Here is a 56316-nt window from a genome sequence, read left to right as displayed (position 1 = left end):
GCGCAAGGCGCTCTTCCCATTCCTGCATGATCTCGAGATCGGACAGGCGGAAGGCATCCTCCAGCGTGTCCACGAAATAGGGGCCGTTCACGACTGCGATCTCCTTGACATAGTTGCCAAGGCGGGCCGCGTCGGTGTTCTGGCCGACATTGGCGCCCATGCGGATCTGCTCGATGATGTCCTCCTCGACGCCCAGCTGGGCGCTGTGGAAGACCTCGATCACCAGATTGCCGTCCGTGCGCTCCTTGACCCGCTCGGCCCAGTTGGTGAAGGCCTGCTGATAGGGCTCCGACGGGCTGTGGACGTGGTTGAGCCGCAACGTGTATTGCTGCGCCGCGGCCGGCAGCGCCCCGGCGGCAAGGACAAGGCAGCCCGCCAGCAGCGCCGGCATCCGTCTGGTCTTGGTCATGGTCTTCTCCCTTTCATCTCCGGCGTTGGGGCCGGTCCTGTTGCCGGCGCCGGGGCGCCGGTCCTCCCTTCCGCGCCCCTCTCTCAGAAGGGCGCGGCCAGTCCGAAGCGCCGCGCCAGCGCGGCGAAGGCCGCCTCGGTCGCGGGGTCGAGCGGCACGCCCTCGGCGGCCCGGCGGCGCGCCTCGGCCCATTCGCGATCCCCCGGCGCCAGGACACGCGCTCCCTTGCGGGCGGGCGAGGCGCGCAGCGCGGCCAGATAGTGGCGCATCCCGGCCTCGAACTCGTCGGGCGGGATCACGGCGTCGGGCCGGATCGCCAGCACGAAGGCTCCCATCCGCCGCGGCGTCGAAAGATCCGGGCCGGCCATCGGCAGGATGTCGAAACTCGCCCGCATCCCGGTCAGGACGGCGCTCAGGATCTCGACCAGCCCCGCGAGCCCCGCGCCCTTGAAGGCGAAGGCATGACCCAGCGGCGCGAGCATCTCCACCGCGGCGGCCTCGGTCGTGTTGATCCCCGCCGCGTCCGAGGCGACGCCCTCGGGCATCGGCCGGCCGAGGCTGCGGTTCAGCTGCACGCGGTTGTAGGGCACGGCCGAGGTGGCCATGTCGAACAGCCAGGGATCCTCGCCGCCCGAGGGGGCGGCCGCGGCGATCGGGTTGGTGCCGTGAAAGCGGCTCGCCCCGTCGTGCAGGCGCACGAAAGCGTCCGAGTTGCAGACCGCGAGCCCGATCTGCCCGCGATGCGCGGCGGCCAGCGCGTAGGCCCCCGCCGGCCCGAAGTGAGAGCTGTCGCGGATCGCCACCGCCCCGATCCCGTAGCGCGCGGCCAGGTCGGTCGCGTGATCCATCGCCCGGTAGGCCGCCAGCGCGCCGTGGGCATGGTCGGCCTCCAGCACCGCCAGCGCCCCGAACCCCTCGCGGAAGCGCAGGTTCGGTCGGCCGTTGACCCGGCCGCCCTCGATCACCCGCACATAATGGTCAAGGAGCCGCACCCCGTGGCTGTCCACCCCCAGGCGGCTGCCATGCAGCATCGCGCGGCTGGCGGCGGTGGCGGTGGGCTCGTCCGCCCCCGCCGCGGCAAGCGCCGCCTGGCAGAAGGCCTCGAGCCGGTCGAGCGCGACCAGGGCCGTCACAGCGTCTGCCCTCCGTCCACCACCAGAAGCTGGCCGGTCATGAAGCCGCTCTCGTCGCTGCCAAGATAGATCGCGGCGGCCGCCATCTCTTCGACGGTGCCCAGCCGCCCCATCGGCTGGCGCGCGACGAACAGGCGGCGCGTCTCCTCGGGATCGTCGGTGGCCTCGATCCGCTCCTGCAGCGACGGCGACTGCGTCGTGCCGGGGCAGAGCGCGTTGCAGCGGATGCCCCGGCCGATGAAGTCGCGCGCCACGGCCTTGGTCAGCCCGATCAGCGCCGCCTTCGAGGTGCCATAGGCCGCGCGCAGCGGCACGCCGGTGATCGAGCTGGCCACCGAGGCGATGTTGACGATGCTGCCCGAGCCGCGCTCCAGCATCCCTGGCAGCAGGCCGCGGATCGTGTGGTAGCAGGAATGGACATTCTGGTCAAAGCTGCGCCGCCAATCCTCGGGCGGGCAGTCGAGCAGCGTGCCCGTATGGACGAAGGCCGCGCAGTTCACGAGGATATCGACCGGGCCCGTCTCGCCCGTCACCCGCGCCACGGCCTCGGCATCGACGAGGTCCAGCTCCACCGGGCGGATCGTGGGCGCGAGGCCCGGCAGATCGACCATCTTGGCCAGCGTCCGGCTGGCCGCGATCACCTCGGCCCCCTCGCGCGCATAGGCCAGCGCGATCTCGCGGCCCATCCCCTGCCCGGCGTCGGCGACGAAGGCGCGCTTGCCCGCAAGCCGCCCGCTCATGCCGCGACTCCTCGCAGGACTGCCAACGGCGTGGCGGAGGTGCGCGGCCAGCGTGAGGCCGCGGCCGGCGTAATTTCGACATGGGCAAGGGGCAGGGTCATGCGGATCTCCGGTCAGGGACGGAAGAGGTCGGGATGGCGGCCGAAAATCTCTTCGCGAAAATCTTCCAGCGTCTTGAGGTGAGCGATGAGCCGCCGGCGCGCCTCATCGGCGCGTCCGGCCGATACGGCGGCCAGAAGCGCCTCGTGATCGGCGATCATGCGCTTTTCGTGATGGGCCTCGCGCAGTTCCAGCAGCCGCAGACGGTTGAGCTGGTTGCGCATCTGCGAGACGCAGGCGAGCAGGAGGTCGTTGCCCAGCACCCCGAGGATCTCGGTGTGAAAGGCCACGTCCAGTTCGGTGAAGCGCAGGTAATCGCCTTGGGCGACCGCCTCGCGCTGCGCCTCGATCAGATCCTGCGCGCGGCGCGCGCGTTGAAGGTGCGCGGCGTCCGCCGGGTCCCAGATGCGGGCGGCGTCGAAAAAGGCCGCCGCTTCAAGGCATTCTCGGACGTATTGAGCATGGATGATGGTCGAGCGCGACAGGAAAGAGACCCGCGCCCCCCGTTGCGGCAGCACATCCAGAAGCCCCTCGTGCGAGAGGCGCATGAAGGCCTGATGCACCGGCGTCCGGCTGACGCCGAACTCCGCGGCGACGGCGTTCTCGAAGATCATGAGGCCGGGCGTATAGTCGAGGGTGACGATGCGGCGGCGTATCGCATCGGAGATGCCCACGTCCAGCCGACCCGCCGAAACAGGGCGCAGGTTGCTGCCTGCAGCCCCGGCCGTGCCCGCCTTGTGCTCCTCCCGTGTCACAGCCGCCCCTCTCAAAGCTTCTGTTCTGAGAAAGGCTAGTATGCTTGCATACAAGTATGCAAGTCTGTTTTTATCGCCGTGAGAGATTAGTGTGGCATTGTTGCAGAACTTCGGCCCGGGAGAACTCGCATGATGAATCCATGGCGTTAAACGGGGCCATGACGAAACCTGCACGCCCTTGTACTGCACGACGAACCGGTGCACCAAGCCTGCCGAACGCGAGTGGCAGGTCCGCAAGCACGGCGCAGGGTCAATGTCGCAAGGTCCATCTGGCCATGGATGTGGCCACGTCCGACAGCCGTGCCGTCGAAATCACCCCCAGTCACTACGGGGGCAGCCCGCACCAGCCCGAGTTGGTGGACCAGATCCCCGACGACGAGGAAATCGGCACCGTACAGGCGACGGCGCCTACGACACGCGCCGCTGCCACACGGCCGGATCCGCAAGAACGGCCGGCCGTGGAAGAAAGGAGGACGGTTCCGCTGCCCGGGCCAGGAATGAGACCCTGCGTGCCACGCGGCACTACGGCAGGGCATTCTGGAAGGGATGGACTGGTGGTGCGATTCGGATAATTCAGATTATGTTATATATCTTGACTGTACCGGCTCTACCGGCTCAAGTGAATTACAGCTCACGCTGTCTTTCACTCTTGCCTTTCGCGACGGCCGCGCCGCCGTCTATGATGGTGACGGAGGATGGCATGGGCAACGAGACACAGCCGCGCGAAGGAGACCTTCCGGACTCGGTCTGGATGGACGTGCTGTCGGCCGTCGATCGGACCTATGCCGACCTGGTGGATTACCAGGAGCGCCTCGAGCGGCAGAACGCCGAGCTTGAGCGGCTTCGGTCCTTACATGCCTCGGTGCTGGCCTCGGTCTCGGACATCCTGATCGTGGTTTCGCGCGCCGGCGAGGTCGAGGAGGCTTCGGCCTCGGTGTCGCTCCGCACGCGGCTGGCGCGCTCGCAGCTCTGTGCCCGGCGGGCGGAGGATCTGTTTGCCGAGGCCGACCGTGAACGGCTGCGGACGGCCATGCGATGCGCGACCGAACTGCGGGCGCCCGTAACAGTCGAAGCGGGGCTGCTCACGCCCGAAGGGCCGAGCGCGGTCGAGCTGTCACTGTCCGCTCGTTTCGACGAACGCGGCCGGGCGGCGGGTCTGGTGCTGACGGGGCGCTCGGTGGCCGAGATCCGGCAGGCCTATGCCGAGCTCGAGCGCAGCCATGACGAGCTGAAGGCCGCGCAGGCGCTGTTGGTCAGGAACGAGAAGCTCGCCTCGCTCGGGCGCCTTCTGGCGGGGGTGGCGCACGAACTGAACAATCCGATCAGCTTCGTCTATGCCAACGCCCATGCCCTCGAACGCTATGCCGGGAAATTCGAAAGCTATTTCAACGAGGTGCAGGCCGGAGCCACGCGCGAGGACCTGATGCGGCTGCGCGAGGACCTGAAGCTGGACCGCGAGGTGCGCAACCTGCGCGAGGCGGTGCACGGCGCCCGCGAGGGGGCCGAGCGGGTGCGCGATATCGTCGAGGATCTGCGCCGGCTGTCCTCGGACGGATCGGGCGAGGCCGAGCGGTTCGACCTCGTGGCCGTCACGCAGGTGGCGACCGCATGGGTTCTTCGTGGCGCGCGCCGCGAGGTGGAGGTCGAGGCCACCGGCCTGCCCTCGCTCGAGGTGACGGGACGGCCCGGGCATCTGCAGCAGGTGGTGATGAACCTCGTGCAGAACGCGCTCGATGCGGTCGAAGAGGTGGAGGCGCCGAAGGTGGTGATCGACCTTGCGATCGAGGGCGACCTCGCCGTCCTCTCCGTGCGGGACAATGGCGCGGGGGTGCCCGAGGGGCTGGAGCAGGCGATCTTCGACCCGTTCTTCACCACCAAGCCCGTGGGTCGCGGCACCGGGCTTGGCCTGCCGATCTCGCACAAGATCGCCGAAGAGCATGGTGGGCGGCTCGTGCTCTGCGAAGGGGGCGTCGGCGCCTGCTTCCGGCTGGAACTGCCGCTGGAGCGGGCGCGGGCATGATCCTTCACCACCTTTCGTGCCGTCGCGGGACGGGGCGCGCATGAACATCCTCTGGCTTCAGGCCTCGGGCTGCGGCGGCTGCACCATGTCGCTCCTCTGCGCCGAGGCGCCCGGCGTCCTTGACGCGCTGGAGGGGTCGGGCCTGCGGTTCCTCTGGCACCCTGCCCTGTCGCTCGAGACCGGAGCGGAGGTGCGCGCCCTCCTGCGCCGGATCGAGGCCGAGGAGGTGCCGCTCGACATCCTCTGCGTCGAGGGCGCCGTCGCTCGTGGTCCGCGCGGGACCGGACGGTTCCAGATGCTGGCGGGCATGGGCATCCCGATGCTCGAGGCGGTGGGGCGGCTCGCGCCGGTGGCGGGTCATGTTGTGGCGGTGGGAACCTGCGCGGCCTACGGCGGGATGACGAGCGCGGGCGGCAACCCCTCTGACGCGGTGGGCCTGCAATATGAGGGCGCGCATCCCGGAGGCGCGCTGCCATCCGACTTCCGTGCAAGGGGCGGGCTGAAGGTGGTCAATGTCGCGGGCTGCCCCACCCATCCCGGCTGGGTGATCGAGACGCTGATGATGCTGGCGGCGGGGGCCCTTGCGGAAGAGGGCCTCGACCGGTTCGGGCGCCCGCGCTTTTACGCCGATCACCTCGTTCACCACGGTTGTCCGAAGAACGAATATTACGAATACAAGGCCAGCGCCCGCGCCCCCGGTGAGATCGGCTGCATGATGGAGCATATGGGCTGCATCGGCACACAGGCGGTGGGCGACTGCAACATCCGGCCGTGGAACGGGGCGGGCTCCTGCACGTCGGCCGGCTATGCCTGCATCGCCTGCACCGCGCCCGAGTTCGAAGAGCCGCGCCACCCCTATTCCGAGACGCCGAAGATCGGCGGCATCCCCGTAGGCCTGCCGTCGGACATGCCGAAGGCCTGGTTCATGGCGCTGGCAAGCCTGTCCAAGGCCGCCACGCCCGACCGCATCCGCCGCAATGCGGTGGCCGACCGCATCGAGGTGCCGCCGAACCTCAAGGGCCTCAAGAGATGACGAAGCTGGTCGTGGGCCCGTTCAACCGGGTCGAGGGCGATCTCGAGGTGCATCTCGACGTGGCCGAGGGCCGGGTCGTCTCGGCACGGGTCAACGCGCCGCTCTACCGCGGGTTCGAGCGGATGCTCGAGGGGCGCGATCCGCGCGACGCGCTGACGATCACGCCGCGAATCTGCGGGATCTGCTCGATCAGCCAGTCGATGGCCGCGGCGCGGGCGCTCGGGGCGGCGATCGGGGTCGAGCCCACGCCCGAGGGCGCGCGGGTGGCGGCGCTGATCCATGCCGTCGAAAATGTCTCGGACCACCTCACCCATTTCAACCTGTTCTTCATGCCCGACTTCACCCGGCCGGTCTATGCCGGGCGTCCGTGGCATGGGCGGGCGGTGGCGCGGTTCACCGCCATCGAGGGCAGCGCACAGCGCGAGGCCGTCGCCGCGCGGGCCGAGCTGATGCACATCCTGGGGCTTCTCGCCGGCAAGTGGCCGCACACGCTGGCGATCCAGCCCGGAGGGGTGACGCGCGCGCCGGGGCCGAGCGAGAGGATGCGCATCCTTGCCAGCCTGCGCGCCTTTCGGCGGTTTCTGGAGCGGGTGATGATCGGCGGCCCTCTCGAGGAGTTCGTGGAGTTGCCCGACAAGGCCGCCCTCCTGTGCTGGCAGCGGGGCGACGCGGGCCTGTTTCTCGAGATCGCGGCGGATCTGGGGCTGGAAAGCCTCGGGCGTGGCGCAGGGCGCTACCTGAGTTTCGGCGCCTATCCCCTGGCCACGGGCCGGATCTGGGCCGAGGGGATGTGGGAGAGAGAGGCGCGGCCGCTCGACCTCTCGCTGATCCGCGAGGATCTGAGCCACTCCTGGATGCTGGGGCCGGCGGCGCACCCGTCGGCGGGGCAGACGCTGCCCGACGAGGAGATGCGGGATCCGGCCTACAGCTGGTGCAAGGCGCCGCGCTTGGATGGCATGCCGATGGAGACAGGGGCGCTGGCGCGTCAGGTGGTGGCGGGGCACCCGCTGGCGCTGGACCTCGCGCGGGAGGGCGGCGTTCTGGCGCGCGTGGGGGCCAGACTGCTGGAACTGGCGCGGACGCAGCTCGTGATGGAGGAACTGGCCGGCGCGATCGACGTGACGGCGCGCTTCATGGCGGCGCCGGCGCCGGTGCCCGAGGCTGGTCAGGGGGCGGGGCTGGTCGAGGCCGCGCGCGGGGCGCTCGGCCATTGGCTCTCGATCCGCAACGGGCTGATCTCGACCTATCAGATCGTGGCGCCGACGACCTGGAACTTCAGCCCCCGCGATGCGGCCGGCGTGCCGGGGCCGCTCGAGGCCGCGCTTGTCGGCGCCCCGGTCCGCGAGGGGGAAGAGACGCCGGTCTCGGTGCAGCATGTCGTGCGCAGCTTCGATCCCTGCATGGTCTGCACGGTGCATTGATGGCAGGGGCGCCGGGTGCACGGGACGGCGACGCGCCCTCCGCTATTCCATCACCGGCCGGAGCATCGGGCGAAGGGCTCGAGATCCGTGTCCGCGGGCAGGTGCAGGGCGTCGGGTTTCGCCCCTTCGTCTGGCAGCTGGCGCGCGGGATGGGCCTTGCAGGCGAGGTGCTGAACGACGGCGAGGGTGTGCTGATCCGGGTCGCGGGAGGCGATCTGGCGGCCTTCGTGGCGGCGCTCCGCGACAAGGCCCCGCCACTCGCCCGCGTGGACAGGGTCGAGGTGGCGCCCTGCCGGGTCGAGGCGTCGGGGTTCGTGATCGCCTCCAGCGGCAAGGGGGCCGTCGCCACGCGGGTGACGCCGGACGCCGCCACCTGCGGCGCCTGTCTCGAGGAGATGCGGGGCGACGGACGGCGGCGCGGCTACGCCTTCACCAACTGCACCCATTGCGGACCCCGCTTCACCATCCTGCGAGAGTTGCCCTACGACCGGGCGCAGACCTCGATGGCAGGCTTTCCCATGTGCCCCGATTGCGCGGCCGAGTATGGCGACCCGGCCGACCGGCGTTTTCACGCCCAGCCCATTGCCTGCCCGGCCTGCGGTCCGCGGATCTGGTTCGAGGCGGATGGCCACGAAGGCGGCGCGCTGGCCGAGGCGGTGGCGCTGCTGCGGCAAGGCGGGGTGCTGGCCGTGAAGGGACTCGGCGGCTTCCACCTCGCCTGCGATGCGCGCAATGCCGATGCCGTGGCGCGGCTGCGCCTGCGCAAGCGGCGGCCGGCCAAGCCCTTCGCGGTGATGGCGGCCGAGGAAATGGCGGACAGGATCGCCGAGATCTCCGAGGCCGACCGGGCGCTCCTGCGCGATCCGGCGGCTCCGGTGGTGCTGGTGCCGTCGCGCGGGGTGCTGCCCGAGGGGGTGGCGCCGGGCATGGCGGCGCTGGGGCTGATGCTGCCCTACACGCCGCTGCATCACCTTCTGCTCGAAGGGTTCGGCGGGCCGCTGGTGATGACATCGGGGAACCTCTCGGGCGAGCCGCAGGTGATCGGCAATGACGAGGCGCGCGCGAAGCTCGCAGCCTTCGCCGACGGCTTCCTGATGCATGACCGCGAGATCGTCCGCAGACTTGATGACAGCGTCGAGAGGGGGCGGCCGCCGATGGTGCTGCGCCGCGCGCGAGGGCGCGCGCCGGGGACGCTGCCCCTGCCCGAGGGCTTCGGGCGCGCCCCGCAGGTGCTGGCGCTCGGCGGGCAGATGAAGGCCGCGATCTGCCTCGTGCGGGACGGGCAGGCGCTGCTGTCGCACCACCTCGGCGATCTCGACGAGGCGCTGACCTTCGACGAGTTCCGCCGTGCCCTCCGCGATCACGCGGCGCTTTTCGACCATCGGGCCGAAAGTGTGGCGGTGGACCTGCATCCGGGCTATCGCGCGACGCAGGCGGGTCACGCGATGGGCCTGCCGGTGGACGAGGTGCAGCACCACCACGCACATCTCGCCTCCTGTCTGGCCGATGCGCTCTGGCCACTCGGCGGCGGGCCGGTGGCGGGCATCGTGCTGGACGGGACGGGTCTCGGAACGGATGGCACGATCTGGGGCGGCGAACTGCTGCTGGGCGACTACCGCGGCTTCGAGCGCGTGGCGCATCTGGCGCCTGCGCCGCTTGCCGGAGGCGAGGCCGCCGCGCGCGAGCCCTGGCGGAACGCGCTGGTGCGGCTCGATGCGGCAGGACTGGCCGATCTGGCCGACCGGCTCTTTCCCGATCCGCCGCGCGAGGCGCTGCGTCGGGCGGTGGCGGCGGGGGTGAACGCGCCACTGTCCTCGTCGGCGGGCCGGCTCTTCGATGCGGTGGCGGCGTGCCTCGGGCTGGCGGCGGCGCGGCAAGGCTACGAGGGCGAGGCCGCGATGCGGCTCGAGGCGCTGACGGGTCATGGCGCGCCCTACCCGTTCGAGAGCCTGAACCCCGCGCCGATGTTCCGGGCGCTGGCGCGGGATCTGGAGGCGGGTGCCGCGCCGGGGTCCATCGCGCAGAGCTTTCACCTCGGCCTCGCGCGGGCCTTCTGCGCCCCTGCCCGGCAGCTTGTCGAGACGGGCCGCGCGCAGGCGGTGGCGCTGACGGGCGGCTGCTTCCAGAACGCGCGTCTGCTCGAAGCCTGTCTGGCGGAACTGGTGGGCCTGCCGGTGCTGACCCACCGAGCCGTGCCCGCGAACGATGGCGGACTGGCCCTGGGGCAGGCGCTGGTTGCCGCAGCGCGGCATATCGGCGCGGCGGAAACAGCCTGACCGGCCGACCGAAGGGCTGGTAAACACCTTTCCTGCGACAAGGCGCGGCGGCGCCATGATATGGCAAGTTCTTCCTTTTAAATCAGTGCATTGATGTAATTTTACCCACGCGGCACATTTCTTTTGCCTGCACGGCGGGTCTTCCGCATTCCTCGGCATACAGCCAGCGGCTTCCGGCCGCCAGTGACAGGGAGGACTCCGTTGCCCCAGATCGAAACCTTCTATGACGTCATGCGACGGCAGGGGATCACCCGGCGCAGCTTCATGAAATACTGCTCGCTCACGGCGGCGGCGCTGGGGCTGGGCCCCAGCTTCGTGCCGAAGATCGCCCACGCGATGGAGACCAAGCCCCGGACGCCGGTGATCTGGGTGCATGGCCTGGAATGCACCTGCTGTTCCGAGAGCTTCATCCGCGCGGCGCACCCGCTGGCCAAGGATGTGGTGCTGTCGATGATCTCGCTGGATTACGACGACACGCTGATGGCGGCGGCGGGGCATCAGGCCGAAGAGGCGCTGATGGACACGATCGAGAAATACAAGGGCAACTACATCCTCGCGGTCGAAGGAAACCCGCCGCTGAACGAGGACGGGATGTATTGCATCATCGGCGGCAAGCCCTTCGTCGAGCAGCTGAAGATGGCGGCCGAGCACGCCAAGGCGATCATCAGCTGGGGCGCCTGCGCCTCCTACGGCTGCGTGCAGGCGGCGGCGCCCAACCCGACGCGGGCGGTGCCGGTGCACAAGGTCATCCTCGACAAGCCGATCATCAAGGTGCCGGGCTGCCCGCCCATCGCCGAGGTCATGACCGGCGTCATCACCTACATGCTGACCTTCGACCGGCTGCCCGAGTTGGACCGGCAAGGCCGCCCGGCGATGTTCTACAGCCAGCGCATCCACGACAAATGCTATCGCCGCCCGCATTTCGACGCGGGCCAGTTCGTCGAGCAATGGGACGATGACTACGCCAAGAAGGGCTACTGCCTTTACAAGATGGGCTGCAAGGGCCCGACCACCTACAACGCCTGCTCCACCGTGCGCTGGAACGAGGGGGTGAGCTTCCCGATCCAGTCGGGCCACGGCTGCATCGGCTGCTCGGAGGACGGGTTCTGGGATCAGGGCTCGTTCTACGACCGCGTGACCAACATCAAGCAGTTCGGGGTCGAGGCCAACGCGGATGCGATCGGCCTGACGGCCGTGGGCGCCGTCGGCGCGGGCGTGGCGCTGCATGTCGCGGCCACGGCGCTCAAGGCGGCGCAGCGCAAGTCGCAAGCCGCCAGAGACAAGACCAACGAGAAGACGGAGGCCTGATCCATGGTCGCGACACCCAACGGCTTTACCCTCGACAACACCGGCCGCCGCATCGTGGTGGACCCGGTGACCCGGATCGAGGGCCACATGCGCTGCGAAGTCAACGTCGACGAGCAGGGCATCATCCGCAACGCGGTCTCGACCGGGACGATGTGGCGGGGGCTCGAGGTGATCCTCAAGGGCCGCGACCCGCGCGACGCCTGGGCCTTCACCGAGCGGATCTGCGGCGTCTGCACGGGCACGCACGCGCTGACCTCCGTCCGCGCGGTCGAGGATGCTCTGGGGATCTCGATCCCCGACAACGCGAACTCGATCCGCAACATGATGCAGCTGAACCTGCAGATCCACGACCACATCGTGCATTTCTACCACCTGCACGCGCTGGATTGGGTGAACCCGATCAACGCCTTGCGCGCCGATCCGAAGGCAACGTCCGAGCTTCAGCAGAAGGTCTCGCCCAGCCACCCGATGTCCTCGCCGGGCTATTTCCGCGACGTGCAGAACCGGCTGAAGAAGTTCGTGGAGTCAGGTCAGCTTGGCCTCTTCAAGAACGGCTACTGGGACAACCCGGCCTATCTGCTGCCGCCCGAAGCCGACCTGATGGCCACGACCCACTACCTCGAGGCGCTGGACCTGCAGAAGGAAGTGGTCAAGGTCCACACGATCTTCGGCGGCAAGAACCCGCATCCGAACTGGCTGGTGGGCGGCGTTCCCTGCCCCATCAACGTGCATAGCGTGGGCGCGGTCGGCGCCATCAACATGGAGCGGCTGAACCTCGTCTCCTCGATCATCGACCAGTGCACCACCTTCGTGAACAACGTCTATATCCCGGACGTGATCGCGATCGGCGGCTTCTACAAGAGCTGGCTCTACGGAGGTGGCCTGTCGTCGAAATCCGTGCTGGCCTATGGCGACATCCCCGAGCATCCGAACGATTTCTCGCCCGGCCAGCTTCACCTGCCGCGCGGGGCGATCATCAACGGCAACCTCAACGAGGTGCATGACGTCGATGTGCGCGACCCCGAGCAGGTGCAGGAATTCGTGGACCATTCCTGGTATTCCTACGGCGAGCCGGGCCGAGGCCTGCATCCCTGGGACGGCCGGACCGAGCCCAGGTTCGAGCTGGGCCCCAACGCCAAGGGCAGCCGGACCAACATCCAGGAACTCGACGAGGCCGCCAAATATTCCTGGATCAAGGCCCCGCGCTGGAAGGGCCATGCGATGGAGGTGGGCCCGCTTGCCCGCTACATCATCGGCTATGCCAAGGGTCACGAGGACATCCGAAACCAGGTCGAGGGGCTGCTGCGCACCATGGACCTGCCGGTCAATGCGCTCTTCTCGACGCTGGGCCGCACCGCCGCCCGCGCGCTCGAGGCGGAATATTGCTGCCGGCTGCAGAAGCACTTCTTCGACAAGATGATCACCAACATCCGCAACGGCGACAGCTCGACCGCCAATGTCGAGAAATGGGAACCGCGGACCTGGCCCCGCGAATGCAAGGGCGTCGGCATGACCGAGGCGCCGCGCGGCGCCCTCGGCCACTGGATCCGCATCAAGGACGGCCGGATCGAGAACTATCAATGCGTGGTGCCGACGACCTGGAACGGCAGCCCTCGCGATACTGCCGGAAATATCGGCGCTTTCGAGGCCAGTCTGCTCGATACGAAGATGGAACGGCCGGAAGAGCCGGTCGAGATCCTGCGCACGCTGCATTCCTTCGACCCGTGCCTTGCCTGCTCGACCCACGTCATGTCACCAGACGGTCAGGAACTGACGACCGTGAAGGTCCGCTGAGGGAGACTACCGGATGAAAAAGATCGCAACTGCCGCCCTGCTCGCCGCCGCTGCCACGCCGGCCCTCGCCCATACGGGGCATGGGGACGCGTCCGGCCTCGTGCACGGGCTGGTGCATCCGATCCTCGGGCCGGATCACCTGCTGGCCATGCTCGGCGTGGGGATCTGGTCCGGCTTTGCCATGCCGCGTCACCTCTGGGCGGGGGCCGCCACCTTCCTCGCCGCGATGACGGCGGGCGCGGCGCTTTCGTGGGCAGGCGTGGCCATCCCGATGGTGGAGACCTGGATCGTCACGTCGGTCGTCCTTGCGGGGCTGCTGGTGGGTCTGGCCCGCGCGGGGCAGGCCAAGGCCTTCACGGCGCTGTCACTCGCCGCCATTGCGGCCTTCGCCGCCTGCCACGGCCATGCCCACGCCTCGGAGGCGACCGGAACGGTCGGGCTCTATCTGGCGGGCTTCCTCGTCTCCACCGCGGCCCTGCATGTCGCCGGCATCGGCCTTGCGCGCCTCGCAGCCCGCGGGCGGGCGGCGCGGATGGTGCAGTCGGCGCTGGGTGCGGCGATCGCGGGATCCGGCCTCTTTCTGATGGCGGGGTGACGCCATGGCGATGGACACCGAAGTCGTCACGATCCACGTCCCCAACCCCAAGGCGCCCCTGCCGCTCGAGGCCTCGCGCAAGACCGGAACGGCCCGCCCCGAGGACATCGAGAGCATCTTTCACAAGACCTCCGTCTATGTGTACGAGGTGCCCGTCCGGGTCTGGCACTGGCTGAACGCCGCGATGATCTTCATCCTGATCGGCACGGGCTACCTGATCGCCTCGCCGCTGCCGACGATGGAGATGGCCGAGGCCACGGATCAGTTCGTCATGGGCTACATCCGCTTTGCCCATTTCGCCGCCGGGCAGCTGCTGACCGTGGCCTTCGCCGCCCGGATCCTCTGGGCCTTCTTCGGCAACGTCCATTCGCGGCAGATGTTCAAGCTGCCGATCCACAACCTGCGCTGGATCCGCGAGCTGATCTTCGAACTGAAGTGGTATCTCTTCCTCGTGCCGGAACCGCGCAAGTATGTGGGGCACAACCCGCTCGCCCATGCCGCGATGTTCTTCTTCATCACGCTGGGCATGACCTTCATGATCGTCACCGGCTTTGCCCTTTATGCCGAAGGCACCGGACAGGGCTCGTTCTACGACGTCACCTTCGGCTGGGTGCTGGGCCTCGTGGGCAATTCGCAGCGGCTGCATACGCTGCACCACCTCGGCATGTGGGCGATCGTGGTCTTCACCATCATCCACATCTACGCCGCCATCCGCGAGGACATCATGTCCCGCCAGTCCATGCTCTCGACCATCGTCTCGGGCTGGCGAACCTTCAAGGACGACCGCGTGGAATAGAGAGATACCGGGAGAATCTTTGCCCGGCGGAGGGCGCGGCGCAACGTCGCGCCCTTTCGCGTTCTGCAAGCGGCCTGATCGGCAACGGCGCAAAAGTGGAACATCATCTTCCAGTCCGGCGACCGCCGGACGGCCCCGGAGCGGCCGAAATCCGTTCAGAAGCAAGGATATGGCAAAATGTCGCGGCCCATGTCCTTTTTGCGTTCCGCGGCAAGACTGCAAAGAATACTTTCACTGAAACGAGCGGGCAGAAAAGCCCGTTGCCAGCTGCGGTCGGAGGAGGGACCAATGCCAGCATCGCTCCCGGAACGGGTGCTCATCCTTGGGATAGGCAATATCCTGTGGGCGGACGAAGGCTTCGGCCCGCGCTGCATCGAGGCGCTGGCCGAACGCCATGCCTTCCCGAGCCGCGTCCGGCTGCTCGACGGCGGGACGCAAGGCCTCTACCTGCTGCCGTTTCTCGAAGAGGCTGACGCCCTCCTGGTCTTCGACGCGGTGGACTACGGGCTCGCGCCCGGCACGCTTCTGACCGTGCGGGACGATGAGGTCCCCGCCTTCATGGGCGCCAAGAAGATGAGCCTGCACCAGACCGGCTTTCAGGACGTGCTCGCCACCGCGCAGCTTCTGGGCCGCTGCCCCGAACGCCTGACCCTGATCGGCTGCCAGCCCGAGGAACTCGAGGATTACGGCGGCAGCCTGCGCCCCGTCGTCGCCGCCCGCATCGCACCCGCCCTGCAGGTGGCGCTGGAGGAACTGGCGGCATGGGACGTCACGCCCCTGCCCGGCCAAAGCCATGTCGAGGGCCTCGCCGACGCCTCGCTGCGCCGCGCCGCCTATGAGTCCGGCCGCCCGTCCGAGACGGACGCCTGCCGCAGCGGCGACGACCGCTTCTTCCCCGAGGGCGCCTGATGTGCGTCGGTGATCCCCACCGCCTCGCCTGCGTCGAAGGCATCGCGGGCAGGACCGAGGACGGCACGCTGATCGACCTCAGCCTGACGCCCGAGGCGCGCGCCGGCGACTGGGTGCTCTGCTTTCTCGGTGCCGCGCGCGAGGTGATCACGGCCGACGCCGCCGCGAGGATCGCCGACGCGCTCGCGGCGCTCCGGGCCGTAATGGCGGGCGGCGAGGTGGGCGCGGCCTTCGCCGATCTCGACCGTCCGCCGAGCCTTCCCCCCCACCTTCAGGCTGCGCTCGACGCAGGCCAGAGCCACGGATGACGCCATGACCCACCCGCTGATCGCCCGTCTCGAGACCGACCTCGGCTGGCCGCGACTCCGCTCGATGGAAGAGGTCGAGACCTTCACGGCCCGTCCCGGCGCCCACTGCCTCTTCATCCCCGGCGACTCGGCGCGCAACCTCGAGACCGCCGACGCCGCGGTGGTCCTGCCGGAACTGGTGATGACCTTCCAGCGCGCCTTCGATGCCGCCGTCGTCGATGAGGCGATCGAGGCCGCGCTTCGTGAGCGGACCCGTGCCCTGCGCACCCCCAGCTTCCTCTTCTACCACGAAGGCCGCTACCTCGGCGCCATCGAGAAGATCCGCGACTGGGGCGACTACACGACCCGCATTCCGCAGATCCTCGGCCTCGCTTCCGTCTGAAAGGCGCGTTCATGAACCCGTTCAACCTTCCTCCCACGGGCTTCGGTCCCGGCTCTCAGCCCTCCGAAGGCGACGACGAACTGGCCTTCATGCCGCTGCCGTCCGGGATGCGCACCTATTCGGCGCACCTGCCCGACGTCGAGGATACGTCCCGCGTCGCCCCGGCCATGGCCCTCCTGAAGGACGTGGCCGCCGCCTGCGATGCCGCCTCGCGCGGTGGTCCCGGCGCGGGCTTCGACCTGAGCGGGCTCGACCCCGAGAACCGGGCCCTGATCGCCGAGACGCTGGGTCAGGGAGAGGTGTCGATGCGGCTGCGCGGGATACCCGCGCTGATGGTGCAGGAAAGCGTCTTTGCCGGCGTCTGGGCCGTGGCGGGCGAGGGCGTCCAGCGGATCGAGGTCGGCCCCGTGCCCGAGGCCGCGCGGACCCGCGCCTTCGTACCCTTCCGCCCGGCGCTGACGCCTGTGGGAGACCGGCCTCAGGGGGTGGTGAACGCCCCTGCCCTTCTGGCCGAACTGCTCGAGAAATCCGTCACTTGGCAGGCCGGAGACGATCCATGGGTCGTGAACCTCAGCCTCCTTCCGCACACCGAGGAGGATCTGGCCTGGCTCGACCGGATGCTTGGCAAGGGTGCGGTCACGATCCTGTCGCGCGGCTATGGCAACTGCCGGGTGACGGCGACCGCCGTGCCGCAGGTCTGGCGCGTGCAGTATTTCAACTCGATGGACACGCTGATCCTCGACACGTTCGAGGTGACGCTGATGCCGGAGGTCGCCCTGGCGGCGCAGGAAGATCTGGCCGACAGCGGCGCCCGCATCCTCGAGGTGCTGGAGGCGATCCGGTGAGCGGCTTCGAAGGATCCTACCTCGGCGCGAACGACCGGATCAGCCCGGCGGCCATGATGGAATGCAAGGTCTGCTGGACACCCTATGACCCCGGACAGGGCGACGATTTCCGCCAGATCCTGCCCGGCACTCCCTTTTCCGCCTTGCCCGAAGACTGGTCCTGCCCGAACTGCTCGGCCCCGAAAAACCAGTTCATGGTCCTGTCCGACCCCGGCTCCTTCATGGCGGACCGCGTGGCGCGGCTGGTCTCGGACTTCGAGGAGATCTGGCACTCCCGCATGCGCGACGTGCCGCTGTCGAACCGTTCGCTGCATGTCGAGGCGGTGGGCTTCATGCTGCACGAGGGGCGGCCTCTGGGCGTGCTGGTTGCGCCGTGGTTCATGAACCTGATCCTGCTGCCCGCAGAGGGAGAGGATTGGGGCGCGCTGGCCGCGGGTGCGAAAGAGCATGTCCTGTTCCCCTCGGGCAGCTACGAGTTCATTCACAACGTCCGGCCGGCGGTCGGCGGCTACAAGGCCTGCTCGCTCTTCTCGCCGATGAACGATTTTTTCAGCCAGCTTCAGGCGGTGGAGGTCGCGCGGGCCGTGATGGTGGCGCTGTTCGATGCGGAGAACCGGGCCGACAGCGATCGCGCCGCGGATATCCGTGAAGCGCGCGAGGCGGAACTTGCCCCGCCGCCAGCGCCGGAGCCCAGTCGCAGGGCCGTCATCACCGCTGGCATCTCGGACGCGTGATGATGGGCTCCGTCTCCATAAGCCTCGGATCCAGAGGGCCGGAGATCGCGGTCTCACCGGCGTTGCCGATCGGGGCGCTGATGCTGGGCCGCAGCCCCGAGGCCGCGGCCGACCTTCTGCCGCGGATCTTCAACCTCTGCCCTGTGGCGCAAGCGACGGCGGTGCGGCTGGCCCTCGGTCTGCCCCTTCCTGCGCATGCCGATCTGGAGCAGGAGATCCGGCGCGAACACCGGCTGAAGCTCTCGGTGATCTGGCCGATGATGCTTGGCCTGCCGGGCGAGCCCGAAGGCGATCTGCCGGAACCCTGCGATCTGGATGGCTGGCTGTCGCGGCACCCGCTGTTCGCGCGCCTGGCCGACCTGTTCGCGCCGGGCGAGGCCGCCTGCGACCTGCCCGCTTACGAGTCCGCGCGCGGCATCAGCGCCTGCGCATGCGACAATTCTCCGTCCGCGCGGCGAGAGGCTCATCCCACCCTGCGCGCGGTGGCAGACCGCTGGGGCCGCGGGCCGCTCTGGCGCGCGATGGGCCGCCTTGCGGACCGCACGGATGCGCCCCTGCCGGTCCGGCTGCCCGATGGCACCGCCCTGGTGCCGGCCGCGCGGGGCACCTATGTCCTGCGCGCGCGCGCAGAGGGCGGCGTGATCACCGGCTTCGAGCGCACGACCCCGACGGACCATCTTCTCACCCGCGGCGGGGTGCTGGAGAAAAGCCTTTTCGCGTTGCCCGCCGACAAGGCCCGCCTTGCCCCGATCCTGCTCGCCATTCTCGATCCCTGCGTGCCCGCCCGCGTGACGGAGGCTGCCGATGCATGAGATGTCGATCTGCGAGGGGATCCGCGGCATCGTCGAGGATCAGGCGCGGGCCCACGGCTTCGCTTCGGTCCGGGTTCTCCGGCTCGAGATCGGCCGTTTCGCCGGGGTCGAGCCTGCGGCCCTGACCTTTGCCTTCGACGTGGTGATGCGCGGCGGCCCGGCCGAGGGCGCGCGGCTCGAGATCACCCATCTTCCGGGCCGCGCGATGTGCTACGACTGCGCCGAAGAGGTCGAGATCGCCGACCGCTTCGACCCCTGCCCGCGCTGCGGCGGCGGCAAGCTCATGCCCATTTCGGGCGACGAAATGCGGATCAAGGACATGGAGGTTCAGTGATGTGCACGGTTTGCGGTTGCAGCGGCGAGGTTACCTTCGAGGCGGGTCACAGTCCCCGTCACGCAAACCACCATCATCACGGCCTCGGCCCCGCCGGTGTCAGCGTCCCCGGCCTGAGCCAGGAGCGGCTGATCGAGGTCGAGACGGATATCCTGTCCAAGAACAACATTCACGCGATGGCCAATCGGCACCGGCTGCGAGAGCTTGGCATCCATGCGGTCAACCTCGTCTCCTCGCCCGGATCGGGCAAGACCACGCTTCTGTACAAAACCATTTCAATGCTTGGGGATTGTCCGCTGGCCGTGATCGAGGGCGACCAGCAGACCAGCAACGACGCCGACCGCATTCGCGCCACGGGGGCGCCCGCGATCCAGGTGAACACCGGCAAGGGCTGCCATCTTGACGCGCATATGGTCGGTCACGCGATGGAGGATCTGCGCCTCGTCCCCGGATCCCACCTCTTCATCGAAAATGTCGGAAATCTCGTCTGCCCGGCGGCCTTCGATCTGGGCGAGGATGCCAAGGTCGCGATCCTGTCCGTCACCGAAGGTGAGGACAAGCCCCTGAAATATCCCGACATGTTCACTGCGGCCCGGCTTGCGATCCTGAACAAGGTCGATCTTGCGCCCTACTGCGAGGTGGACCTCGATCTTTACGAAGCGAACCTGCGCCGGGTCAACCCGACGATCGAGATCCTGCGCGTCTCGGCCCGCACCGGCGAGGGACTGGAGACCTGGGTGAAATGGCTGTCCGCCCGCCGCGCGGCGAAGATGCTCGGGTTGCGCCGCTGATGGGTTCGCGTCCGCTGATCCTTCTGGTCGATGACGAGCCGCACGCGCTTTCCGCGATGCGCATGGCGCTCGAGGACGAGTTCGACATCGCCACGGCCCCGTCGGCCGAAGAGGGCCTGAAGATCCTCGAGGATCAGTGGGTGCAGGTCGTGATCTCGGACCAGAGGATGCCGGGCATGACCGGCGTCGCCTTTCTCGCCCAGGTGCGCGAGCGTTGGCCCGAGACGGTTCGCATCATCCTCACGGGGTACACCGACGCCTCGGCCATGGTGGCGGCCATCAACGAGGCCGGCATCCACCAGTTCCTGACCAAACCCTGGATCCCGGACCAGCTGGTGATGGCCACGCGGAGCGCGGCACGGCTCTTCCAGCTCGCCCGCGAGAACGAGCGGCTGGCGCTGGAGATGCGTTTTCTCAATTCGACCGTCGAGAACCGGCTGGAGAAGCGGCGGCGGGCGCTGCGCGAGGGGATGGGCTTCGAGACGATCCTGCGCTCCCCCTCGTCGCCGATCAACGCGGTGGTCAGCGCCGCGCGCCAGTTCGCAAGCTTCGACGTGCCGGTGCTGCTGACGGGCGAGCCGGGGACGGGCAAGGCCCAGCTGGCGCGGGCGATGCATTACGGGTCGCTCCGGTCGGACCGGCCGTTCCACGAGTTCAACCTGCAGGGCGTGCCGGATGAGCTGGCGGCCATCGAGCTTTTCGGGGCCAAGCGCGGGGTCTCGGCCGGCAACACGGCCCGGATCGGTCTGGCGCAGAAGGCAGACCGCGGCACGCTCTATCTCGGGGCGATCGACAGCGCCTCGCCCGCGTTGCAGATGGCGTTGATGCGGATGCTGTCCTCGGGCGCCTTCAGTCCGGTGGGCGGGCAGGAGACGCTGACCACCAACCTGCGCCTGATCGCGGGCTCGCACCGCGACCTCAAGGGTCTGGTCGCCGAGGGCCGGTTCCGCGCCGATCTCTACTATGCGCTCTCGGCCGGAGAGATCGCGGTGCCCCCCTTGCGCGCGCGCCGCGGCGACGTGGCGATCCTTGCGCAGTCGCTCTTGGCCGAGCTGTCGGCGCAGCATGGCAAGCCCGTCCACGACATCGAGCCGGCGGCGCTGGAGTTCCTCGAGAATTACGACTGGCCCGGCAACCTGCGGGAGCTGTCGAACGAGGTCCTGCGGATGCTGGTCTTCGCGCAGGGCCGGGTGCTGGGGGCGGACCTGATCTCGCGGCCCATCCTGCAGGCCCCGCCCGCGGAAGGCGGCGCCGATCGGTCGGCCGAGGCCGTCCTGACCGCCGACGGCACGCTGAAGGACCGCGTGGAGCTGATCGAGATGCGCATCCTGCGCGAGACCCTCACGCGCCAGCGCTGGAACAAGAGCCGCGCGGCCGCAGAACTGGGGCTGAGCCGCGTCGGCCTGCGGGCAAAGCTCGACCGTTATGGCATCGCCGACCCCGCGGGCCGGCTGGCCGCCGAAGAGGAGGAAGACTGACATGTGCCTCGGCATTCCCGGCCGCATCACGGCCATCACCGACGCGGACCGCCTGATGGCGATGGCCGAGGTCTCGGGCGTGCGCCGCGAGGTCAGCGTCGCCTGCGTGGCCGAGGGTCCGCTGGAGGGGCTGGTCGGCCGTTGGGCGCTGATCCATGTGGGCTTTGCCATGAGCCTGATCGACGAGGACGAGGCCGAAAGAACGCTTGAGGCGCTGCGCGATCTCGGCGAGGCGCAGGAGGCGCTCGAGGCCATGGCCGAAGGCGCCCGCGCGCTGGAGGAACGCGCATGAAGTTCGCCTCGGAGTTCCGCGACCCGGCGCTGGCAAAGTCGCTGATTGCCGCCATCTCGGCGCAGGCCGACCGGCTCGGCGCCCGCCGGGAGCGGCCGGTGCACATCATGGAGATCTGCGGCGGCCATACCCATGCGATCTTCCGCTACGGCCTCGACAAGCTGGTGCACGAGGGGATCGAATTCATCCACGGCCCCGGCTGCCCGGTGTGCGTCCTGCCCATGAGCCGGGTGGACGAATGCATCGCGATCGCCGAGCGGCCGGAGGTGATCTTCACCACCTTCGGCGATGCGATGCGCGTGCCGGGCGCGCGCGGCTCGCTTCTGCAGGCCAAGGCGCGGGGGGCCGACATCCGCATGGTCTATTCGCCGCTCGACGCGCTGGAACTCGCGCGGCGCAATCCGGGGCGCGAGGTGGTCTTCTTCGGTCTCGGATTCGAGACCACGACGCCCTCCACGGCGCTCCCGATCCAGCAGGCGGCGCGCGAGGATCTGCGCAACTTCAGCGTCTTCTGCAACCATATCACGGTGCCCGAGCCGATCCGCGCCCTGCTCGACGATCCCGACATGATGCTCGACGGCTTCATCGGGCCGGGCCATGTGAGCATGGTGATCGGCACCCACCCCTACGACTTCATCCCGCGCGATTACGGCAAGCCGATCGTGGTGGCGGGGTTCGAGCCGACCGACCTGCTGCAATCGGTCCTGATGGTGCTGACCCAGATCGCCGAGGGCCGGGCGGAGGTCGAAAACCAGTATGCCCGCGTGGTGCCTGAGCATGGCAATCCGGTGAGCCTTGCCGCGATCGCGGATGTCTATGAGCGGCGGCCGAGCTTCGAGTGGCGGGGTCTGGGCGAGATCGATGCCTCGGGCCTGCGCATCCGCGAAACCTACGCCGTCTTCGACGCCGAGCGCAGGTTCGGCGTCGGCTATGGCGCAGGCCGGGCGCCCCAGCCAGAGCCCGAAGGCTGCGCCTGCGGCGCGGTGATGACGGGGCGGATCAAGCCCACCGCCTGCCCGCAGTTCGGGCGCGGCTGCACGCCCGAGATGCCCCTCGGCGCGCTGATGGTGTCCTCCGAGGGCGCATGCGCGGCCTACTGGCAGTATGGCGGCGCGCGGGGGCTGGCCGCCGAATAGGGTGGCCACGGATGATATTGGAAGTGAGACAATGGCTCTGAGGGACACCCGTGTCACCCTCGCCCATGGCGGCGGCGGACAGGCGATGCGCGATCTGATCGAGGAGGTCTTCACCTCGGTCTTCGAACCACCGGGAATGGAGGATCAGGCACGGCTGACGGCGGCGGCGCTGGCCGAACCGGGGGCGCGGCTTGCCTTCACGACCGACAGTTTCGTGGTGACGCCGCTGGAGTTTCCCGGCGGCGACATCGGCAAGATCGCGGTCTGCGGCACGGTGAATGATCTAGCGGTGGGGGGCGCGCGGCCGCTCTGGCTCTCGGCCGCCTTCATCATCGAGGAGGGGACCGAGATCGCGCTCCTGCGCCGGATCGTGGCCTCGATGGCGCACGAGGCCGAACTGGCCGGGGTGCGCATCGTGACGGGCGACACCAAGGTGGTCGGCCGCGGGGCGGCGGACGGCCTCTTCGTGACGACCTCGGGCGTGGGCGTGATCCCGGCGGGGCGCGAGCTGTCGGCCGGTGCGGTCCGCTTGGGCGATGTGGCCTTGGTCAACGGCGTTCTGGGCGATCACGGCGCCACGATCCTCGCCGCGCGCGGGGATCTCGCGCTCTCGGCCGATATCGTCTCGGATTGCGCCGGGCTCGGGCATCTGATGGAGGCGGTGCTGGCGGCGGCGCCGAACGCCCGTGGCGCCCGCGATGCAACACGGGGCGGGATCGCCGCGGTGCTGAACGAAATGGCCGAAGCGTCGGGCGCGGGCATCGTCATCGACGAGGTGGCGCTGCCGCTGCGCGAGGAGGTCCGCGGCGTGTGCGAGATCCTCGGCCTCGATCCGCTCTATCTGGCGAACGAAGGCCGGCTGGTGATCTTCGTCCCCGAGGCGGAGGCAGAGGCTGCGCTTGCGGCGATGCGTGCCTTGCCCGAAGGCAGGGGCGCCTGCGCCATCGGCCGGGCGGTCGCCGACCATCCGGGGCAGGTGCGCATGACGACGGCCTTCGGCGGAAGCCGGATCGTGGACATGCTGGTGGGCGAGCAGCTCCCCCGGATCTGCTGACCCCGGAAACGGGGCGCGGTCTCCCGGTCATTCTTCGGGATGGGCCAGCGCCACGGCCTTGAGCCGCGCCACCACCTGCTCGCCGGGGCGAAGCGCCAGCCGGTCCCACGAGAGGCGCGAGATCCCGGCGAGGATGGCCGCACCGCCGCCCCGCTCCCCGAGCGACAGGCGCACCGTCATCTGGTGGCCGGCGCCCTCTTCGGCGCCCTCGATCCGGGCGGGCAGCGCGTTCAGGATCGTCGTATCCTCGGGCATCCCGCGGCCGAGGCTCACGTCGCTGGCCGGGATCCGCAGCCGGCAGCAAGTGCCCGGCGCGCCGAGACAGCCGGGCACCATCAGCCGTCCGCCCGGCACCTCGACCTCCGTCAGCCCGTAGGCCGGATCGGTCGCCACCACCCGCCCGTCCACCACCGCCGCCGGGTTCGGCAACCGGATCAGCGGCAGCGAGGGGTCGGCCAGCAGGTCGGCGATCGGCCCCGCGGCGCGCACCCGGCCCGCCTCCATCAGCACCAGCGTGTCGGCCAGCCGCTCGACCTCGGCGATGTCGTGGCTGACGTAGAGCACCGGGATCGACAGCGCCGCATGAAGCCGCTCGAGATAGGGCAGGATCTCGTCCTTCGAGAAGCGGTCGAGCGCCGACAGCGGCTCGTCCATCAGCAGAAGCCGCGGCTGGGACAGGAGCGCCCGACCGATGGCGATGCGCTGCCGCTCGCCCCCCGACAGCATGGCGGTGGGCCGGTCGAGAAGCGGCGCGATGCCCAGAAGGGCGATCACCTCCTCCATCCCGATCCGCGCCTCGGCCCCCGACCGGCGCAGGCCGAAGCGCAGGTTCTGCTCGACCGAAAGATGGGAGAAAAGGCTCGCCTCCTGAAAGACATAGCCGATCGCGCGGCGATGAGGCGGCAGGAAGCGGCGACCCTCCTGCCAGACCTCGCCATTGACGGCGAGGCGCGAGCCGGGCAGCCGCATCAGCCCCGCCATGCCGCGCAGCACGCTGGTCTTGCCGCAGCCCGAAGGGCCGAAGAGCGCCGTGATCCCGCGCCCCGGCACGGTGAAGCGCGCCGCAAGATCAAAGCCGCCCAGCCGGCCGCGAAAGTCCGCCTCGATCATCGCCGCGCCCCTTTCAGTCGCCGCTCGATCAGCAGCATGGCGAGGATCACGAGGAAGGACATCGCCAGCATCCCGCCCGCCAGCACATGCGCCTTGCCCCATTGCAGCGTCTCGACATAGTCGAAGATCGTGACCGACAGCACCTTGGTCTGGCCCGGAATGCCGCCGCCGATCATCAGCACCACGCCGAACTCGCCGACCGTATGGGCAAAGCCGAGGATCGCGCCGGTGAAGATCCCCGGCAGGGCCAAGGGCAGCGCCACGGTGAAGAAGGCATCCAGCGGCGAGGCCCTGAGCGTCGCCGCCACCTCCATCGGGCGCGGCCCCATCGCCTCGAAGGCGTTGCGGATCGGGTTCACGACAAAGGGCAGCGAGTAGATCACCGATCCCACCACCAGCCCCTCGAAGGTGAAGGACAGCTTGCGGCCCAGCAGCGCGGTCAGCGGCGAGGCCGGGCCCATCGCGATCAGCAGGTAGAAGCCGAGCACGGTGGGCGGCAGCACGATGGGGAGGGCGACGATCGTGGCCACGATCTCCTTCCAGAGACCGCCCGCGCGCGACAGCCACCAGGCCAGCGGCGTGCCGACCAGCAGCAGCACCGCCGTCGAGATCACGGCCAGCTTCAGCGTGAGCCAGATCGTCTCGATCATCGCCGCGTCGAACAGCGGGGCTGCCTCGGTCATGGGTCAGTCCTCCAGCGTGTAGCCGTAGCGTTCGATGATCGCGCGCGCCTCGGGCGTCCGCAGGAAATCGAGGAAGGCGCGGGCGGCCTCGCTGGTCTCGCCCGCCTTCAGCAGCACCGCATCCTGCCGGATCGGGGCGTGCAGCTCGGACGGCACCCTCCAGCGCGAGCCCTTGTCCTCCGAAATCACCTGGCTGAGCGCGACAAACCCCACAGGCGCGTTGCCGGTGGCCACGAACTGGTGCGCCTGGCTGATGCTCTTGCCGGTCACCAGCCTCGGCCTGAGCGTGTCGTACAGCCCCAGCGCCTGCATCGTCTCGACGGCCGCGGCCCCGTAGGGGGCGGCGGCGGGATCGGCGATGGCGACATGGGCAAGGTCGGGGCGGCGCAGCGCGCCTTCCGTGCCGTCGATCAGCGCGGGGTCGGCGCTCCACAGCACCAGCGCGCCGATGGCGTAGGTGAAGCGCGTGCCGGGAACGGCCAGCCCCTCGGCCTCGGCCTTCTCCGGGCGCGTCTGATCGGACGAGAGAAACACCTCGAACGGCGCCCCCTGCGCGATCTGGGTGTAGAACTGCCCCGCGGGGCCGAAGCTGAAGCTCACGGTATGGCCGGTGGCGGCGGTGAAGGCCGCGGCGATCTCGGCCGCGGGTTCGGTGAAGTTGGCGGCGACGGCGGCCAGGGTCTCGCCGGCACCGGCGGGGGCGGCCAGAAGCGCCGCGGCAAGGGTCGCGGCGAGCGCCGCGCGCAGGGGGGGCAGGCGGAGGTTCATGGGGTTCGTCCTTTTCCGAAGCATCACGGCATCGCCAGAATGACGTGGCTCGCCTTGACGAGCGCGGTGGCGCGGTCGCCGGGTTGCAGGTTCAGTTCGCGCGCGCTTTCCAGTGTGATGATCGCGGCCATGGTCTTGCCGCCGCCGAGGTCGAGCACGATTTCCGAGTTCACCGCCCCGTCCTGGCGGCTGGCGACCGAGCCCGTCAGCCGGTTGCGCACCGACATCCGTCCCGGCGCGTCGCCCGCCGCGAGGATCACGAAGCTCGACTTGATCAGGGCAAAGACCTCGGTGCCGGGGGCCAGGCCCAGATCCTCGGCGCTGCGCTCGGTGATGGTGGCGGTGAGGGTTTGCCCGTCGGCAAGATCCATCGTCACCTCGGCGCTCACCGCGCCTTCGGTGACCTTGGTGACCGTGCAGCGATAGACGTTGCGGGTGCTGGTCTTCATGAAGAGGCTCCAGAGTGGGTTGAGGGACGTGTCGGGCCCTCCGAGACCTGCCTCGAGCGCGTTCACGACGCGGGCAAGGCCGTCTTCGACGGCGGCAAAGGTGGCGATGACGCGCTCTCCGGCTGGCGTGATGGTCGCGCCGCCGCCCGCCCGGCCACCCGGTGCCGCGCGGACGAGGGGCGTGGCGAAGAGGTTGTTCATCGCGGCCACCGCGTCCCAGGCCGCCTTGTAGGACAGCCCCACCGCCCGCGCCGCGCCCGAGATCGACCCCTGATCGCCGATCGCGCGCAGAAGCCGGATGCGCTCGCCGCCCATCCGCGGCAGGCCGCCCCTTTGCAGGATCAGGGCGCCGCGAAGATCCTCGTCCGTCATGTCAGCCCTCCGTTATGTAGTCCGACACTACAGCGGGAAGCATCGCCCGTGCCAACCCCTGATTTCGTTGCGCCGGTGCGGTTCGATCGGCGCAAGGCCCCGACCATTGTCGGATACCGGACAGCGGCGGAGGGCGGCGATGTCGGACAGGAGGCGGTTGCACCCGCACCGGAGCTGGGCGAGGATTGCCCCTTCCACCACCCGACGGGCGCCCCTCCGTCGTCCACCCTTTCCGGCGGCGGCTCGTCCGCCGCGGCACCGCAGGAGCAAGCATGAGCGATCCATCCGACTACACGCCGCCGGAGGTCTGGACCTGGGAGCCGGGGAATGGCGGGCGCTTTGCCAACATCAACCGGCCCACGGCAGGCGCCACGCACGAGCGCGAACTGCCCGTCGGCAAGCATCCGTTCCAGCTTTACTCGCAGGGCACCCCGAACGGGCAGAAGGTCACGATCCTGTTCGAGGAGCTGCTCGAGGCGGGCCATGCGGGCGCGGAATATGATGCCTGGCTGATCGAGATCGGCAAGGGCGACCAGTTCGGTTCGGGCTTCGTCGCGCTCAACCCGAACTCGAAGATCCCCGCCCTGCTCGACCGCTCGGGTCCCGAGCCGGTGCGCCTGTTCGAGTCCGGTGCGATCCTGATGCATCTGGCCGAGACGTTCGGAGCCTTCCTGCCCGCGGGCGGGGCGGCACGGGCCGAGACGCTGTCGTGGCTCTTCTGGCAGATGGGCTCGGCGCCGTTCCTAGGCGGCGGCTTCGGCCATTTCTACGCCTATGCGCCGGTGAAGATCCGCTACGCCATCGACCGCTACGCGATGGAGGCCAAACGGCAGCTCGACGTGCTCGACCGGCGGCTGGCCGACAACGAGTATCTCGCAGGCAGCGACTACACGATCGCCGACATGGCGGTCTGGCCCTGGTATGGCGCGCTGGCGAAGGGCTGGATCTATGGCGATGCCGGCCGGTTCCTGTCCACCCACGAATATCGCCATGTGAACCGCTGGGCCGACCAGCTCTTTGCCCGGCCGGCGGTCCGGCGCGGGCGGATGGTCAACCGCACCTCGGGCCCGCTCGACGAGCAACTGCACGAGCGGCACGCGGCCTCGGACTTCGAGACCCGGACACAGGACAAGCTGGACGCCGGCGCCTGAGCCGCCTCGGGGGCCGCGTGCCTTGCGGCCCCTTCACGAGACCGGCCGCGCCTCAGGCCGCCCGGGGGGGAGCGCCGATCCAGTCGGTGAACTCGTCGAGCCGCGCGTAGGTGGCCGGCCGCAGCCTGCCCCATTTCGATCCATCACAGACCAGATACCGCTGCCGCGACCGGGCGATGGCCGCCCGCTTCACCGGCACCTCGTGGAAGTGGAAGCAGGTCACGCCCTCGGTCTCATGCACGCCCGCGGCCGAGAAGAAGCCCTTGGTGATGTTGATCCGCCCGAGCATCGCCACCGCCTCGTCCGAAGAGAAGCTCGCCGTTTCGGGGTGGTAGATCCCCGCCAGCAGGATCAGCGTCACGCCCGGCAGCCGCGCCACCCGCTCGGCGATGTTCAGCGCCTGCGTCACCACCGTCACGCGCGCGTTCGGCGGCACCTTGGCGGCGAGATGGGGCGTGGTCGTGCCGCAATCGAGGAAGATCGTGTCGCCCGGCTCGATCAGCGCGGCCGCGCGTCCGGCCAGCGCCTCCTTGGCGTCGGCCTCCGAGGCTTCGGCCTTGGTCAGCGAATAGCCTTCGGCCCCTTCGGCGGCGCGCATGACGTAGCCGCCAAGGCAGACGAGCCCGCCCTCTCCGCCGCTCAGGTCGCGCCGGATCGTGATCTCGGAGGCGCCGATCTGCCGTGCGGCTTCGCCGATATGCAGGATGGCCCCGGCTCGGCACAGCTCGCCAAGCGCCGCGATCCTCCCGGTCCTGCCTGATGGTCTTGCCACTTGCACCTCCTGCCGTCGCCGCCATCGCATATCAAACTTTGGATTGACAGCCATGCTCCAGTTTTGAATGAATAAGATCATATTGACGAGATTCGATCAATATTCGCAACCGCAGGACGACGCGAGGAGGAAGCGCGCCGCCCTGTTCCCGAGGGAGGAATTCGGATGAAGATTCTGCTGACGTCGGCGGCGCTGGCGCTGACGGCTCTGGCCGCTCCGGCCGTGGCGCAAGACATCGTGGATGTGTCGAAGGTCAACCAGGACCTGATCGCCACCGCCGACGGCAAGGAATACAGCATTGCCACCGTCGTGAAGGTGGACGGCATCGCCTGGTTCGACCGGATGCGCGACGGCATCGACCAGTTCAAGGGCGACACGGGCCATGACGTCTGGATGGTGGGCCCGAGTCAGGCCGACGCCGCGGCGCAGGTGCAGCTGATCGAGAACCTGATCGCGCAGGGGGTCGATGCGATCTGCGTGGTGCCCTTCTCGGTCGAGGCGGTGGAGCCGGTGCTGAAGAAGGCGCGTGACCGCGGCATCGTGGTCATCACCCACGAGGCCTCGAACATCCAGAACACCGACTTCGACCTCGAGGCGTTCGACAACCTCGCCTATGGCGCGAACCTGATGAAGGAACTCGCCAAATCCATGGGCGAGAAGGGTCAGTATGTCGCCACCGTCGGCTCGCTCACCTCGAAGAGCCAGATGGAATGGATCGACGGCGCGGTGGCCTACCAGAAGGAGAACTACCCCGAGATGAGCCTCGTGGGTGATCGTCTGGAAACCGCCGACGATGCGGCCATCGACTACACCAAGCTCAAGGAAGCGATGACCACCTATCCCGACATCACCGGGATCCTCGGCGCGCCGATGCCGACCTCGGCCGGGGCCGGTCGCCTGATCGCCGAGAGCGGGCTGAAGGACAAGGTCTTCTTCGCGGGCACGGGCCTGCCGTCGGTCGCGGGCGAATATCTGCAGAACGGCGACATCCAGTACATCCAGTTCTGGGATCCGGCCGTCGCGGGCTATGCGATGAACATGCTCGCGGTGGCGGCGCTCGAGGGCAAGAAGGACGAGATCAAGCCGGGCCTGAACCTCGGCCTCACCGGCTATGAGGATCTCATCGCGCCGGACGAGGCCAACCCGCATCTGCTTTATGGCGCGGGCTGGGTGGGCGTGACCAAGGACAACATGGCCGACTACGACTTCTGATCGGACCGCGATCCTCCCGGATCGCGTCGCGAAGGGGCTCCTCAGGGGCCCCTTCCCTTCCCTGACAGCATGGGCAGGCCATGTCGGACACCCTCATCGAGCTGAGACACATCGGCAAGCGCTTTGGCGGCGTGCGCGCGCTGGACGGCGTGTCGCTGGAGATCCGCCCCGGCGAGATTCATTGCCTCGCCGGCGAGAACGGCTCGGGGAAATCGACCGTCATCAAGGTGATGTCGGGCATCTACACGCCGGACGAGGGCGAGATCCTGATCGACGGCCGCCCGGTGGGCCGGCTCGACCCGATCCGGGCCGTGCAGCATGGCGTGCAGGTGATCTACCAGGACTTCTCGTTGTTCGGAAACCTGACGGTGGCCGAGAACCTTGCGCTCAACACCTATGTGCTCGAGGGGCGCCGCCGGATGGGCTGGCGCCGCGCCCGCAGCATGGCGCGCGAGGTGCTGGGCCGGATCGGCGTGGACATCGACCCCGATGCCGAAGTGGGCACGTTGCCCACCTCCGGCCGGCAGATCGTGGCCATCGCGCGCGCGATCCTGGCCCGCGCTCGGCTCATCATCATGGACGAGCCCACCACCGCGCTTACCCGCCACGAGGTCGATGCGCTCTTCGCCATCGTGCGCGACCTGCAGGCGCAGGGCATCGCCATCCTCTTCGTCAGCCACAAGATGCGCGAGATGCTCGAGATTTCCGAGCGGCTGACCGTCTTCCGCAACGGCCGCAAGGTGGCCGAAGGGCCGATGGCCGACTTTGACGAGGCCGCGATCACCCACGCGATGACCGGCCTCGCGCTCACCGACGATCCCTACCGACCCGCCCTGCCGCCGGGCCCGCCGCTGCTCGAGGTCCGCGGACTGTCGGTGCCGGGCAGTGTGCAGGGCATCGACCTGTCGCTCCGCCCCGGCGAGATCGTGGGCATCTCGGGCCTGATCGGGTCGGGGCGCACCGAGCTTGCCCGCGCGCTCTTCGGCATGGAGCCCAGGATGACCGGCACCATCCGGCTCGAGGGCCGCGAGGTCCATCCCCACTCGGTGCAGGAGGCCATCGCCCTCGGCATTGCCTATGTGCCCGAGGACCGGCTGACCGAAGGGCTGTTCCTGCCGCAATCGATCGAGCGCAACCTCGTGGTCTCGATCCTCGAGCGGCTGCGCCGCGGGCCCTTCCTCGACCGCGCCGCCGTGCGCGACAGGACGCTGGGCATGTTCCGCGACATGCAGATCGCGGCCCCCTCGCCCGAGACGGCGGTGGGCAACCTGTCGGGCGGCAACGCGCAACGGGTGATGCTCGGCCGCTGGCTCCTGACCGGCGCGCGCGTGCTGATCCTGAACGGGCCGACGGTGGGCGTGGATGTGGGCTCCAAGGCCACGATCCACCGCATCATCCGCGACCTCGCGCAGCGCGAGGGGCTGGGTGTGGTGATGATCTCGGACGACGTGCCCGAGCTCGTCACCAACTGCAACCGCATCCACGTCATGCACCGTGGACGTTTCGTCGCCGATCTGGATGGGTCCGGGATGACCGAGGACCGGATCAACGATGCCCTCAAGACACTGAACTGAGCGTCCGATGAAGATCCTGCAGTCCACCGAATTCGTGATCGCCCTCGTGCTTCTGGCCGCGATGGTGCTGATCGGCCTCGTGAACCCGGCCTTCTGGGGCCTCGACAACCTCTTCAGCCTGGCCAAGTCGAACGTCGTCATCGGCATCATGGCGCTCGGCGTGCTGCTCGTGATGATCTCGGGCGGCATCGACGTCTCGTTTCCGGCCATCGCGGTGGCGGCGCTCTACATCGTCGTGCGCGCCATGGTCGAGCTGAACTACAACGGCGTCCTTGTGCCCTTCATCGCGGCCGCGGGGATCGGCCTTGTGCTGGGCGGCTTCAACGCCTTCATCATCGAGCGGTTCCGGATGATCCCGCTGATCGTGACGCTGGGCACGGCCTCGATCGTGCGCGGCCTGGTGCTGGGGCTTCTGGGCAGCTCCATCGTCAACATCAACAAGATGCCAAAGGAGCTGATCGAGTTCGGCCGGCACGACCTGATGACCGTGCAGGCCGCGAACGGGGCGACCTACGGGCTTACCGCGATGGTGCTGGTCTATCTCGGCATCGCGCTCGTCATGCATCTGCTGCTGCGGCACACGATGATCGGCCGCTCGGTCTATGCCTACGGGACGGATGCGGAATCCGCCCGCCGCGCCGGCTTCAACACCCGCCGGACGATCTGGTTCGTCTATTGCCTCGCGGGGCTGCTCGCAGGCTTTGCGGGGATGCTGCATACGTCGATGATCTGGCAGGCCAACCCGCGCGACTTCCAGGGGCTTGAGCTGGACGTGATCGCGGCCGTGGTGCTGGGCGGCGCCTCGATCTTCGGCGGCCGCGGGTCGGTCGTGGGCACGCTGATCGGGGTGTTCATGCTGGTGATGGTCAAGAACTCGCTGATCCTGCTCAAGGTGGACACGACCTGGCAGCGGGTTGTCGTGGGCCTCATCATCGTCGCCGCCACCGCGATCACCGCCTGGCGCGACCGCAAGAAGCTGGCCTGAGGGGGGAACGCCATGGCCTCGGACACCGAAACCCGCCCCCTGCTGAGCCGCCTTCTCGGGCGCGACGCGGCGGTGGCGCAACTCATCGTCATCACACTGCTGATCTTCGTCGCGATGACGGCGCTGAACCCCGACAAGTTCCTGCGCTACTACAATTTCGAGTCGCTGACCTACATCGCGCCGGAACTCGGCATCCTCTCCATCGCCATGATGATCGCGATGCTGACGGGGGGGATCGACCTGTCGATCGTCGGCGTGGCAAACCTCGCGGCCATCGTGGCGGGCGTCTATTTCCGCATTCCGGCCGTGAGCGAGGCCGCCGCCGCGGGCGGTGCGGGGCTTGTCCTCCATACGGCGGCGGCGGTGCTGATCGCGCTGACGGTCGGGCTCGCTGCGGGCGGGCTGAACGGGGTGCTGATCGCGCGCCTCCGCATCATCCCGATCCTCGCCACGCTCGGCACGGGGCAGATCTTCGCGGGCCTCGCGCTCGTCCTGACCGGGGGTCCGGCCATCACGGGCTTCCCCGAGACCTGGGCCTGGATCGGAACCGGCAAGATCCTTGGCCTCGCCACCCCGCTCTGGGTGCTGATCGTGGTGGCGGGGCTGGTGGCGGTCCTGCTTGCGCGGACCACGCTCGGCGTGAACCTGATGCTGATGGGCACAAACCCGCGCGCCGCCGTCTTCGCCGGCATCCGGTCGGGGCGGATGATCCTCTACAGCTACATGCTGACGGGGATGCTGGCGGCCGTGGCGGGGGTGCTCCTGTCGGGGCGGACCAACTCGGCCAAGGCGGATTTCGGCGCCTCCTACCTGCTGCAGGCGGTGCTGATCGCGGTCCTCGGCGGCACCAACCCCGCCGGAGGCAAGGGCCGGGTTCTGGGCGTGCTGCTTGCGCTCGTGGCGCTCATGCTGCTCTCGTCGGGCCTTCAGATCATGCGGGTGTCGAACTTCCTGATCGACGCCGTCTGGGGCGCCTTCCTCGTCATCGTCATTGCCATCAACTACCTGAGGTCACGGAAATGACCGAGATCCGTATCCCCCTGCCCCGCGACGCCTTCCCCGGCCGGGGCGAGCGTCGGATCGCCGAAGGGTCCGGCTTCACCGCCACGGCCTTCCGCTACCCGTCGGGCGTCGAGGCGCTGAGGCTGGCCAATCCGCGGGGCGAGGTGACGCTCCTGCCCTTCCTCGGCCAGATGATCTGGGACGCGAGGTTCGACGGGCGCCGCCTGACGATGGGCAACGCCTTCGACTGGCCGCGCGCGGGCGCCTCGATCCTCGAGACCTACGGCGCCTTCGCCTATCACGCGGGCGTCCTGCGCAACGGAACGCCCGGCTCCAAGGACACCCATCCCCTGCATGGCGAGATGCCGGTGGCGGCGATGGACAGCGCCCACCTGACCTTCGGCACCGATGCCGCCGGGCTCTTCGCGGAGCTGGGCGGGCAACGCGATCATGTCATGGGCTTCGGCCCCGTCTATCGCGCCACGCCCCGCGTGCGGCTTCATGCCGAGGACGCGCTGATCGAGGTCGAGATGGTGGTCGAGAACCGCTCGGCGCACCCGATGGAGCTGATGTACATGCTCCACGCCAACTTCGACTTCGTGGCGGGGGCCCGGATCGTTCAGGCCGCGCCCTTCACCCCGGACCGCACCGAGGTTCGGCGCGCGGTGCCCGGACATGTGACGCCCACGCCTGAGTTCCTCGCGCTGCTCGAGGATCTGGCCGCCCATCCCGCCCGGATGGAGCGTCTGTCGGAGCCGGACCTCTACAGCCCCGAACAGGTCTTCTACATCCGCGAGCCCGGCACCGACGCCCGGGGGCGCACCCGGATGCTGATGGAACTGCCCGAGGGCGGCGCCTTTTCGGCCGGCTGGAGGCCCGAGGACCTGCCCTTCTGCGTGCGCTGGATCCTGAACGACGGCGATGCGCAGGTGGCGGCCTTCGCGCTGCCCTCGACCTGTGAGCCCGAGGGCTATACGGCCGAGAAGGCCAAGGGCCATGTGCGCCTGCTGGATCCGGGCGCCGTTGCGCGCTTTCCTGTCACCCTGGGCTGGCTCGGGCCGGACGAAGTGGCCGTGGCCCGCGCCGAAGTCGAAACCATGCGCAAGGGCTGAATTCATGACCGCATCGAAACCCGGCCGCATCGCGGTCGTCGGCTCCAACATGGTCGATCTGGTGACCTACATCACGCGGATGCCCGCCCCCGGAGAGACGGTCGAGGCGCCCGACTTCGAGATCGGCCCCGGCGGCAAGGGCGCCAATCAGGCGGTGGCGGCGGCCCGGCTCGGCTCTCAGGTCGCCATGGTGACCAAGGTCGGCGGAGACATCTTCGGCGAGAACACCCGGCGCAACCTGGCCGAGCAGGGTATCGACACGACGCATGTGGGCACCGTGCCGGGGAAATCCTCCGGCGTGGCGCCGATCTTCGTGGACCCTCAGGGCGAGAACTCGATCCTGATCGTGAAAGGCGCCAACGCCGATCTCCGGCCCGCCGACGTGGATGCGGCCGAAGAGACGCTGCGCGCGGCCGACCTGATCCTGATGCAGATGGAGGTTCCGCGCGAGACGGTGCTCCATACGGTGCGGCGGGCGGCGGAATGGGGCGTGCGCACCATCCTGAACCCGGCGCCGGCCGCGGCCGATCTCAACGTGGACGACCTGCGCGACCTGAGTTTCCTCGTCCCGAACGAGACCGAGCTTGCGCTGCTCTCGGGCCTGCCCACCGGCAGCGAGGAAGAGATCGAGGCCGCCGCGCGCAGTCTGATCGCCCGCGGCATCGGCACGGTGATCGTGACGCTCGGCGGCCGCGGCGCGCGGCTCGTGACCGGCGAGGGCGTGGTGCGGATCCCGCCCGTCCGCGTGACGCCGGTGGACACGACCGGCGCCGGAGACGCCTTCATCGGCGCATTTGCCCATTTCCTTGCGGCCACCGGCGATGTCGAGGGCGCTCTCACGCAGGCGGCGCGCTATGCCGCCCATTCCGTGACCGGGCGCGGCACCCAGAAATCCTATGCGACGGCCGAGGTCTTCGCGGACTTCTGCCGCACGCTCCCCCCATCCGCATGAAGGCCCACGCCATGCCCGACAGCCATCCCCGGAACCCCGGCACCCCTTTCGCGCCCGACTGGTTCGAGGAGATCCAGGTGAACCGCAGCGCCGCCGAGCGCCGCGCGGCCAGCCTTGCCGGCGGCCGCACCGTCAAGAAGGATCATCAGGCGGCCTGGCTCCTGCGCGCGATCCAGTGCATCGACCTGACGACGCTTGCGGGCGACGACACGCCCGGCAAGGTGCGGCGCCTGTGCGCCAAGGCGCGCCAGCCCGTCCGGCCGGACCTGCTCGAGGCGATGGGCGTGGCCGACATCGGCCTGACCACGGGCGCGGTCTGCGTCTATCCGACCATGGTGCCTCATGCGGTCGCGGCGCTGCAAGGCTCGGGCATTCCGGTCGCCTCGGTCGCCACGGGCTTCCCCGCGGGCCTCACGCCCCTGCCGCAGCGGCTGGCCGAGATCACCTACGCCGTCGAGGCCGGCGCCGCCGAGATCGACATCGTCATCACGCGCGAACATGTGCTGCTCGGCCACTGGTCGGCGCTTTACGACGAGATCGCCGCCATGCGCGAGGCCTGCGGCGAGGCTCACCTCAAGGCGATCCTCGCCACGGGCGAGCTTGGGACGCTGACCAACGTCTACCGCGCCTCGATGGTGGCGATGCAGGCGGGGGCCGATTTCATCAAGACCTCGACCGGCAAGGAGATCGAGAACGCCACCCTGCCCGTCTCGCTCACCATGCTGCGGGCGCTGCGCGACTATGGCGAGCGAACGGGGGTCCGCATCGGCTTCAAGCCCGCGGGCGGTCTGCGCGCGGCCAAGGACGCGCTCGCCTGGCTCGCGCTGATGAAGGAGGAACTGGGCGGGCCCTGGCTCGGGCCCGACCTCTTCCGCATCGGCGCCTCGACGCTGCTCGGCGACATCGAGCGGCAGCTCGAGCATCACGTCACCGGGCGCTATGCCAGCGCCGACCACCACGCCCTGAGCTGAGGCCTGAGACATGAGCATCAAGGACATCATGGAAAGCATGGATTACGGCCCCGCCCCCGAGGCCGCGACGGATGCGAAGGCCTGGCTTGCGGCGCGGGGGCCCGCGCTCGGGCACTACATCGACGGCGCCTTCACCGGCGCCGAGGCCGCCGCGATCGACGTCGAGAACCCGGCCACGGGCGAGATCCTCGCGCGCATTCCGGCCGCGGGCGAGGCCGAGATCGAGGCCGCCGTCGCCGCGGCCCGCGCGGCCTTTTCCGGCTGGTCGCAGCTTCCGGGCTTCGAGCGGGCGCGCCATCTCTATGCCATCGCCCGCGGCCTGCAGAAGCGCGAGCGGTTCTTCTCGGTCCTCGAGACGCTCGACAACGGCAAGGCCATCCGCGAGACGCGCACCGCCGACGTGCCGCTCGCCATCCGCCACTTCTACCATCATGCGGGCTGGGCGGCGGCGATCGACAGCGAGTTCCCCGGCCACGAGCCGCTCGGCGTCTGCGGCCAGGTGATCCCCTGGAACTTCCCGATGCTGATGCTGGCCTGGAAGATCGCGCCGGCGCTGGCGGCGGGCAATACGGTGGTGCTGAAGCCCGCCGACCTCACGCCGCTGACCGCCGTGGCCTTTGCCGAGATGCTCGACGAGATCGGCCTGCCGAAGGGCGTCGTCAACATCGTCCACGGCGGGGCCGAGACCGGCGCGCTCCTCGTGCGCCATCCGGGCGTGGCAAAGGTGGCCTTCACCGGCTCGACCGCCGTCGGCCGCGAGATCCGCCGCGCCACCGCGGGCAGCGGCAAGAACCTGACGCTCGAACTGGGCGGCAAGTCGCCCTTCGTGGTCTGCGCCGATGCCGATCTCGATGCCGCCGTCGAAGGCGTGGTGGAGGGCGTCTGGTTCAACCAGGGCGAGGTCTGCTGCGCGGGCTCGCGGCTTCTGCTGCAGGAGGGGATCGCCGAGCGGTTCCTCGCCAAGCTCCGGGCGCGGATGGAGAAGATCCGCGTGGGCGATCCGCTCGACAAGTCCACCGACATGGGCGCCATCGTCTCAGCGCGCCAGAAGGCGCGGATCGAGGAACTGCTCGCGGGCGCCGAGCGCGAGGGCTACCGGCTCGAGCAGGCGTCCTGCCCGCTGCCCGCGGCGGGACATTTCGTGGCGCCCGGCTTCTTCGCCGACACCGAGCCCGCAGCAACCGTCGCGCAGGTCGAGATCTTCGGCCCGATCGCGGTCACGACCACCTTCCGCACCGTGGACGAGGCGGTGGCGCTGGCCAACAACACGCCCTACGGGCTTGCGGCCTCGGTCTGGTCCGAGAACATCAACGCCGCGACCGAACTGGCCGCGCGGATCCGGGCGGGCGTGGTCTGGATCAACGCCTCGAACCTCTTCGACGCGGGCGCGCCCTTCGGCGGCATGAAGGAGAGCGGCTTCGGCCGTGAGGGCGCGCGCGAGGGGCTCGCCGCATATCTGCGCCCCGCCGCCCCGCGCGAGCGGCCTCTTGTGACCCCCGTTCCGGTCGATTTCGCGGCCTTCACCGGCACGGGCGGCGGCCTGCCCGGCCTGATCGACCGGACGATGAAGAACTACATCGGCGGCGCGCAGGTCCGGCCCGATGGCGGCGCGAGCTATGTCGTGCGCAGCCCGAAGGGCGAGCCGCTGGGCCTCGCGCCGGTCTCGGGGCGCAAGGACATCCGCAACGCGGTCGAGGCCGCGCTGAAGGCGAAAGGTTGGGCCGCCAACGCGCACGGCCGGGCGCAGGTGCTGTTCTTCCTCGCCGAGAACATCGCGGCCCGCGAGGCCGACCTCGCCGCGGCGCTGGTGCAGGCGGGGGCCACGGCATCCGGGGCCGCGGCCGAGGTGCGCACGCTCGTCGAGCGGGTGTTCTTCTACGCCGGCATGGCCGACAAGGACGATGGCCGCATCCATGCGACGAAGCCGCGCCACCTGACGCTGTCGCTGAAGGAGCCGCTGGGCGTGGTGGGGGTGCTCGCCCCCGACGAGGCGCCGCTCCTGTCGCTCATGTCGCTGATCCTGCCGCTGATCGCCGTGGGCAACCGGGTGGTGGCGGTGCCCTCGCCGGCGCGCGCGCTGCTTGCCCAGCCGCTGACCCAGATCTTCGACACGTCGGACCTGCCGGGGGGCGTGGTCAATCTGGTGACGGGGGACCGCGATCTCCTGGCCCAGACGCTGGCCGAGCATGATGCGGTGGACGGGCTCTGGTATCACGGGGACGCGACAGGCGCGGCGCGCACCGAGGCGCTCTCTGCGGGCAATCTCAAGCAGGTCTGGACGAACGAGGGGCGCGCGCTCGACTGGGCGGACGACGGGGAGGCGCGCGGGCGGCTCTGGCTGGACCGGGCGACGCAGGTCAAGACGATCTGGGTGCCCTACGGCGCCTGAGCGCGCGCGGCTCGCTCTCCCCTCGCGGCCTAGCCCGCGAGGGAAAGCCCGCCGTTGCGGCTGATCTCGGCCTCGACCGAGCCGATCAGGCTGTCCAGCGCCGGGTTCCGCGCGCGCCGTGCGCGGCGCACGACATAGGCCAGTTCGGGCGGCGCGGGCAGCCGGTCGCGGAGGATCTCCATCTCCGGGCGGAGGTGACGGTCGCTCAGGAGCGCGACCCCAAGCCCCGCGGCGACCGCCGCCACGATGCCGGCGGCGCTCGAACATTCGAAGACCGTCTCGAACTGCGCGCCCCCGTCCTGCCCGATGTCGAGCGCCCAGCGGCGATAGAAGCACTCCTCGTCGAAGGACAGGAACGGGATCGGCCCGTCGGCGGCGAGCATCAGCTCGGGCGATTTCACCCAATGCAGCTCCTCGCGGAAGAGGACGATGTCGGCCGGCCGCACCTCATGCGCGAACACCTGCAGGATGGCCGCATCCAGCTCGCCGCGGTCGAGCATGGCGCGCAGCACGAGGCTCATGCGCACCCTGGTGCGGACGCTGACCTGCGGATGAAGGCGGCGGAACCGGCCGAGGATGCGCGACAGGTCGGAACAGGTTGTGTCCTCGGTCAGCCCGAGCAGGATGCGGCCGGCGAGATCGGTCCGGGTCAGGCTGAGCAGCGCCTCGTCATGCAGGCCGAGGATCCGGCGCGCGTAATCCAGCAGATCCTCGCCCGCGGCCGTGAACAGGGGCGCGCCGGGCCGGCGGCTGAGGATGCGGCAGTCCAGGCTCGTCTCCAGGCGCTTGATCTTGTGGCTCACGGCGGACTGCGTCAGCCCCAGCGTCGCCGCCGCGCGCGTGATCCCCCCGTGCTGGCGGATGGCGCAAAGCGCGCGCAGCGCGTCGATGTCCAGGCGGCGGCCAGAGATGTCTGTCATCGGAATGGTCCTCGGTTCACCTCAAAGCATGACAGCAGCGTAACCGAGTGGCAAGTTCGTATGACAGTTCTGCGGCCAAAGTAATTGCTGTATCGAAATTTGTCATGTGCTTTCGGTGAGGTTGCGGATTAGGTCGATCGCAGAGACAACCGGGAGGCCTGCCGATGACCGACGCTCCGACGATGCCAGGGCGGCACCCGCTTCTCTGGCCCCTCATGGCCACCGCGCTGGTGATCGGCTGGAGTTCCGGCTTCGTCGGCATCCGCTTCACCAACGAGGAAGCGAGCGTCTTCCTGCTGCTGTTCTGGCGGATGCTGCTGGCGGGACTGATCCTGCTGCCCTTCGCCCTCGTCTTCGGGCCGCGCCTGCGGCTGGGCGCGGTGCTGCCGCAGGTGGGGTTCGGAGTTCTGTCGATGTTTCTCTATCTGGGCGGCTTTGCCCTTGCGATCGAGCAGCGGGTGCCCACGGGTCTCGTCGCCCTGATCTCGGACCTGCTGCCGCTGGCCGTCGTGGCCCTGTCGCAGCCGCTGCTGGGCGAAAGGCTCTCGGTTCGGCAGTGGCTGGGCACGGCGATCGCCGTCGCCGGCGTGCTGATCGTGAGCCTTGACAGCCTGAGCGTCGGGACGGCGCCCCTCTGGGCCTACGCGATGACGGTGGGCTCGACGCTGGTCTTCGCGCTGGCCTCGGTGCTGCACAAGGGGCGCAGGTCGCTGCACATGCCCGTGCACCAGAGCCTTTGCATCCACACGCTGACAGGGGCCCTGCTCTTCGGCCTCTGCGCGCTGGCAGCGGGCGACGGGCTGCGCCCGCCCATGACGGCCGACTTTGCGATCGGGATGGCGTGGCTGGTGCTGATCGCGACCTTTGCCGCCTACTCGGTCTATTACACGAGCCTGCGCCTCTTCCCCGTCGCCAAGGTCACCGCCGCCATCTACCTCAGCCCTCCGGTCACGATGATCTGGGCGTGGGCGCTGTTTGGCGAACGGCTCACCCCCGCGATGTTCGTGGGCCTGGCCGTGACGCTCGCCGGTGTCTGGCTGACATCGCGGGAGTGACCGCCTGGCGGGTCGCGGAGGCATCCGACCAAGGGGCCACCGCCCGCGCCTCAGATCGCGACGAGGACCAGCGCATAGACCGCGGCGCCGCCGAGAAAAGGCCAGAAGCGGCTTTGCCGGTCCTCGGGCAGTTCCTCCTTCAGCACGTTCAGCATCACCCCGCCCGCGAGGAAGGCAAAGAGCAGGCCGATGGCCAGATCCGACAGGCGCGTGATCGCGGCCAGCCCCCAGCCGGCAATCACGGCCCCCGCCATGATCCACCGGCCGATCCGGTCGTAGCGATGCTTGTGATCCTCGCGCAGGCCGAAGTCGCTGGTCACGAAATGGGTCGCCATCGCCGCGGCGTAAAGCAGGAGCGACACGAGCCCTGGCTCCTCGCGGTGAACGAGCAGATAGCCGATGAGAATGTTGTAGATCGCAAAGGAGCCGAGGTGGACCCAGAACAGCCGAGCCTCGACCGCATCCTCGCGCCCCTCCGCCCGCGAACGGCTGCGCGAGGTCTTGGCCAGCCGTTCCAGCCCGTAGAAGGCGGCCAATCCGGCCAGCCCAACGAGGAAGACCGAGGTTTCCGCCGTCTTGTCCCGCAGTTTCAGCTCGCGCGCGAAGGTGGCCTGATGCGCGCCCAGCTCGGGCAGGATGTGCAGGAAGACGTAGGCGACAGCCACGCCCCCCGCCGCCGAGAGCCATGTGCTGCGGGGCACATGGCCCATGGTATGCAGGCGGCCGATGAAGACATGGATCAGCCCGAGACCCAGGGCGAGAAGACCGGAAAGCAGGATCATGCGGGTCAACACGCCCTGAACGCCCCCGTTCCACGCCGAGCTTCCCCGGCGCTGCTGGCCCCCCGGGGAAGTGTCCGGCGGCAGGACGCGGGCGACGCCGGCGCGGAACGAAGCGGCCGCCATGCGGTTGCAGATCAAAGGGAGAGATCGCGACATGAGCACAGGCGCAGGGATCGGCACCGCGGCCGGCGGGCAAACCGGACAGCGGGTGGTGATCCTCGGCGCCGGGTTCGCCGGGCTTCAGGCGGCCAAGGCGCTCGGCCGGCGGGGCATCCCCGTCACGGTGATCGACCGGCAGAACCACCACCTGTTCCAGCCGCTGCTCTATCAGGTTGCGACCGCCGCCCTGTCGGCGCCCGACATCGCCGAACCGATCCGCAGCATCCTGCGCCGCCACCCGTCGGTCGAGGTGCTTCTGGGCGACGTGGTCAGGATCGACACCGCCCGCCGGCAGGTGCACTGCGCCCACGGCGCGGTGGTGGCGTATGACTGGCTGATCCTGGCGACGGGGGCCGTCACGGGCTATTTCGGCCACGACGACTGGTCGCGCGTGGCCCCGGGGCTGAAGACGATCGAGGATGCCCGCCGCATCCGCACCCGCGTGCTGATGAGCTTTGAACATGCGGAACGCTGCACCGACCCCGAAGAGCGGGCGCGGCTGATGACGATTGCCGTGATCGGCGGTGGCCCGACGGGGGTCGAGCTGTCGGGGGCGCTGGCGGAACTTGCGCGCTTCACCCTCGTGCGCGACTTCCGCCACATCCGTCCCGATGCCGCGCGCGTGCTTCTGGTCGAGGCCGGGCCGCGGCTGCTCGGGCCGTTCCAGGAGGCCTCGGCCGACTACGCCCGGCAGCGGCTGGAGCGGCTCGGCGTCCGGGTCATGACCGGCCGCGGGGTTGAGGCGATCACGCCCGAAAGCCTGACCCTCGAGGGCGAGACGCTGCCGGTGGGTCTGGTGATCTGGGCCGCCGGCGTGACCGCCTCGCCGCTGGCGCGCCAGCTGGGCGAGGTGGACCGCGGCGGGCGGATCGCGGTGAACGAGCGGCTCGAGGTGGTAGGCCAGAGCCGGGTTCTGGCGATGGGCGATGTCGCCCTTTGCCCCGGCGAGGACGGCCGGCCGCTGCCGGGGCTGGCGCAGGTGGCCAAGCAGCAGGGCCAGCATCTCGGCCGCAGCCTCGGCGCGCATCTGGCGTCGGGCGCGCCGCTGGAGCCCTTCACCTACCGCAGCCGCGGCAACACCTCGATCGTGGGGCGCCATGCCGCCGTCTATGAGACCGACCGCCACCGGCTGAGCGGCTGGCCCGCCTGGGCGCTCTGGGCGGTGGTGCATGTCTATCTGCTGGTCGGGTTCCAGAACCGGATCGTGGTCTCGTTCCAGTGGCTCTGGCGCTACCTGACCTATCACCGCGGCTCGCGGCTGATCTCGATGAGCGAGATCGGCCCCGAGGAAGCGGCGACGCTGGGCGAACCCACGGCCGCCGAGGAGACGCCGGGCGTGAGGGGCGCCGGATCGCGCCCCTGAGGCCCGGCCCTCAGACCAGCGCCAGCGACAGCGCCGGGACGAAGGTCACGACCAGCAGCGCCAGGACCAGCGCCAGCAGGAAGGGCCAGCCGTCGCGCAGGAACTCTCCCAGCCTCGCGCCGGTGAGGTTCGTCACCAGCAACAGCACGGTGCCCACGGGCGGCGTGAGGGTGCCGATCGACAGGTTCAGGATCAGGACGATCCCGAAATGCACGGGGTCGATCCCCAGTTGCAGCACCACCGGCTTGAGCAGCGGCACGAGGATGATCATCAGCGCGGTGCCCTCGATGAACATGCCAAGGACCAGAAGAAGCGCATTGACCGCCAGCAGGAACAGCCAGGGGTTGGTGGTGAGCGAGGTGATCAGGTCGGCCATCGTGATCCCCGCACGCTCCATCGAGAAGATCCAGGCCAGGGCCGAAGATGTCATGATGACAAGCAGGACCGCCGAGGTTTGCCGCGCCGTCTCGGCGAAGGCCGAGGCCACGTCGGCGAGCTTCATCTCGCGGTAGAGGAAGAGCCCGATGCCGAGCGTGACGATGGTCGCGATGGCGCCCGCCTCGGTGGGGGTGAAGATCGAGAGGCGAATGCCGCCCACGATCACCACGATGAGAAAGAGCGCGGGCCACGCCCCGAGCAGCGTCTGCCGCGTCTCGCGCGCGGTGGGCCAGCTTTCGCGCGAGGGGCGCAGCCCCTTCGAGCGGGCGTTGAGCCAGACCGCGGTCAGCAGCAGCAGCGCGCAAAGGAGACCCGGCAGGATGCCCGCAGTGAACATGGCCCCGATCGAGACATCGGCCACCAGCGCATAGATGATCAGCGCGATCCCCGGCGGGATGATCGGGGTGATCAGCGAGCCGCAGGCGGTGATGGCCGCCGCCGCCCCCGCGCTGTAGCCCTGCCTGCGCATCTCGGGCACGAGGATGCGGCACATCATGGCGGCGTCGGCGAGGTTCGAGGCCGAGATGCCGCCCATCAGCGTCGAGAGCATGACGTTCGTATGGCCCAGCCCGCCGGTCAGCCGGCCCACCATCAGGTCGGCCAGCTTCAGCAGCCGCGCCGCGATCCCGGTCGTGCCCAGCAGCGTGCCCAGCAGCACGAAGAACGGAATGGCCAGAAGCGAGGTGTTCTGTGTCGGCGAGATGATGCGCTGCACCGCGATGGGCAGCGGGATCGTCGAGAAGAACACGAAATAGGCGACCACTGCCGCGAACATGGCGAGATAGATGCGCATGTTCAGCGCAAAGAGCGCGAACATCAGCGCGATGACGATGAACCAGGTCATTCTCTGTATCCGGGCAGGAGGTCAGTGAAGGGTGCGGTCGCGCGCGGGCCGCGCCTCGGCGTCGGGCCGGACCAGCCGCCAGGCGGTCACGAGGGCCGTGCCCGCAGCCCCCACCACCACGGCAAGATCAAGCCAGAACCAGGACACGCCCAGGATCTGCGTCTTCTTGAAGGCGGTCGTCTGGCCCAGGACCCAGGCCTGCCAGGCCATGAAGACCAGCAGCCCGATCGAGGCCAGCCCCACCAGCGTGTACAGCAGGCGGCGCATCCGGCGCGAGAGCAGGGCCTCGATCAGGTCGATGGTCAGGTGCTGCCGGTTCGCCTCGCAGGCGATGGCGCCGACCATCACGATCCAGATCATCAGAAGGCCCGAGACCTCCTCGGTCCAGGAAATCGGCATGCCCAGGATGTAGCGCGCGAAGACCGCGGCCGCGGTCATGATGACGAGGACGGCCACGCTCAGCGCCCCGAAGGCGGAAGCGGCCAGGAAGATCAGTCGCATGGGGAAACTCCGCTCGGGTCGGGAAAGGCAGACCGGCCGCATGGGGAGGACACGCGACCGGCTGCGAGCATCACTCGGCGAGAGCCGCCTGGATCTGCTCGTATAGCCCCTCGGACCATTCCGGGAACATGGTGTAGAAGGCCTGGGTCTTCTCGCGGAAGGCCTCGACGTCGGGCTCGGTCACCGTAACGCCGGCGGCCTGCATCGCCTCGAGCATCTTGCCCTCTTCCTGCGCCGCCAGCTCCTGGCTGTAGAGGCCGGCCTGATGGCCCGTCTCATGGAGCATGGTCACCACCTCGGGGTCGAGGGTCGAGAAATAGGCCTCGCCGCCCAGCCAGAGCGAGGTGTTGGTCAGGTAGCTGATCATCGACAGCTCCTTGGCCTGCTCGTGGAACTTGCCGCCATAGAGCACCGGAAGCGGGTTCTCGACCCCGTCGATGACGCCCTGGGTCAGCGCCGGATAGACATCGCCCAGCGGCATCGGCGTGGGCGTGGCGCCCATCAGCTCGAGCGCCTTGATCTGCATGATGTTGTTGGGCACGCGGACCTTCATCCCGGCCAGATCGGCGGGCGTCTCGACCTTCTTCTTCGCCAGAAGCTGCCGGGTGCCGTAGAGGTAGTTCGAGATGACGATATGCACGCCCTTCTCGCGCAGCGCGGCTTCCTTCTCCTTGAACCAGTCGCTCTCGTAGATCTTGAAGAGCTGCTCGGGGCTGTCGGTCAGGTAGGGCCCGAAGAGGATGCCCAGATCGGGATCATAGTCGGTCAGGAAGCCCACGTCGGCGATCGTGATGACGTTGACGCCCAGCAGGCCCTGCTCGATCACGTCCTGCTTGGCGCCCAGCTGCGACGAGGGATAGAGTTCGAGCGCCACGTTGCCGTCCGAGGCTTCGGCCACCAGCTCGGCCCAGCGGTTCATCACGAGGTCGGTCGGCTCGCCGGGATTGTTCTCGTAGGCCACGCGCACCACCACTTCCTGCGCTGCGGCAGGCAGAACGGCGGCAGCGCCGAGCAGGGCTGCAAGCGTGAGGGATTTCAAGGTCATGGGGTCTCCTCCCGTGGGTCTGGTTCAGCGTGTCCGAGCCCCTCGATCCGCGCGCAGGCGGAGGCGAGGACGGCGCCGGAATGGTCGAAATGGGCGTTCAGCGCGGCCATGAGCCCGGCTCGGTCGCGCGCCCTGAGGGCCTCGATGATGCGCATGTGCTGCGCGTTCGATTCCTCGGTCTCGGGTGAGCGTGACTTGCCGACCTCGAGATAGAACTTCAGCGGCACCGACAGGACGCGATACATGCGGATCAGCACGCTGTTGCCGGTGGCCTCGATCATGGCCATGTGGAAGTCGTAATCGTGCGCCGCCGCGTCCGACACGGTGAGCGCGCGCACCATCCGCGCGTTGGAGTCCGCCATCCGCGCCAGCGTGGCCGCGGAGGCCCCCTGCACGGCCAGGGGTGCCGCGCCCGTCTCGACGATGCGGCGAAAGTTCAGCACGTCGGCGAGCGTCTTGGGCGAATGGTCGAAATACTGGGCGAAGATCGAGAAGATCGGATCGAAGTCCGGCTGGCGCACGCGGGCACCACGGCGGGTCTTCTCGATCAGGCCGAACGCCTCGAGATGGATCATCGTCTCGCGCACCGTGTTGCGCGCCACGCCGAACCGTTCCGCCAGTTCGCGCTCGTTGGGCAGAAGGTCTCCCACCTGCATCCGCTCGACGATCTCCCGCCGGAGCATGTCGCGGATGTCCTCCACCGCCGACTGTCCTGCCATGGCCTCCCCTCCGATGGCTCTTGGTCCTATGGTTGGACCAAAGTCACCCTCTCGATGGAGCAGGAGGGGCCCCGCTGTCAACCTCTAATTCCTGCGATGACGCGGGGTCGGGGGCGGCCGCGCCCCGCGCGGGGGCGCGGCTGTCGGGCCTTAGTCGCGCTCGGGCAGCGCGTAGGCGATCACCTCGTCGCTGATGGGCGTCTCCATGAAATGATGCCCGCCGGGATAGATCACCACGAACTGCCGCCCCCCCACCTCGTAGGTGATGGGCGTGGTCTGCCCGCCTCCGGGCAGGGCGTCCTGCCAGAGGGTCTCGCCCGTCTCGAGGTCGATGGCACGAATGAGATCGTCAGTAGCGGCGGCGATGAAGATCAACCCGCCCGCGGTCACGATCGGGCCGCCGTTGTTCGGGGTTCCGATCTTCATCGGCAGCATGCTCGGGATGCCGAAGGGCCCGTTGCGGCGGGCGGTTCCCAGAGGCTCGTCCCAGACGGTCTCTCCGGTGGCCAGGTCGATGGCGCGGATGCCGCCATAGGGCGGCTCCTTGCAGAGCAGCCCCGTCAGGCCCACACGCCAGCCCGCGTTGACCGAGATCGCGTAGGGCGAGCCGAGCTGCGGATCGGCGTCCGGCCCTCCTTCGGGCTGATAGTCCGGCTCGAAGATCGCCCGCACGCCCATCTCGTCGGCCTCGTCCCGCGGGATCAGGCGGTTGTAGTTCGGCATGTCGTTGTAGTTCGCGATCAGGAGGCCCCGCTCGACATCCACCGCCATCGAACCCCAGTCCTGCCCGCCGTTGTAGCCGGGATACTGGATCCAGCGCCGGTCGGCCGTCGGCGGCGTATAGACGCCGCGGTAATGCGCCCGGCGGAACTGGATGCGGCACCAGAGCTGGTCGAGCGGGGTCATGCCCCACATGTGCCGTTCCTCGAGGTCGGGCATCAGCAGGCTGTGGTAGCTGGAGAACGGCTGCACGGGCGACAGGTAATCCTGTTCGACACCCAGATCGGTCGGCACCTCGCGCTCTTCGAACGGCACCAGCGGCTCGCCGGTAGCACGGTCCAGCACGAAGATGTCGCCCTGCTTTGACGACAGGATCAGGGCCGGACGCGGACCATCCGCGGTCGGAAAGTCCACGAGGCTCGGCTGCGACCCGAGGTCATAGTCCCACACGTCGTTGTAGACCGTGCGGAAGTGCCAGACATCGTCGCCCGTGAGCGCATCCACCGCCACCAGCGCGGTCGCATATTCGTTCTCGGCCTCGCTGCGGTTGCTGCCGTAGTAATCCACGGCCGAATTGCCCATCGGCAGATAGACGAGGCCCAGTTCTTCGTCGGCTGCGGCGATGGTCCACATGTTGGGCGTGCCGCGGGTGTAGACCTCGCCCTCGGCCGGGGCGCCGCGGTTGGAGGGATTGCCCAGATCCCACGCCCATGCCAGCTCACCCGTCACCGCATCATAGCCGCGCACCACGCCCGAAGGGCTGTTCTCGGCCTGCCCGTCCTTGACCTGCGCGCCCATCACCGCCACGCCGCGCACGATCGTGGGGGGCGAGGTGACGGAATACCAACCCGGCACCGTGTCGCCGATGCCCTCTTCCAGATTGACCTCTCCGTTCAGGCCAAAGTCCGGGCAGGGCTGGCCCAGCTGCGCATCGACCGCGATCAGCCTTGCATCGAGCGTGCCCCACAGGATGCGCCGGGCGCAGGCCTCGTCGGCCGCCGCGCCGGGCACCTCGTAGTAGGCAACGCCGCGGCAGGTCGCCCCGTAAGGGATGGCGTCGTCCGACACCCCCGGATCGAACCGCCATTCCTCGAGCCCCGTCGCGGCATCAACCGCCACGATCCGCCCCATCGGCGTGCAGATGTAAAGATCGTCTCCCACCTTGAGCGGCGTGTTCTCGGGCGAGTAGCGGCCCTGCGCGGCCTCCGAGGGAAGATCGCCGGTGCTGAAGCTCCAGACCCGCTCCAGATCGCCCACGTTCGACCTGTTGATCTGGTCGAGCGGCGAGTAGCGCCGGGCCTCGGTCGTGCCGCCATAGGCGGGCCAGTCCTCGCCGGTCGGCAGCACGGGCGCGGCCGCCCGGTCCGCGCCGGGGGACAGGGCCGCGGGCGGCTCGTCCGCCGTATTGACCGCGTCGGTTTCCTCGGCCTGCGCGGGACCCGGCCCGGCCGTGGGGCCGGCGGGCGCCGGCGTTTCGGGGGCCGCCGTATCCGGGGGCGCCTCGGCGGGCGCCGGCGCTTCGCCCGGAGGGGCCGCCTCCTGCGCGATCCCCTCGCGCGCGCCGCCCGCCAGCAAGAGCCCGCCGCCGAGGCCGATCGCCAGCGCGCCCGCCACGGTGCGGCCCGCAGACACAGCGCGCGATCCACGGCGCAGGACCGGGATCGAGAGCAGCACCAGAAGCAGGATCAGCGTCGGCGCCACCAGCCTCGGCACCTGCGGCCAGAGGTTCAGCCCGGCCTCCCACAGGGCCCAGACGACGGTTCCGGCATAGACGACGAGATAGACCCACACCGCCGCCATCGACAGCCGGAACAGCAGCCACCCCGTCACCAGCAGCCCCAGCCCGGCGGGCAGGTAATACCACGACCCGCCCAACGCCACGAGCCACCCGCCGCCCCCGGCGATCAGGAGGCCGAAGATCACGATGACGGCGGCCAGCGCCATCACCATCCAGAAGCCTGCTCCCCGGTCTTGCACAGTAGCCATGAACCCTTCCTCCGCAGCGATACCTCCGGGGCAACCTGACCCGCCGGCATGTGTTCCGTCATGCAGCCCCTTTTCCGCCATCCCTTGCACCCGTCCCTTGCCCACGGGCGCGCACAGGGGCGCCTCTTCAGGACGGTTGCGCGCGGCGTCTGGGGCTGCGAATGTTGCGATGAATTGGAGAGGGTATTCATGGATCTCGACGAGCTTTACCGTCTGCTGCGCATCTCGCATGTGCAGGCGCAGGGGATCGTGGACACGATCCGCGATCCGCTGCTGGTGCTGGCCGGCGATCTCACCGTCATCAGCGCCAACCCGGCCTTCTACCGCGCCTTCGCGACCGACCGCGACAGCACAATCGGCCTGCCGCTCTACGAGCTTGGCAATGGCCAGTGGAACATCGACGAGCTGCGCCTCCTGCTGGAGCGGGTGATCCCGCACAGCGCCTCGGTCTTCGACTACGAGGTGCAGGCCATGTTCCCGGGCGTGGGCCCGCGCACCATGCTGGTCAGCGCGCAACGCCTCATCCATCCCGACAATAGTCAGCGGGTGCTGCTCCTGACCATCGTGGACGAGACGACCCGGCGCCGGAAGGAGGAGGAAAAGAACATCCTCATCGGCGAGCTGGATCACCGGATCAAGAACCTCCTGTCGGTGACGCAGGCGCTGGCACGGCAGACCGAGACCGCCGGCCGCACCGCCGAGGAATATCGCGACGCCTTCCTCGGGCGGTTCGAGGCGCTCGCCCGGTCGCTCGACGTGTCCTCGCGTGAAAGCGCCGCCCGGCTTCCCGATCTCGTGCGCGCCGTGATGGAGCCCTACCTTGCGGAAGGGACGAACGTGTCGGTGGCCGAGGCGCCCTCGGTCGCGCTGCGGCCTGCCCACGCGATGTCGCTGGGGATGATCCTGCACGAGCTGGCCACGAACGCGGCCAAGTACGGCGCCCTGTCGGTGCCGGAGGGGCGCGTCAGCATCGAGTGGGAGCTGGGAACGGACGAGGATGGCGGCCCCGACATCCGCCTGCGCTGGCAGGAACGCGGCGGTCCCCGGCCCTTGCCACCCGAATCGGTGGGTTTCGGCACCCGGATGATCCGTTTTGCAGCCGAATTCGAGCTGGGCGGCTCCGTGGAACTTGACTACGCCTCCGAGGGTTTCATGGCTCTGCTGAGCTTCCCGCGCCCGCGATCCTGACCGGAGTTGAAGATGACGAACGGGACGACCTTACCCCCGGCAGGGGGGCTCCTCGTCCTGATCGTCGAGGACGAGTTCCTGATCGCGTTCGACATGCAGATGATGCTGGAGGAGGCCGGCCATTCGGTCATCGGCCCTGTGGCCACCGTCGCAGAGGCGCTGCGCCTTCTCGATGGCCACCGGCCCGATGCGGCGACGCTCGATCTGAACCTGCGCGGTCAGCTGGTCGTGCCGGTGGCCCAGCGGCTGCAAAGCCTGAACATCCCCTTCGTGCTCGCCTCGGCCTACATGACCCGCGAATTCGACGGCAGCGAGGTTCTGGCCGAGGCCGAGAACATCGGCAAGCCGATCCAGAAGCGCCGCCTGCTCGAGGCGCTGCAGCGTGTGACGGGCACCGCCTGAAGCGGATCAGGCGGCCGCAGGCCGGCCCTCCGAGACCCAGGCGCGGGCCTCGTCCAGCGCCTCGATCGGGAAGGTGCGCGCCTCGACCGGGATGATCCCGTCAGCGAGGTTGATCAGCGCCCCGGCCCAGGCGGGCGGCGCCACCACGGCGTAGCGGCGCACCTTGCCCCAGGACATCAGGCCCGCCCGCAGCCCTTCCAGATCCAGCGCGGCCGCGGGCGTAAGGCCGGTGAAACCGGGCAGAAGGATCAGCATGTCCACCGTGTCGAACCGCTCGAAGGCCGCCAGCACGCTTTCGGCCATGCGGCGGATCTCGGGCTGGCCCACATGGCCGCCCAGTTCGAAGACGAGGGTCGTGGGGCGGTCGCCCGCCGGCTGCCGGAGCCAGCCCTCACGGTTGCGGCTGCGCGCCAGCCAGGCGGCGGCGGCCGCGGCGAGGCCACCGATCAGCAGGACGGGAAGACGAGAACGCGCCATGACGGGGCTCCGGTTGCGGGATGGAGATGAACGCCCGAGGAGGACCGACGGTTTCCCGCCGAGGGCTGCCGCATCCGGAACATGCGGACGCGCTCGCGGTTCCCTCATGCCGCGCGCCCCGGGCCAAGTCCCGCCGCGGTCTGTCGCTGCGCGCACGGCCGATGGCCGTGGCGGACGCAGCCCCATCGACGCAGCCCCATCAAGGAGATTTGCCATGGCCCTCGCCGTCATCACCGGAGCCGCAACCGGCATCGGCTTCGAGCTTGCCCGCCTCTGCGCGGCCGACGGGCACCGGCTGGTGCTGATCGACCGCGATCCCCGTCTCGCCGCCGTGGCCGAAGAGCTGTCCGCCGAGGCCCTGCCCTTCGATCTCGCCACGCTCGAAGGCATCGACGCGGTCTGCGCGCACCTTGAACGCGAGCCGGTCGAGCTTCTGTTCCTGAACGCGGGCCGGGGTCTGGGTCATGCCTTCCTCGACCAGCCCGAGGACGAGATCCTCGATGTGCTCGACACGAACGTGATCGGCACGGCCCTGCTGGCACGGCGTCTCGGGCCGGGAATGGTCGCGCGCCGAACGGGGCGGATCCTCTTCACCGGGTCGATCGCGGGCACGATGCCCGGCACCTTCCAGGCGGTGTACAACGCCACCAAATCCTTCGTGAACTCGCTCGCCGTGGCCATGGCGCACGAGTTGCGCGACAGCGGCGTGACCGTGACCTGCCTGATGCCGGGCCCCACCGACACCGCCTTCTTCGAGCGCGCGGGCCTCCTGAACACCAAGGTCGGCCAGGCGGACAAGGACGATCCGGCCGAGGTGGCCAAGGCCGGGTATGACGCGATGCTGAAGGGGCGCGAGCAGGTCACGCCCGGTCTGGCCAACAAGATCCAGAGCACGGCGGCCGAGATCCTGTCCGCGGGTGTCGGCGCCGAGATGCACCGCAAGATGGCCGAACCACGGGAGTGACCCGGTTCCATCGGGCCGAGCGCGCGGTGTCTAGCGGCCGGCGTGACCGTGGCGGCCGATCGGCAGCATCATCGGCCGGCCCGTGATCGGGTCGGCCATCGTGCGGCAGGGCAGGCCGAAGACGGCCGCGACCATCGCCTCGGTCAGCACCTCCTCCGGCGGACCGGCGGCATGGACCTGCCCACCGGCCAGCGCCACCAGCAGATCGGCATAGCGCGCGGCCAGGTTGAGGTCGTGGAGCACCATCACGACGGTCGTGCCCTGCGCGCGGTTCAGGTCGGTCAGAAGGTCCAACACCTCGATCTGGTGCGCGATGTCGAGGAAGGTCGTCGGCTCGTCGAGCAGCAGAAGCCCCGTCTGCTGGGCCAGCGCCACCGCGATCCAGACGCGCTGGCGCTGCCCCCCCGAAAGCTCATCGACCGCGCGCTCGGCCAGATCGGCCGTGCCCGTGGCCTCCAGCGCGGCGGCCACGGCGGCATCGTCGCCGGCGCTCCAGCGCGAGAGCATCCCGTGGTGCGGGTGCCGCCCGCGGCTCACGAGGTCGAGGACCGTGATCCCGTCGGGCGCCAGCGGCGCCTGCGGCAGCAGGCCCATCGTCCGCGCCAGCTCCCGCGGGGGGATGCGGTGCACCGACTTGCCGTCGAGCAGCACCTGCCCGGCCGCGGGCGCCAGCAGCCGCGACATCGTCCGCAGCAGCGTGGACTTGCCGCAGGCGTTGGCGCCCACGATGGCGGTGATCCGTCCCGGCGGCACGGTCAGGTCGAGCCCCCGCAGCACGGGGCGCTCGCCGTATCCGGCATGGATGCCGCGGGCCACCAGCCTGTTCGTGGTCATATCGAGCCTCCCGTCCGGTTCACGCGGACGATCAGATAGATGAGGTAGGGCGCACCGATGGCCCCGGTGACGACGCCCACGGGGTAGCGCCCGGGCAGCAGCACCTGTCCCGCGTAATCCCCCAGAAGGACCAGCGCGGCGCCGATCAGGGCGGCGGGGACGAGGATCGGGCGCCCCGGCGCCGAGATCCGCGCGGCGATCGGGCCTGCCAGAAAGGCCACGAAGGCGATCGGCCCGGTCACGGCGGTGGCGACGGCGATCAGCCCCACGACCGCAAGCATGATCAGCAGCCGGCTGCGCGCCAGGGGCACGCCGAGCGCCGCCGCCTTGTCGTCGCCCAGGCGCATCGCCTCGAGATGGCGGCTCTGCCCGAGGAGGAGCGCCCCGAAGACCCCAAGCGACAGGAGGGGCGGCACCGCATCCGAAAGGCGCGCGCCGTTCACGCTGCCGGTCAGCCAGCGCAAGGCCTCCTGCAGGCTCCATTGCGGGGCCTTGAGCAGGAGGTAGGCCGTCACGCTCTGGAGCATGGCCGACATGCCGATCCCGACGAGGATCAGCCGCGCGCCTACGACACCGTTCCGCCAGGCGAGCAGATAGATCAGAAGCGCCGTGCCGAGGCCGCAGGCGATGGCCGAGACCGAGACGGCCGGCCCGCTCCAGCCCAGCACGACGATCGCGAAGACGGCCGCCGCGCTGCTTCCCGCGGTGATGCCGATGATGTCGGGGCTGGCGAGCGGGCTGCGCAGCAGGGTCTGGCAGGCTGCACCTCCCAACCCGAAGGCAAGCCCGGCAAGCACGGAAAGGACGGCGCGCGGCAGCCGCAGCCGACCCACGGTGAAGGAGGCTCCGGGCACGTCCTGTCCCATCAGCACGCGCACCACATCGAGCGGGGGCACGCGCGACTGCCCGACGCTCAGCGTCAGCGCGACCCCTCCGATGAGCAGGGCCAGCAGCCCCAGCCCGAGCCACAGGCCGCGCCGCAACCGACGGCGCCGGTGGTCCGCGATGCGGCGGACGAGATCGGCGGAGGGCACGCTCACAGCTCGCGGATCCTCCGGCGCCGGACGATCCAGATGAAGGCCGGCGCACCGGCAAAGGCGGTCACGATGCCGACGTCGAGTTCTCCGGGACGGGCCGCGATGCGGCCCAGCACATCGGCCAGCGTCAGCAGAAGCGCCCCGGACAGGGCGGCGAACGGCAGCAGCCAGCGGTGGTCGACGCCGACCATAAGGCGGCCGACATGGGGCACAACCAGCCCGACGAAGCCGATCGGTCCGCAGATCGCCGTTGTGGCGCCGCAGAGCAGGACTGCGCCTGCGGCCGCGATCAGCCGGCTGAGCGCCACGGGAACCCCGAGCCCGGCCGCCGTATCGTCCCCCAGCGCGAGCATGTTCAGGTTGCGCGCCGACCAGAGGCTGATGGCGCCGCCCGCGACAAGGAAGGGCAGCATGGCCGCCAGGCCATCGCCGCTTGCGCCACCCACGCCGCCCACCTGCCAGGACTGCACGCTGCCCGCGATGTCGCCCCGCGGCAGGATGATCGCCATCGTCAGCGAAGAGACCGCGATCGAGGTGGCGGCCCCCGCCAGTGCCAGCTTGAGCGGTGTGGCGCCCCCGCGGCCGAGCGATCCCACCGCATAAACGAAGCACGACGCGGCCCCCGCGCCGAGGATCGCGCTCCACAGATGGGCCGAAAGCGTCTCCATCCCGAACCATGCCATACCCAGCACCACCGCCATCGCGGCGCCCGCATTGACGCCCAGAATGCCGGGATCGGCGAGCGGGCTGCGCGTGACCCCCTGCATGACGGCTCCCGAGAGGCCAAGGGCCGCCCCGGCCAGCACGGCCAGCAGGGTGCGCGGCACCCGAACCGCCACGACGGCCTCGCCGATCGTCTCCGTCCGTCCGGCGAGCCCTCCCAGGATGTCCGGCCCGTTCACCCCGCGCGTTCCCACCGTCACCGACAGCGCGCAGGCCAGGACCAGCCCCGCGGCCAGCAGGCCCAGCCAGACGAGCCGGCCCCGGCCCGACCGCCGCAGCGCCGTGGGGGATGGCGATCCGTGGCTCATTTCACCCGACGCGCGGCCTCGGCCAGCCGGGCCACATAGTCCTCGAGAACCCACGGGATCGAGAGCGGCGTCGGATTGGCCGCCGTTCCCACCGGATCGTTGCCCAGCAGCACGAGCGCGCCGTCCGACACCGCACGCATCCGCGAGGTCAGCGGGTTCTGGCGCACGCGCTCGAGCAGCGCCGCGCCGCCATAGGTCACAAGGATGTCCACATCGTCGAAACTGTCGATCCGTTCGGCACTGACTTCCCCGGAATAGCCGCCGCCGGTCGAGGCGTCGCGCACGCTCGCGGGAGAGGCGAGGCCGAGATCCTCGAAGAACTTCACCCGCGTGTCATTGACCGAATAGAAGCGGATCACGCTCAGGTCGCGAATGTCGAGATGGGTGACGAACATCGCCGTCGTGCCATGAAGCTCGGGATGGCGGGCGGTGACCTCGGCGATCTGGCCCTCGATCCGGGAGATCAGCGCCTCGCCCTCGGCCGCGAGACCCATGGCGGTCCCGTTCAGCCGGATCATCTCGCGCCAGTCGGTCGCCCAGGGGGCGTCACGATAGGCGACGACCGGGGCGATCTCGCTGAGAATGTCGTAGTCGGACTGGCTGAGACCGGAATAGGCGGCAAGGATCACATCGGGCTCGCTGGCCGCCACGGCCTCGAAGTCGATCCCGTCGCCCTCATCGAACAGCCGCGGGGCCTCGGCGCCAAGATCGTCGAGCCGCCCGGCGACCCAGGGCAGCAGGCCGTCGCCATCATCGTCCCCGAAATTCGCCCGCGCAAAGCCCACCGGAACCACGCCGAGGGCGAGCGGCACCTCATGGTTGGCCCAGGAGACGGTGGCCACCCGCACAGGCCGCTCGGGGATGGTGGTCTGGCCGAAGGCATGGTCGAGGGTGA

At 69.4% G+C, this 56316-nt stretch carries 54 protein-coding genes and 2 pseudogenes (2 of these 56 running past the window's edge); 35 read left to right on the top strand and 21 right to left on the bottom strand.

Features of this window, described 5'->3' with window-relative positions; translation table 11 throughout:
* From FG154_RS09310 to FG154_RS09295, 4 genes are all read right to left on the bottom strand, one after another.
* Positions 1-409 carry the 5' portion of a C4-dicarboxylate TRAP transporter substrate-binding protein gene (locus FG154_RS09310; protein WP_145106891.1) on the bottom strand. It extends 578 nt beyond the left edge of the window, so the window shows 409 of its 987 coding nt (coding positions 1-409); the start codon lies at positions 407-409; its stop codon lies off the left edge, out of view.
* Between the two features lie 83 nt (positions 410-492).
* The gene (locus tag FG154_RS09305; protein ID WP_145106888.1) at positions 493-1542 is read right to left on the bottom strand and encodes an Ldh family oxidoreductase; all 1050 of its coding nucleotides are present in this window, start codon (positions 1540-1542) and stop codon (positions 493-495) included.
* Entirely contained in the window at positions 1539-2282 is a 744-nt protein-coding gene (locus FG154_RS09300) for an SDR family oxidoreductase (protein WP_145106886.1), read from the bottom strand. Before FG154_RS09300 ends, FG154_RS09305 begins: the two co-directional genes overlap by 4 nt.
* Before the next feature lie 113 nt (positions 2283-2395).
* Positions 2396-3340, bottom strand: coding sequence for a GntR family transcriptional regulator (locus FG154_RS09295; protein WP_246100193.1), 945 nt, complete (start codon positions 3338-3340; stop codon positions 2396-2398).
* 16 nt (positions 3341-3356) lie between these two features.
* Here FG154_RS09295 and FG154_RS09290 point away from each other — a divergent pair.
* The 21 genes and pseudogenes from FG154_RS09290 to hypE form a co-directional block, all read left to right on the top strand.
* A pseudogene (locus tag FG154_RS09290) lies at positions 3357-3692 on the top strand (transposase); the annotation flags it as partial.
* Positions 3693-3836: 144 nt separating this feature from the next.
* Positions 3837-5156 (top strand): sensor histidine kinase, encoded by a 1320-nt coding sequence (locus tag FG154_RS09285; RefSeq protein ID WP_145106938.1) that lies wholly within the window; start codon positions 3837-3839, stop codon positions 5154-5156.
* 40 nt (positions 5157-5196) lie between these two features.
* Positions 5197-6189, top strand: a complete 993-nt coding sequence (locus FG154_RS09280; RefSeq protein ID WP_145106884.1) for an NADH-quinone oxidoreductase subunit B family protein — start codon at positions 5197-5199, stop codon at positions 6187-6189.
* The gene (locus FG154_RS09275) at positions 6186-7610 is read left to right on the top strand and encodes a nickel-dependent hydrogenase large subunit (protein WP_145106881.1); all 1425 of its coding nucleotides are present in this window, start codon (positions 6186-6188) and stop codon (positions 7608-7610) included. Before FG154_RS09280 ends, FG154_RS09275 begins: the two co-directional genes overlap by 4 nt.
* On the top strand, positions 7610-9886 hold the full coding sequence (gene hypF / locus FG154_RS09270) for a carbamoyltransferase HypF (protein WP_246100191.1): 2277 nt from the start codon (positions 7610-7612) through the stop codon (positions 9884-9886). The genes FG154_RS09275 and hypF overlap by 1 nt, the downstream gene beginning before the upstream one ends.
* Before the next feature lie 201 nt (positions 9887-10087).
* Entirely contained in the window at positions 10088-11194 is a 1107-nt protein-coding gene (locus FG154_RS09265) for a hydrogenase small subunit (RefSeq protein ID WP_145106878.1), read from the top strand.
* Between the two features lie 3 nt (positions 11195-11197).
* Complete coding sequence (locus tag FG154_RS09260; protein ID WP_145106876.1) at positions 11198-12988, top strand: nickel-dependent hydrogenase large subunit; 1791 nt, start codon at positions 11198-11200, stop codon at positions 12986-12988.
* Positions 12989-13001: 13 nt separating this feature from the next.
* Positions 13002-13583: a HupE/UreJ family protein gene (locus FG154_RS09255; RefSeq protein ID WP_145106873.1), complete on the top strand. Its 582-nt coding sequence runs from the start codon at positions 13002-13004 to the stop codon at positions 13581-13583.
* Between the two features lie 10 nt (positions 13584-13593).
* The gene (gene cybH / locus FG154_RS09250) at positions 13594-14379 is read left to right on the top strand and encodes a Ni/Fe-hydrogenase, b-type cytochrome subunit (protein WP_145106933.1); all 786 of its coding nucleotides are present in this window, start codon (positions 13594-13596) and stop codon (positions 14377-14379) included.
* Positions 14380-14667: 288 nt separating this feature from the next.
* Positions 14668-15288, top strand: coding sequence for a HyaD/HybD family hydrogenase maturation endopeptidase (locus FG154_RS09245; RefSeq protein ID WP_145106870.1), 621 nt, complete (start codon positions 14668-14670; stop codon positions 15286-15288).
* A complete protein-coding gene (locus FG154_RS09240) occupies positions 15288-15596 on the top strand; it encodes a HypC/HybG/HupF family hydrogenase formation chaperone (protein WP_145106868.1) in 309 nt (102 codons plus the stop codon). Before FG154_RS09245 ends, FG154_RS09240 begins: the two co-directional genes overlap by 1 nt.
* Positions 15597-15600: 4 nt before the next feature.
* Positions 15601-15978 (top strand): thioredoxin domain-containing protein, encoded by a 378-nt coding sequence (locus FG154_RS09235; protein ID WP_145106866.1) that lies wholly within the window; start codon positions 15601-15603, stop codon positions 15976-15978.
* Between the two features lie 11 nt (positions 15979-15989).
* The gene (locus FG154_RS09230; protein ID WP_145106862.1) at positions 15990-16823 is read left to right on the top strand and encodes a hydrogenase expression/formation protein; all 834 of its coding nucleotides are present in this window, start codon (positions 15990-15992) and stop codon (positions 16821-16823) included.
* Entirely contained in the window at positions 16820-17557 is a 738-nt protein-coding gene (locus FG154_RS09225; RefSeq protein ID WP_145106859.1) for a [NiFe]-hydrogenase assembly chaperone HybE, read from the top strand. The genes FG154_RS09230 and FG154_RS09225 overlap by 4 nt, the downstream gene beginning before the upstream one ends.
* Complete coding sequence (locus FG154_RS09220) at positions 17557-18369, top strand: HupK protein (protein WP_145106858.1); 813 nt, start codon at positions 17557-17559, stop codon at positions 18367-18369. The genes FG154_RS09225 and FG154_RS09220 overlap by 1 nt, the downstream gene beginning before the upstream one ends.
* Positions 18362-18703 carry a hydrogenase maturation nickel metallochaperone HypA gene (gene hypA / locus FG154_RS09215; protein ID WP_145106856.1) on the top strand — a complete coding sequence of 114 codons (342 nt, stop codon included), beginning with the start codon at positions 18362-18364 and terminating at the stop codon, positions 18701-18703. Before FG154_RS09220 ends, hypA begins: the two co-directional genes overlap by 8 nt.
* Entirely contained in the window at positions 18703-19494 is a 792-nt protein-coding gene (gene hypB, locus FG154_RS09210; protein WP_145106853.1) for a hydrogenase nickel incorporation protein HypB, read from the top strand. Before hypA ends, hypB begins: the two co-directional genes overlap by 1 nt.
* Entirely contained in the window at positions 19446-20972 is a 1527-nt protein-coding gene (locus FG154_RS09205) for a sigma-54-dependent transcriptional regulator (RefSeq protein ID WP_145106851.1), read from the top strand. The genes hypB and FG154_RS09205 overlap by 49 nt, the downstream gene beginning before the upstream one ends.
* Position 20973: 1 nt before the next feature.
* On the top strand, positions 20974-21264 hold the full coding sequence (locus tag FG154_RS09200; protein WP_145106849.1) for a HypC/HybG/HupF family hydrogenase formation chaperone: 291 nt from the start codon (positions 20974-20976) through the stop codon (positions 21262-21264).
* Positions 21261-22400, top strand: coding sequence for a hydrogenase formation protein HypD (hypD, locus tag FG154_RS09195; RefSeq protein WP_145106847.1), 1140 nt, complete (start codon positions 21261-21263; stop codon positions 22398-22400). Before FG154_RS09200 ends, hypD begins: the two co-directional genes overlap by 4 nt.
* A 31-nt stretch (positions 22401-22431) precedes the next feature.
* Positions 22432-23454: a hydrogenase expression/formation protein HypE gene (gene hypE / locus FG154_RS09190; protein WP_145106845.1), complete on the top strand. Its 1023-nt coding sequence runs from the start codon at positions 22432-22434 to the stop codon at positions 23452-23454.
* Between the two features lie 27 nt (positions 23455-23481).
* Here the strand turns inward: hypE and modC are convergent, their stop codons facing one another.
* The 4 genes from modC to FG154_RS09170 are packed head-to-tail and all read right to left on the bottom strand — an operon-like array spanning position 23482 to position 26836.
* On the bottom strand, positions 23482-24564 hold the full coding sequence (modC, locus tag FG154_RS09185; protein ID WP_145106842.1) for a molybdenum ABC transporter ATP-binding protein: 1083 nt from the start codon (positions 24562-24564) through the stop codon (positions 23482-23484).
* Positions 24561-25247 carry a molybdate ABC transporter permease subunit gene (gene modB, locus FG154_RS09180; protein ID WP_145106840.1) on the bottom strand — a complete coding sequence of 229 codons (687 nt, stop codon included), beginning with the start codon at positions 25245-25247 and terminating at the stop codon, positions 24561-24563. The genes modC and modB overlap by 4 nt, the downstream gene beginning before the upstream one ends.
* Before the next feature lie 3 nt (positions 25248-25250).
* Positions 25251-26015, bottom strand: coding sequence for a molybdate ABC transporter substrate-binding protein (modA, locus tag FG154_RS09175; protein ID WP_145106838.1), 765 nt, complete (start codon positions 26013-26015; stop codon positions 25251-25253).
* A gap of 23 nt (positions 26016-26038) precedes the next feature.
* Positions 26039-26836: a TOBE domain-containing protein gene (locus FG154_RS09170; RefSeq protein WP_145106836.1), complete on the bottom strand. Its 798-nt coding sequence runs from the start codon at positions 26834-26836 to the stop codon at positions 26039-26041.
* A 272-nt stretch (positions 26837-27108) separates the two neighbouring features.
* On the opposite strand from FG154_RS09170, the gene yghU reads away from it, so the two are divergent.
* Positions 27109-27987 (top strand): glutathione-dependent disulfide-bond oxidoreductase, encoded by an 879-nt coding sequence (yghU, locus tag FG154_RS09165; RefSeq protein ID WP_145106834.1) that lies wholly within the window; start codon positions 27109-27111, stop codon positions 27985-27987.
* Between the two features lie 52 nt (positions 27988-28039).
* On the opposite strand, the gene FG154_RS09160 is transcribed toward yghU, so the two are convergent.
* Positions 28040-28759 (bottom strand): DeoR/GlpR family DNA-binding transcription regulator, encoded by a 720-nt coding sequence (locus FG154_RS09160; protein ID WP_145106832.1) that lies wholly within the window; start codon positions 28757-28759, stop codon positions 28040-28042.
* A gap of 165 nt (positions 28760-28924) precedes the next feature.
* On the opposite strand from FG154_RS09160, the gene FG154_RS09155 reads away from it, so the two are divergent.
* From FG154_RS09155 to FG154_RS09120, 8 genes are all read left to right on the top strand, one after another.
* On the top strand, positions 28925-29971 hold the full coding sequence (locus tag FG154_RS09155; RefSeq protein WP_145106830.1) for an autoinducer 2 ABC transporter substrate-binding protein: 1047 nt from the start codon (positions 28925-28927) through the stop codon (positions 29969-29971).
* 80 nt (positions 29972-30051) lie between these two features.
* Entirely contained in the window at positions 30052-31545 is a 1494-nt protein-coding gene (locus FG154_RS09150) for a sugar ABC transporter ATP-binding protein (protein WP_145106828.1), read from the top strand.
* A 7-nt stretch (positions 31546-31552) separates the two neighbouring features.
* Positions 31553-32530 (top strand): ABC transporter permease, encoded by a 978-nt coding sequence (locus FG154_RS09145; RefSeq protein WP_145106826.1) that lies wholly within the window; start codon positions 31553-31555, stop codon positions 32528-32530.
* Positions 32531-32542: 12 nt separating this feature from the next.
* Complete coding sequence (locus tag FG154_RS09140; RefSeq protein WP_145106824.1) at positions 32543-33553, top strand: ABC transporter permease; 1011 nt, start codon at positions 32543-32545, stop codon at positions 33551-33553.
* Positions 33550-34644: an aldose 1-epimerase family protein gene (locus FG154_RS09135; RefSeq protein WP_145106822.1), complete on the top strand. Its 1095-nt coding sequence runs from the start codon at positions 33550-33552 to the stop codon at positions 34642-34644. Before FG154_RS09140 ends, FG154_RS09135 begins: the two co-directional genes overlap by 4 nt.
* 4 nt (positions 34645-34648) lie before the next feature.
* The gene (rbsK, locus tag FG154_RS09130; RefSeq protein WP_145106818.1) at positions 34649-35596 is read left to right on the top strand and encodes a ribokinase; all 948 of its coding nucleotides are present in this window, start codon (positions 34649-34651) and stop codon (positions 35594-35596) included.
* A complete protein-coding gene (gene deoC, locus FG154_RS09125; RefSeq protein WP_145106816.1) occupies positions 35593-36567 on the top strand; it encodes a deoxyribose-phosphate aldolase in 975 nt (324 codons plus the stop codon). The genes rbsK and deoC overlap by 4 nt, the downstream gene beginning before the upstream one ends.
* A gap of 10 nt (positions 36568-36577) precedes the next feature.
* Positions 36578-38956, top strand: a complete 2379-nt coding sequence (locus FG154_RS09120) for an aldehyde dehydrogenase family protein (protein WP_145106814.1) — start codon at positions 36578-36580, stop codon at positions 38954-38956.
* Between the two features lie 29 nt (positions 38957-38985).
* Here the strand turns inward: FG154_RS09120 and FG154_RS09115 are convergent, their stop codons facing one another.
* The gene (locus FG154_RS09115) at positions 38986-39876 is read right to left on the bottom strand and encodes a LysR family transcriptional regulator (protein WP_145106812.1); all 891 of its coding nucleotides are present in this window, start codon (positions 39874-39876) and stop codon (positions 38986-38988) included.
* A gap of 164 nt (positions 39877-40040) precedes the next feature.
* Between FG154_RS09115 and FG154_RS09110 the strand changes: the two genes are divergently transcribed.
* Positions 40041-40931 (top strand): DMT family transporter, encoded by an 891-nt coding sequence (locus FG154_RS09110; RefSeq protein WP_145106809.1) that lies wholly within the window; start codon positions 40041-40043, stop codon positions 40929-40931.
* Between the two features lie 50 nt (positions 40932-40981).
* Here FG154_RS09110 and FG154_RS21410 read toward each other — a convergent pair whose 3' ends face one another.
* Positions 40982-41713: a hypothetical protein gene (locus FG154_RS21410; RefSeq protein ID WP_145106807.1), complete on the bottom strand. Its 732-nt coding sequence runs from the start codon at positions 41711-41713 to the stop codon at positions 40982-40984.
* 154 nt (positions 41714-41867) lie between these two features.
* Between FG154_RS21410 and FG154_RS09100 the strand changes: the two genes are divergently transcribed.
* On the top strand, positions 41868-43235 hold the full coding sequence (locus FG154_RS09100) for an NAD(P)/FAD-dependent oxidoreductase (protein ID WP_145106804.1): 1368 nt from the start codon (positions 41868-41870) through the stop codon (positions 43233-43235).
* A gap of 10 nt (positions 43236-43245) precedes the next feature.
* Here the strand turns inward: FG154_RS09100 and FG154_RS09095 are convergent, their stop codons facing one another.
* The 5 genes from FG154_RS09095 to FG154_RS09075 all read right to left on the bottom strand — a co-directional run bounded on the left by FG154_RS09095 (position 43246) and on the right by FG154_RS09075 (position 49488).
* On the bottom strand, positions 43246-44517 hold the full coding sequence (locus FG154_RS09095; protein ID WP_145106802.1) for a TRAP transporter large permease: 1272 nt from the start codon (positions 44515-44517) through the stop codon (positions 43246-43248).
* Between the two features lie 21 nt (positions 44518-44538).
* Positions 44539-45018, bottom strand: a complete 480-nt coding sequence (locus FG154_RS09090; protein WP_145106799.1) for a TRAP transporter small permease — start codon at positions 45016-45018, stop codon at positions 44539-44541.
* Between the two features lie 70 nt (positions 45019-45088).
* Positions 45089-46063 (bottom strand): C4-dicarboxylate TRAP transporter substrate-binding protein, encoded by a 975-nt coding sequence (locus tag FG154_RS09085; RefSeq protein WP_145106797.1) that lies wholly within the window; start codon positions 46061-46063, stop codon positions 45089-45091.
* Positions 46060-46782, bottom strand: a complete 723-nt coding sequence (locus tag FG154_RS09080; protein ID WP_145106794.1) for a FadR/GntR family transcriptional regulator — start codon at positions 46780-46782, stop codon at positions 46060-46062. The genes FG154_RS09085 and FG154_RS09080 overlap by 4 nt, the downstream gene beginning before the upstream one ends.
* Positions 46783-46932: 150 nt before the next feature.
* Positions 46933-49488 carry a membrane-bound PQQ-dependent dehydrogenase, glucose/quinate/shikimate family gene (locus FG154_RS09075; protein WP_145106792.1) on the bottom strand — a complete coding sequence of 852 codons (2556 nt, stop codon included), beginning with the start codon at positions 49486-49488 and terminating at the stop codon, positions 46933-46935.
* 189 nt (positions 49489-49677) lie between these two features.
* Here FG154_RS09075 and FG154_RS09070 point away from each other — a divergent pair, with 189 nt between their 5' ends.
* Positions 49678-50676 (top strand): HWE histidine kinase domain-containing protein, encoded by a 999-nt coding sequence (locus FG154_RS09070; RefSeq protein WP_145106790.1) that lies wholly within the window; start codon positions 49678-49680, stop codon positions 50674-50676.
* A 12-nt stretch (positions 50677-50688) separates the two neighbouring features.
* Complete coding sequence (locus FG154_RS09065; protein WP_145106788.1) at positions 50689-51078, top strand: response regulator; 390 nt, start codon at positions 50689-50691, stop codon at positions 51076-51078.
* Between the two features lie 6 nt (positions 51079-51084).
* On the opposite strand, the gene FG154_RS09060 is transcribed toward FG154_RS09065, so the two are convergent.
* Entirely contained in the window at positions 51085-51555 is a 471-nt protein-coding gene (locus FG154_RS09060) for a SpoIIAA family protein (protein WP_145106785.1), read from the bottom strand.
* Between the two features lie 214 nt (positions 51556-51769).
* On the opposite strand from FG154_RS09060, the gene FG154_RS09055 reads away from it, so the two are divergent.
* Complete coding sequence (locus FG154_RS09055) at positions 51770-52519, top strand: SDR family NAD(P)-dependent oxidoreductase (protein WP_145106783.1); 750 nt, start codon at positions 51770-51772, stop codon at positions 52517-52519.
* A 30-nt stretch (positions 52520-52549) separates the two neighbouring features.
* Here the strand turns inward: FG154_RS09055 and FG154_RS09050 are convergent, their stop codons facing one another.
* From FG154_RS09050 to FG154_RS09035, 4 genes and pseudogenes are all read right to left on the bottom strand, one after another.
* A complete protein-coding gene (locus FG154_RS09050; protein WP_145106781.1) occupies positions 52550-53353 on the bottom strand; it encodes an ABC transporter ATP-binding protein in 804 nt (267 codons plus the stop codon).
* Positions 53350-54387: a FecCD family ABC transporter permease gene (locus FG154_RS09045; RefSeq protein ID WP_145106931.1), complete on the bottom strand. Its 1038-nt coding sequence runs from the start codon at positions 54385-54387 to the stop codon at positions 53350-53352. Before FG154_RS09045 ends, FG154_RS09050 begins: the two co-directional genes overlap by 4 nt.
* 2 nt (positions 54388-54389) lie before the next feature.
* A complete protein-coding gene (locus tag FG154_RS09040) occupies positions 54390-55421 on the bottom strand; it encodes a FecCD family ABC transporter permease (protein ID WP_186312322.1) in 1032 nt (343 codons plus the stop codon).
* A pseudogene (locus tag FG154_RS09035) lies at positions 55418-56316 on the bottom strand (iron-siderophore ABC transporter substrate-binding protein); it runs 75 nt beyond the window's last position. The gene FG154_RS09040 and the pseudogene FG154_RS09035 overlap by 4 nt, the downstream one beginning before the upstream one ends.

This window comes from Cereibacter sediminicola, assembly GCF_007668225.1.
GTDB classification, from domain to species: Bacteria; Pseudomonadota; Alphaproteobacteria; order Rhodobacterales; family Rhodobacteraceae; genus Cereibacter_A; species Cereibacter_A azotoformans.
This window is presented reverse-complemented; position numbering and strand designations above follow the sequence as displayed.

Coding starts and splice junctions, on each gene's coding strand:
- FG154_RS09075 (WP_145106792.1), bottom strand. CDS start 49,488: ATGGCTACTGTGCAAGACCGGGGAGCAGGCTTCTGGATGGTGATGGCG.
- FG154_RS09200 (WP_145106849.1), top strand. CDS start 20,974: ATGTGCCTCGGCATTCCCGGCCGCATCACGGCCATCACCGACGCGGAC.
- FG154_RS09050 (WP_145106781.1), bottom strand. CDS start 53,353: ATGACCACGAACAGGCTGGTGGCCCGCGGCATCCATGCCGGATACGGC.
- hypB (WP_145106853.1), top strand. CDS start 18,703: ATGTGCACGGTTTGCGGTTGCAGCGGCGAGGTTACCTTCGAGGCGGGT.
- FG154_RS09155 (WP_145106830.1), top strand. CDS start 28,925: ATGAAGATTCTGCTGACGTCGGCGGCGCTGGCGCTGACGGCTCTGGCC.
- FG154_RS09100 (WP_145106804.1), top strand. CDS start 41,868: ATGAGCACAGGCGCAGGGATCGGCACCGCGGCCGGCGGGCAAACCGGA.
- FG154_RS09110 (WP_145106809.1), top strand. CDS start 40,041: ATGACCGACGCTCCGACGATGCCAGGGCGGCACCCGCTTCTCTGGCCC.
- FG154_RS09245 (WP_145106870.1), top strand. CDS start 14,668: ATGCCAGCATCGCTCCCGGAACGGGTGCTCATCCTTGGGATAGGCAAT.
- FG154_RS09240 (WP_145106868.1), top strand. CDS start 15,288: ATGTGCGTCGGTGATCCCCACCGCCTCGCCTGCGTCGAAGGCATCGCG.
- FG154_RS09235 (WP_145106866.1), top strand. CDS start 15,601: ATGACCCACCCGCTGATCGCCCGTCTCGAGACCGACCTCGGCTGGCCG.
- FG154_RS09120 (WP_145106814.1), top strand. CDS start 36,578: ATGAGCATCAAGGACATCATGGAAAGCATGGATTACGGCCCCGCCCCC.
- FG154_RS09055 (WP_145106783.1), top strand. CDS start 51,770: ATGGCCCTCGCCGTCATCACCGGAGCCGCAACCGGCATCGGCTTCGAG.
- FG154_RS09060 (WP_145106785.1), bottom strand. CDS start 51,555: ATGGCGCGTTCTCGTCTTCCCGTCCTGCTGATCGGTGGCCTCGCCGCG.
- hypE (WP_145106845.1), top strand. CDS start 22,432: ATGGCTCTGAGGGACACCCGTGTCACCCTCGCCCATGGCGGCGGCGGA.
- FG154_RS09280 (WP_145106884.1), top strand. CDS start 5,197: ATGAACATCCTCTGGCTTCAGGCCTCGGGCTGCGGCGGCTGCACCATG.
- FG154_RS09065 (WP_145106788.1), top strand. CDS start 50,689: ATGACGAACGGGACGACCTTACCCCCGGCAGGGGGGCTCCTCGTCCTG.
- FG154_RS09205 (WP_145106851.1), top strand. CDS start 19,446: ATGGCTGTCCGCCCGCCGCGCGGCGAAGATGCTCGGGTTGCGCCGCTG.
- FG154_RS09085 (WP_145106797.1), bottom strand. CDS start 46,063: ATGACCTTGAAATCCCTCACGCTTGCAGCCCTGCTCGGCGCTGCCGCC.
- FG154_RS09255 (WP_145106873.1), top strand. CDS start 13,002: ATGAAAAAGATCGCAACTGCCGCCCTGCTCGCCGCCGCTGCCACGCCG.
- hypD (WP_145106847.1), top strand. CDS start 21,261: ATGAAGTTCGCCTCGGAGTTCCGCGACCCGGCGCTGGCAAAGTCGCTG.
- FG154_RS09220 (WP_145106858.1), top strand. CDS start 17,557: ATGATGGGCTCCGTCTCCATAAGCCTCGGATCCAGAGGGCCGGAGATC.
- FG154_RS09260 (WP_145106876.1), top strand. CDS start 11,198: ATGGTCGCGACACCCAACGGCTTTACCCTCGACAACACCGGCCGCCGC.
- FG154_RS09115 (WP_145106812.1), bottom strand. CDS start 39,876: ATGACAGACATCTCTGGCCGCCGCCTGGACATCGACGCGCTGCGCGCG.
- FG154_RS09170 (WP_145106836.1), bottom strand. CDS start 26,836: ATGACGGACGAGGATCTTCGCGGCGCCCTGATCCTGCAAAGGGGCGGC.
- FG154_RS09140 (WP_145106824.1), top strand. CDS start 32,543: ATGGCCTCGGACACCGAAACCCGCCCCCTGCTGAGCCGCCTTCTCGGG.
- FG154_RS09145 (WP_145106826.1), top strand. CDS start 31,553: ATGAAGATCCTGCAGTCCACCGAATTCGTGATCGCCCTCGTGCTTCTG.
- FG154_RS09230 (WP_145106862.1), top strand. CDS start 15,990: ATGAACCCGTTCAACCTTCCTCCCACGGGCTTCGGTCCCGGCTCTCAG.
- modB (WP_145106840.1), bottom strand. CDS start 25,247: ATGACCGAGGCAGCCCCGCTGTTCGACGCGGCGATGATCGAGACGATC.
- FG154_RS21410 (WP_145106807.1), bottom strand. CDS start 41,713: ATGATCCTGCTTTCCGGTCTTCTCGCCCTGGGTCTCGGGCTGATCCAT.
- FG154_RS09095 (WP_145106802.1), bottom strand. CDS start 44,517: ATGACCTGGTTCATCGTCATCGCGCTGATGTTCGCGCTCTTTGCGCTG.
- FG154_RS09090 (WP_145106799.1), bottom strand. CDS start 45,018: ATGCGACTGATCTTCCTGGCCGCTTCCGCCTTCGGGGCGCTGAGCGTG.
- yghU (WP_145106834.1), top strand. CDS start 27,109: ATGAGCGATCCATCCGACTACACGCCGCCGGAGGTCTGGACCTGGGAG.
- rbsK (WP_145106818.1), top strand. CDS start 34,649: ATGACCGCATCGAAACCCGGCCGCATCGCGGTCGTCGGCTCCAACATG.
- FG154_RS09150 (WP_145106828.1), top strand. CDS start 30,052: ATGTCGGACACCCTCATCGAGCTGAGACACATCGGCAAGCGCTTTGGC.
- cybH (WP_145106933.1), top strand. CDS start 13,594: ATGGACACCGAAGTCGTCACGATCCACGTCCCCAACCCCAAGGCGCCC.
- FG154_RS09275 (WP_145106881.1), top strand. CDS start 6,186: ATGACGAAGCTGGTCGTGGGCCCGTTCAACCGGGTCGAGGGCGATCTC.
- FG154_RS09285 (WP_145106938.1), top strand. CDS start 3,837: ATGGGCAACGAGACACAGCCGCGCGAAGGAGACCTTCCGGACTCGGTC.
- FG154_RS09070 (WP_145106790.1), top strand. CDS start 49,678: ATGGATCTCGACGAGCTTTACCGTCTGCTGCGCATCTCGCATGTGCAG.
- FG154_RS09040 (WP_186312322.1), bottom strand. CDS start 55,421: ATGAGCCACGGATCGCCATCCCCCACGGCGCTGCGGCGGTCGGGCCGG.
- hypF (WP_246100191.1), top strand. CDS start 7,610: ATGGCAGGGGCGCCGGGTGCACGGGACGGCGACGCGCCCTCCGCTATT.
- FG154_RS09080 (WP_145106794.1), bottom strand. CDS start 46,782: ATGGCAGGACAGTCGGCGGTGGAGGACATCCGCGACATGCTCCGGCGG.
- deoC (WP_145106816.1), top strand. CDS start 35,593: ATGAAGGCCCACGCCATGCCCGACAGCCATCCCCGGAACCCCGGCACC.
- hypA (WP_145106856.1), top strand. CDS start 18,362: ATGCATGAGATGTCGATCTGCGAGGGGATCCGCGGCATCGTCGAGGAT.
- FG154_RS09135 (WP_145106822.1), top strand. CDS start 33,550: ATGACCGAGATCCGTATCCCCCTGCCCCGCGACGCCTTCCCCGGCCGG.
- modC (WP_145106842.1), bottom strand. CDS start 24,564: ATGATCGAGGCGGACTTTCGCGGCCGGCTGGGCGGCTTTGATCTTGCG.
- FG154_RS09300 (WP_145106886.1), bottom strand. CDS start 2,282: ATGAGCGGGCGGCTTGCGGGCAAGCGCGCCTTCGTCGCCGACGCCGGG.
- modA (WP_145106838.1), bottom strand. CDS start 26,015: ATGAACCTCCGCCTGCCCCCCCTGCGCGCGGCGCTCGCCGCGACCCTT.